The sequence below is a fragment of the Paenibacillus silviterrae genome, from assembly GCF_030167925.1.
Taxonomy (GTDB): domain Bacteria; phylum Bacillota; class Bacilli; order Paenibacillales; family NBRC-103111; genus Paenibacillus_G; species Paenibacillus_G silviterrae.
Genome location: NZ_JASKUT010000001.1, coordinates 2133847 through 2191517, shown reverse-complemented (window position 1 = coordinate 2191517; position 57671 = coordinate 2133847). Strand labels below are relative to the sequence as shown.

Sequence of the window (57671 nt, the reverse complement as noted above, 5' to 3'; positions counted from 1 at the left end):
CGCGCTTCGGAAGGAAGCGGACGAAGGAGCGAGGATCCCCTACCGGATCGGGGCAGAGGAATTCGGACAGTGGACCCATTATTATCACTGCCATGCTGACGGCAGCAGACTTGAGTTCGACTGGCGGCAGCCCGATGCGCACCGCTGCCCCGAGTGCGGCAAGCTTCAAACCGGCGAGCCCTATAACTCCGCTTGGACCTCGATTGCGAACAACCTGATCGGCCGCGCGGTTTATTACAACGGGCTCTTGTTTGCACTGGAGGAGAAGGAAGAGAGCTTCCGCACGGCAAGAGACTTTTTGCTATCCTATGCGGAGCATTATGCCGGCTATCCGATCCATGGGGATATTCCTTATAACGGGCCGGGTAAGCTGTATGCGCAGACGCTGGACGAGGCTCATTGGATTCTCGATTTGGCGGTTGGGTTCGATCTCATTCAGGCACACTTGCCGCGGGAAGAACGGGAGCGGATCGGCAGCGGCCTTTTCCAATCGTGCGCCCGGTTTCTCATCCTTCATAAAGAAAAGCAAATCCACAATCATGCGGTGCTCATCACTTCGGCCATTGCAGCCATTGGACTAGTGCTCAAGGATGACGCGCTTCTGCGTTCGGGACTGAACGGCGAATACGGTCTTCTGGATCAGCTCTCCCGCGGCTTGCTTGAAGATGGACTCTGGTATGAAGGAAATATCCAATATCACTTTTATGCATTTTCCGCCTTGCTTCATTATGCATTGCTGGCGGAAGGGACGCCATGGGATCTGTGGGCGCACCCTGCCATGAAACGTATGCTGGATTATCCCTTACCCTTCATCGGACCCGACGGACGAATGCCGACCTGGAATGATGCGGGACTTGGCCATGACATCGGCACGTACGCTCCCTATTATGAAATTGGCTTGGATCGATATGGGGACGAAATGTATCGCGCGCTGCTCCATACGGCCTACGGCACTGCATGGGCGGACCCCGGCATTCAAGGGCATCGTCCGGTCCGCAGAGATTCCGTTTATGCCCTGCTGTACGGAACGGAGCTTCACCCCTTATCAGGGAATCAGCGTATGCTCTCGGAAGCTGCCCAATCGGTGCACTCCTTCCCTGCAAGCGGAGTGACCAAGCTGGTGAATAAGCACGGCTGGCAGGTCATCCTCAGGCACAGCACCTTCGGGGGGGAGCATGACCATATGGATAGGCTGGGCTTCTCCGCAATGTGTCATGAGGTCCCCTTGCTGACGGATCCGGGGACCACCTCTTACGGCGTGCCTGCTCATTACGGCTGGTTTAAGCACACCTTCTCGCACAATACGATCAGTATCGGCGGAGCCGATCAGCCTCCTCGTGATGGGCACCTCGTGCAGCTAGTGGAGACGTCTTGGGGCGTATGGGCGGAAACGGCCGTGGATTGGCTGGGAGACGACTATCGGATGAAGGGCAGCATCCTGCTTCCACCGGAGCTCTGTCCTTGGGATACCGACATGTATCAAGGAGTTCAAGTGCGCCGGATCATCGTCCTGGCAAAGGATCATATGCTGGACGCGGTTCTAGTTCATGTTCCCGAGCCTAAAGAGGTCTATCTGATGAATCATGTGAGCGGCTCGCTGATTACGCTGGAAGGGGAAGCGTGGGAAAAGACCGATGAAAGACTTGGCCGATTGGATCCATCGTGGCTTCAAGACAAGCGAAGGCTTACTTCGGGCAGTAAGCCCGTGCTTCGCTATTCCATGGGGAAAGGACGGATGACACAAGTATTCTGGTGTTCGCAGCCGTCCGAGGTATTTACCGCGCTCACGCCCGACAATCCTCCAAGCGCGAGCCGTACTTCTTTGTTTCAGAAGGTGCGCGCGGAAGGCAGTGTGATGTTCTTACAAGCCTTTGCCTATGACGGGGGAGACGGAGGCGGGGAGCTTGAAGTGACGGAGCTTCAAGCAAGCGAAGCAAAAGTGGAGCTTACGATCGGGGGAGGCTCACACAGCTATACCGTAAGCTGGAATCCGGAAAAGGCTTGGGTAGACTATATCGAAACATAAGGGTGCGGTTCCCGGCATTCACCAATCCCGACCTGGGCGAGTATCCTATGGGTGGATGCTATTTTATTATTCATGGGGGAATCGTCGTGGGATACTATGTTTCGGTAGAGCCCGGGGTGAATCTATATGTGGAGGATGTCAACCCGAGAGGCAGCAAGACCATTGTGTTTCTGCACGGCTGGCCATTAAGCCATAAGCAGTTTGAGTATCAGTTCGATATACTTCCCGCTAGGGGATATCGGTGCATCGGCATTGACTGGAGAGGCTTCGGGAACTCCGATAAGCCGATGCACGGCTACACCTACGACCGTCTGGCAGACGATGTCAGGGCAGTAGTCGCCGCGCTGCAATTGAATGACTTTACCCTTGCGGGGCATTCGACGGGCGGCGGCATTGCCATCCGGTATATGTCGCGGTATGGCGGTTATGGAGTATCCAAGCTGGTGCTGATTGACGCCGCGGCTCCCACAGGATTTACCCCTGAAACGGCCCGTCAGCTGCTTACGGAAGCTTTAAACGACCGGCCCAAGATGATGAGGACGGTGACCGAAACCTTTTTCTTTCAATATATTACCGCCCCGTTCTCCGATTGGTTTATCCAAATGGGCCTGCAGGCGGCGGGCTGGTCGACGGCGGCGATCATCACGATGCTGAGGGACGAGAGCCTTGAAGCGGATCTTCCGTATATCAGAGTTCCCACATTAATCGTTCACGGGATTCACGATAAAGTCATTCCTTTTGCGCAGGCCCAGGATGTCCAGCAAAAGGTGAGGAATTCGCAGCTGGTTCCGTTCCACTACAGCGGACATGGTCCCTTCTGGGAGGAGCGGGACAGGTTTAACCGGTTATTAATACAGTTTATAGGCTAGCCGTATTCTATTGCGGCAGATGATAGCCTAACAGGTCGTAAGGGCATTCCTTACGGCCTATTCGCATTTTCCATCGTTGTCGAATGAACTTCTTAAAAGACTGCACATCAAGCTTAAAAAACCGTATTCTCTTGTTTTTTGGGGTATGTTAGTCTTAGTACACAAAGAAGAAACGGCACGGGCATACGGTGCTGATTCTTCCGGACTAGTTCCTTGAATGATAAAGGGAGGGTTACGTCAGATGAAAACAAAGAAGCTATCTACGATTTTGGCAAGTGCCATGGCCATGTCTCTTGTGCTAACGGCATGCGGAGGCGGCAATTCGGGTTCCGCTCCGGCTGACAATGCAGGTACCGGCGGGGCTCCGCAGAAAAAGCAGGTCTCCTTTACCATCGGTTACGCAACGGGTGATCCGGCCAGCAAGCAAGCGCTGGCAGACTCGATTGCAGCGTTCTCCAAGGCGAACCCGCATATCAAGATCACGGATCTGAGCGAAGGTGGTTCGCAGGCGTACCTTGATTGGCTGAAGACAAAGGATGCGGTGAATGAATTCCCGGATTTGGTGGAGATGCGCGATACGCAGCTGTTCGCTGATGCCGGCAAGCTGGCAGAGCTTCCGGCCGAGCTTGTAGGACTCTTCTCGGATGCGCCGAAGGTGAACGGCAAGAACTATACGGCACCGCTTGCCGGCACGGCGCCGCAAGGAATTATTTATAGCAAAAAGGCGTATTCCGACGCGGGTGTTACGGAGCTGCCCAAGACGTATGATGAGTTTCTGACCATCCAGGAGAAGCTGAAGGCCAAAGGGATGACACCGATTACCTTCGGAGGCAAAGACATCTTCCACTGGGGCTTCTGGGTCAATAAATTCCTGATGGACGAAGTGTTCGCGGACGATCCGAACTGGAATTCCAAACGGACTAAAGGCCAGGTGAGCTTTACGGACGCAGGTCCGAAGAAGGCGATGGAGAGCTTAAACGAGCTGTTCGCTAAAGGCTATGTAGACAAGGGGTACCTCAGCACGGCGGATAACCAAACGGCTTCCATGCTCGTAACCGGCAAAGCGGCGCAGCTGTTCTCCGGGCCGTGGATGTTCGGACAGATCGCCCAAGCGGATCCGAAATTTGAATTCGGCTGGTATCCGGTTCCGGACCGGAAGGGCAGAATCGTAGTGAATGGTCTTAATAGCCAGCAAGGCTGGGCGCTTTCGACAAAAGCCAGCCAAGATGCAGACAAGAAGGCTGCAATTACGGAATTCGTGAAGTTCTTCTTCTCGAAGGATCAGTATTCCAAATACTTGAAGGCTGTCAACGGGATTCCTACCACGAAGGAAGCGGTAACTTACGACGCGACGCCTCAAATGAAGGCTGTTCTCGATGTAATGGGCAATCCGAAAACCGTCAAATCGCTTCAAATCAACAGCTTCTGGGGCGAAAACACAATGCCTCCGCAATGGCGCAACTGGTACTACAAGCTGATCCAGGAATGGCTGGCGAAGGGCGACTTCAGTGACGCGTATCTGAAGAAAATGGATGCGGAATGGGATGCTAATGTGAAAGCCAACGCAGCCGCTAAATAAATAGAAATGTAGTCAAGGATGGACCTCTGCTCTGACACATGCAGGGGTCTCCTCCTTAATGTGCCCGGGAGGAGAAAAATTCATGGAGAGTATCAATGCAATGAACGGCTATACTGAAGCAAAGGCCGCGACGAGGAAGAAAAAACCTTGGTTATCCTTTTCGGTTCTTTTTATTCTTCCTTCCTTTATTTTGTATACGTTGTTCGTCATCTATCCGACCTTGAACAGTGTGAACTTAAGCTTTACCTCATGGGATGGGGTCAGCCCGCAGATCAAATACATCGGGTTCGATAACTTTATCGAGATGTGGAACAGCGAGCGGGTGCACAATGCGTTAAAGAATACATTGATTATGTCCGTATCACTTGTACTTCTGGAGAATATCGTAGCGATTGTGCTGGCGATGCTGGTAGACCAGGTGCGCTGGTTCAAAAATTTGTTCCGCAGTATTTTTTATTTCCCCGTTCTGCTGAGCGGGATCGTTATGGGCTTTGTCTGGGCCATTATCTTTAATTACAACTTTGGGGTCATTTCTCAGCTTCTGGAACGAATCGGTCTCGGCGTATTCAAAATCGATTGGCTGGGTAATCCGGACTACGCGATGCTGGCCATTATTATAACAACCGTTTGGAAGGGCTCCGGTTATTATATGATTATTTATTTGGCCGGGCTGCAAGGAATACCTGCGGAATTAAATGAAGCGGCCGCTATCGACGGTGCCAACCGGTGGCAGCAGTTCCGTCATATCACGTTTCCATTGCTGGCCGGCGCCATGACCGTCAGCGTCATGCTGTCGATGATCGGCGCACTCAAAATCTTTGACCAAATTGCGGTAATGACCGATGGCGGTCCGGGCTTCGCAACGGAAACCATGACCTACATCGTTTATAAAGTCGGCTTCGGAGAGCTGAGACAGGGCTACGGTACGGCGCTTTCCCTTGTTCTCTTCCTCCTGATTCTGATCGTCTCTCTCATCCAAGTGAAATTGCTTCGCAAACGGGAGGTGCAGATGTAATATGCACAAGTCGAATAAATGGATCGAGATCGGCATGTTTGCGGTCACTCTTGTTATTGCCGTACTGTTCTGCTTTCCCATTTACTTCAGTATCATTTCGGCCTTTAAGACCAACGGTGAAATCTTGAGGGATGCCGTTGCTTTTCCCAGCAGCTTCTACGTGGACAGCTTCGTCTATCTCTGGACCAAAACCCGTTTTCCGGCAGCGATGATGAACAGCGCCATCCTAACGTTAACCTCTATTCTGCTTATGGTTCTGCTTATTCCGATGGCCGCCTACGCGATTGAGCGTACGGGCAAGAAATGGACGAACGCCATCTACGTTTATTATTTGGCAGGGATGATGATTCCGTTTCAGGTGTACATGATTCCTTTGTTTAAGCAAATGAAAGCATTCGGTCTGTACGGGACGTTAACGGCTCCGATTCTGATTTACATTTCGGGTTCGGTCGGCATGGGCGTATTGCTTTATACCAGCTTCATCAAGGGGATTCCGATTGAAATTGAAGAAGCCGCAGCGATTGACGGCTGCTCCAGAGTACGCACCTTCTGGCAGATCGTATTTCCGCTGCTCGGGCCATGTACGGCAAGTATGGTGGTGCTGCAAGGACTCGGGATCTGGAATGACTTCCTCATGCCAAGTCTGATTCTCCCTTCGAATAAGGCTAAGACGATGATTGTGGAAATCTTCAAATTCGTCGGTGAGCTGGCCTCTCAGTGGGATATGGTGTTCGCCGGTACGGTGATCTCGATCATACCGGTCCTGATTGCCTTCATCTTCTTGCAAAAATATTTCGTCAAAGGCATTGCCGCCGGTGCGACGAAGGGGTAACCCGCATAACCGCTACAGGTTCATCAGCCGTAGCGGTTTTACTTTGTTGAATTCAACTATGAAGCTAATAAGGGAGGAAAAGCATGGGTACGCTGCGGATATACGAGGCTCCGAAGGGAGCGGCAGGCCGGGATGATTATCGGGTATGGGCCAGAATACCGGGCGAGCCGTGGAAGGAGCTGTTCGTCTACGAGGTGAAGGTGGATATGCATCAGGTTCGCCAAGCTTCCATGGTGTATTTTGACATGGAGGGAGAAGTGGAGGTAAAGGTTGCGGGTGCCAGAGCGTTCGTTCAAAACGCAGTCATTCGTCCGTTATCCGCAGGCATCCGATTCACGGAAGAAGGAAATAGTCTAAGCTTCGTGCTGAATAAGCCCTGCAAGCTGTCGCTTGAAATGAACGGGGACCGCTTCGCCAATCTGCACCTGTTCGCCAATCCGTTGGAGACGGACGCGCCGAGCCCGGAGGATGAGGGCGTGCTGGTGCTGAAGCCGGCCATCCACCGGACGGAGGATATTTACCGGCTCGCAGCTGAACCGGTAAATCCGGGGGGCCGGCCGCCGAAGGTGATTTATTTTGCTCCGGGGATGCATTATCTAGAGGAAACGATCCTCCGAATTCCTACCGGTAAGACGATATATATCGCGGGGGGAGCCGTCGTCGCCGGTTCCCTGGTATGCGACCATGCGGAGGATGTTGTCATCCGAGGCAGAGGGATGCTGTACTTATCCGACTTTCACCGCTTCTCGGCCTTTCGCGGAGTGCGGATTGTGTTCTCCCGGAATATTACGGTGGAAGGCATCATAACGCTTGATCCGCCCCATTACAGTATTTACATCGGGAAATCGGAGCATGTCCGCATCAGCAATTTCAAGTCGTTCAGCACACGCGGATGGTCCGATGGGATCGATATGATGGCCAGCAAGCACATTACAATCGATGACGTGTTTCTCCGAACCTCGGATGACTGTATTGCGATTTACGGCTCGCGTTGGGATTATAGGGGCGATACCCGCGATGTGACGGTTACCAATTCGATTCTGTGGGCTGACGTTGCCCATCCGCTCAATATCGGGACACACGGGGATCACGATCGTGGCGGAGATGTGATTGAAGACATCCGTTTCCGCAATCTTGATATTTTGGAGCATCATGAGCCTCAGCCGAATTACTGGGGAGCGATGTCGATCAATGCAGGTGACAACAATATCGTGCGGAATGTAAGCTATGAGAACATCCGCGTAGAGGACTTCGAGCTTGGACAGCTTGTTGATATCCGTGTCGTTCTGAACAAGGATTATAACCCGGTGCCCGGGCAGCGTATAGAGAATATCACGTTCCGCGACATTTCTTATTCGGGCAAATGCAGCCATAAGAACCGGATTTACGGATACGATCCGGAGCGTCGGGTGAACGGAGTGGAGTTTGTCAACCTCCGCATCAATGGAAAGAGGGTCCTGGATCCGCTGGAGCACTTCGATATCAATGCGTTCGCGGACAATGTAACCTTCAAGTGAGAGTTCCGGCAGGCAAGGTCATCCATAGGCTTCCCGGTGCAAACCTGATATGATAAGGTAAATTAACGTTTTCATTGCCAAGGAAAGGAACGGGGCGGGAATGAACATGGCTGCCTTCACCGGTATTCGCAAAAGCATATTTGCCAAGTTTACGTTATCTTTTATTATCGTCGGTCTCGTTCCGTTGTTATTGATTAGTTATGTCTCGTTAAACACCTTTAGCTCGTATATCGAGCGGAATCTGGTGAATAACTATGAGCAAATGATGTTATTTTCCGGCAAAAATATTCACGATATGTACACCAAGTATAATAATATAACCAAATTGATGTATTCCTACGGAGTGGACGGGAGGTTCAGCCAGCTGGGGCAGGCCATTGCCGTTCAAAGCGCTCAGAGGGATTATCAGCTGACAAGCACCATCGATGACTTCTTGAGAACGATGCTGTACACGGACCGGTATTTGCAAAATGTTTTTTTTCTGATGGTGGACGGCAGGCTGCAGCATCTTAGCAAGGAGAACAAATCCTATGATTTCAGCTTCGCTTTTCCGCCGGAGAGCTGGAAGGAACAGCTGGTGGATCGTCAGTCGCTGGCGTTCTATCCAACGCATAAGGAAGCATATTACCTTCGGTCCGACGACTTGGTTATGACCTTTGCCCGCAACCTTACGGATGTGCTTGGATCAAGCGGACTCCAGGGGCCCTTGGTTGGCACCTTTTTTATGGATGTGAGCATGGGCGCCTTTGAGGAGATTTTTCAACAGATGATGCTTGGCCCAAAGGATGTTATCTATGTACTTGATTCGAAGGGGACGATCATTTACAGCAATCAGCGGAGCCTCATCGGACAGCCGTATCAGCCCCCGGATCAAACAGAGGGATATATTCAGATGGTGCAAGGTGTGGAGGACGTAGGCTGGACGGTTCGAGGCGATTTCTATAAAGAAGAAATGTTCGACCGGATCGATCAGATTATGAGGACGCTGTTCCTCATCATCGGCGCCTGTATCCTCTCTTTGGTGCTGGTGGCCGTGCTTTTCTCCAACCGGCTTTCCGGACCGATCCGAAGCATCACGAGACAAATGTCCAAAATCGAGTCCGGCAACTTCAATACCCAGGTGACCGTGCAATCAGCGGATGAGGTCGGTTTGCTGGCGAGAGGCTTCAACAAAATGGTAGTCCGGCTGCAAAGCTACATCGATGAGGTTTATGTGGCTCAAATCAAGCAGAAGCAAGCGGAGCTTAACGCGCTGAAAAGTCAAATCCGGCCCCATTATTTGTACAATACACTCGAGGTGATCCGAATGAGCGCTGTGGCCAACGACGATCACGAGGTCGGGGATATGATCCTGTCGCTGTCGCATCAGCTGAAGTACGTGTTGGATTACGGCCAGGAGACGGTTCCGCTTTCCGAAGAGAAGATGAACATCGAACAGTATTTCAAGCTTATGGAGTTTCGTTACGGGGAGCATCGATTGGCTATGGAGTTCCGCTTCGAAACGGAGCTGCTGAGTATGCCCATCCCCAAGCTGTCCGTTCAGCCGCTTGTCGAAAATGCCATCTATCACGGGATCATGCGCAAAGCCGGCAAGGGCACGGTTCGCATTACCGCGGAAAGAGGGTCCGAGGGGCATATCTGCATCACCGTTGACGACGACGGGGTAGGCATGTCTGCGGACACTCTCGAGCGAGTGAGGGCCAAGCTAAGAGGGGAACAGCCCGGCGAATCCGGTAGCGGCATCGGTTTGAAAAACGTGCATGACCGTTTGGCAGCTTTATACGGCCCGGATTACGGACTTCAAATCAACAGCACTCAGCATATCGGAACCTCGGTAAGGCTGGTCATACCCTTGGCGAAGGAGGTGGGCGCCCGTGATGAGAGCCATTCTGGCTGATGATGAGCCGATGATTATACGCGGATTAAGGAAGCTTATTGCTTGGCAGGAGCTGGGCATCCGCATAGTCGGGGAAGCCTGGACGGGCAAGGGCCTTTTGGAGCTGATCGAGCGGGAGGAGCCGGAGCTCGTAATCACCGACATCAGCATGCCGGACGGGACGGGCATCGATGTGATCAAGGAAATCGATCGGAGAGGGCTGCGGACGAAGGTGATCTTTATCAGCGCTTACCAGGAGTTTTCCTATGCGAAGGACGCGCTTGCCTTCGGAGCGGTCGATTATTTGGTGAAGCCGGTTGAGAAGGGGCTGCTTCAAGCCGCGGTGCAGAAGGCGGTGTCTCTGCTCAAAGAGGAAACGGATGAGCAAACCTCTATGGTCAAGCTGGCCGCTTACGAGCAGAAGGATAAGAAGACGCAGCTCGAGGAGCTGTTCGACCGGTTAACCGAAGGCGACATTCGCGCGGATGACGCGCAGCGGCAGCTGGCGCAGCTGGAAATTTCGTTTTCGCAGCCATGCTTTTCCGTTATGACCATCATGCTGGAGCCGCTGGATGAAGGGATAGGCTCATGGGGGGAGCATGAGAAGCGGCTGGTGCTTTTCGCCGTTTCCAATCTGACGGACGAATTGGCAATGCGGTACGGAGAGGGGCTTGTGCTGCGCAAAGGGGAGCTTCTGTGCGTCATTTCAAACCACAGCGAGAGCAGAGACATGCTGGCCTTGGGGGAGGAGATGGTCGAGAAGGTATTCTTTTTCCTGAAAATAAAAATCACGGTAGGAGTGGGCCGCCCGGCAGAGACACTGCAAGAGCTTAAGGGCTCCTATACTTCCGCTTTGGATGCGCTTAGGCTTAGCTATTTTATCGGAAGAGGCAAGGCTTTGGCATGGAAGGCTCTTGACCGCCAGCGGCCGGCGGATGCCGAAGAGTCGGGTCCAAGCGCTTTGACGGAAATAAGACAGCTGATCCTGCAAGCACTCCTGGCGAAAGAGGAAGATGCTTTGCCCGGCATTCTGGATAGGGCCTTTTCCCGCATTGCACAGTTGTCTCAAGGGAGCAAGGAAGCGGCGGTGACGGCTTGTTATACTTTGTTGACGGAGCTGGCGGAGGAGCTAACGGAGGTCGGGATTGCGTACAACGGGCTCAGTAAGGAGCAGCTCCCGGCGATGCATCGTTTCCGGCAGTATGAGGAGCTTCAGCAATATATGCGGCAGGAGATTACGGGTATGCTCAGGCAGCTGCAATCCGCCGGAATGGGGAAGGATGCTCAGCAGATGAGCATGGTGAAGGAGTATATCGAACGTCATTACCATGAGAATATTACGCTGGAAAGCATAGCGTCCATGGTTTACATGAATCCGTATTACTTCAGCAGCTTCTTCAAAAAGCACACCCAGCAAAACTTTAAGCAGTACGTGACGGAGGTTCGAATGAAGCAGGCGGTCAAGCTGCTCCTTCAAACCGATCTGATGGTATACGAAATCGCGGAGCAGGTAGGTTATAACAACGCCAGACAGTTCAGCGATATGTTTAAAAAGCATTTCGGCAAGCTTCCGCAGGAATATAAAAATCAAAAGCATTGAGCTGGAAAGGGGCGCCTGATATTCGGGGGCTTCTTTCTTTATGTGCAGGTTCTAAAATTGCCGCATATTTCGCTTAAAAAAACGCATTTGTTCAAGAGCCGGGTTGTGTTAGGTTTATGTTATTCCCTAGATAGGAGTGAACAAAAGTTGATTTGCAATCCTATACTTACCGGCTTTAACCCCGATCCCTCGATCGTTCGTGTGGGGGAGGATTACTATATCGCCACCTCTACGTTCGAATGGTTTCCGGGAGTTGCGATTTATCATTCCAAGGATTTGGTACACTGGCAGCTGCTCACCTATCCCTTGCGTGATACGCGATTGCTGGACCTGAAGGGCATTCCGAGCTCCGGCGGCATTTGGGCTCCTTGTCTGTCTTATGCCGACGGCATCTTCTATTTGTGTTATACCGTGATGCGAAGCCGCAAGGGCGTTTATAAGGACATGCGTAACTATGTAACCACAGCGGAGAGCATTCACGGCCCTTGGTCCGATCCGGTCTATTTGAACGGCACGGGCTTCGACCATTCCTTGTTCCACGATACGGACGGGCGTAAATGGCTGCTGAATATGCATTGGGACCACCGGCAAGGAAAAGCCCGGTTTGCGGGAGTTTATATGCAGGAGTATGACGCTGTGAAGCAGAAGCTGGTCGGACCGGTCAAGCAGCTGACGAAGGGAACAAGTATCGGCGTAACGGAAGGCCCGCATCTGTATAAAATCGGCGAATACTACTACCTGCTGCTGGCGGAAGGCGGAACGGGCCGCAATCATGCGGCAACGATGATGCGCTCCAGAAGCATCGACGGACCGTATGAGGCGGATCCGGACTATCCGATCGTTACGTCTGCGGGAGATCCCGGCCATCCATTGCAGAATGCGGGACACGGCTGCCTGGTCCAAACCCAGAACGGAGATTGGTACATGACCATCATCTGTGCCCGTATGCTGCCGGACGGCCGACAGCTGAATCCGCTTGGTCGCGAGACCGCTCTGCAGCATATCGAATGGACGCAGGATGGCTGGCCGCGGCTCTCCGGAGGAGGGAGACAGGCTCAGCTGACGCTGCCTTCACCGGATCTCGCGCCTCACCCTTTCCCGGAGGAACTGGAAACGGATCATTTTGAGAACAGCCGATTGAGCATCCATTGGCAATCGCTGCGAGTCCCCGCAGCCCCGTCCTGGCTTAGCCTGACGGAACGGCCGGGATATTTGAGGCTTACCGGCAGGGAATCGCTGTATTCTTGGCACGAGCAGAGCATGGTCGCCCGCCGCATTCGGCATTTCCGCTGCGAGGTGGAGACGTGCGTGGAATTCGCTCCGGCATCCTACTGCCAGATGGCCGGATTGGTGTTCTATTATGACGAGAGTGAATACTTTTATCTTCGGATCACTCAGGATGAGGAGCTTGGCGCGTATGTCGGCATCGAAATCAGCGAGACGGCGAAGCTCCGTGAAGAGCAGGAGCGGATCGGCGTAAACGGATGGGAGCGCGTGTACCTCCGTGGGGTAATCGACTATGCCAAGCTGAGCTTGTATGTATCGAGCGATGGCCAAGCCTGGCAGCGTATCGGTCCGGAGCTGGATTTCGGCATGCTATCCGACGAATACGGAGGCAAGCTGGGCTTCACGGGCTCCATGGTCGGCCTCTGCGCACAGGATCTCAGCGAGGCTAAAAGTTATGCGGATTTTGATTATTTTACTTATCGAGCCTTGAGCGAGTAAGCAGCCTGTTCCTAGGCGGCGGCGGTTCTGCTGACAGCGCGGAGCCGCCGCCGCTTATTTTTTAGTTACCCTCTGAGCTTTTTATGGTATCTTAATCTAGTAGTGTGATCATTATCATAGGCAGAGGGTGGCGCAACACATGGAAGTGAATTATTGCATGTCGTGCGGGTCCCCCATGGAGACACGAGACGTAGACGGAACGTCTAGAAGAGCCTGCACCCGGTGCAGCTTCGTCCATTGGGGCAATTACAGCGTTGGCGTCGGGGCGCTCGTCGTGCGGGACGGAAAGGTGCTTCTCGTACGGAGGGCACAGGAGCCGGGCAAGGGCAACTGGACCAATCCCGGAGGATATATCGAGCAGCATGAGCTGATACACGACACCATCCGTCGGGAGGTGCTTGAGGAGGCCGGTATCGAGGCTGAGGTGCAGCGCATTGTCGCCGTCAGAGATCAGCCGAGAAACATACATAATGTGTATTTGGCGTTCGAGATGAAATATATTGGCGGTGAGCCTCGGGCGGACGGCGTGGAGGTGGATGCCGCCGGATTTTTCAGCTTGGAAGAGATGGCTTCGATGCAGGTCGCTTCTTTTACCCGCTGGCTAGTCGATGTAGCGATGAGTGAAGGGAACGGGGGCTTATCCGAGGATATGGAGCCTGTTGTGCCTTTGAACGGATACGGACTTTTCCGTAAATAAGATCATATGAATAAACAGCCGTTACCCGCTCGAATGTGCAGGTGCCGGCTGTATTTTTCGTTAACGGGCTTACATTTGGTAAAAGCGGGCCGCCGTTCCGCCCAGCAGCTGTGCCTGCTCCTCTCGGGAGTACGAGGCAATTGCCTTGTTCGTTTCCGTCCATACGCGGTGATAATCTCCCTCGAGGTTAGCTACCGGCCAATCGCTCCCGAACATGAGCCGATCGGCTCCGAACCTTGCCATAGCTTCATCGATCCACGGCGTAAGGTCGTCCGCACACCAATCGTGCTTGCCTGTCGCCGTATTCAGCCCCGAGATTTTGGCATACACTTGGGGGTACTGCGCTGCGGCGGCAAGCTGCTTCGACCATTCATTATGCAGCTCATGGCCCGGCGCCGGCGGCTTGGCCAGGTGATCGATCGCCATCCGAAGCCCGGGCACCCGTTCCGCAAGGTAAGGTATATGCCGCAGATGATGAGGAAATACGGCTACCACATCGAGGGTTAAACCGTAGGACGCCAGCCGCTTCAAGCCCTCGATAACCGAATCCCGGATAATCCAGTCCGGATCCCGTTCCTCGTGGATCAAATGCCGCACCCCTTTAAAGACCGGATTTTTCGTATAATGCAGCAATTTACGGTCGGCAACCTCGGGAAGGTTCAAGGGCACCCAGCCGACCACAGCGCCGATCCATGGTTTTTCCTCGGCAGCCTGCAGCATATATTCCGTATCCTCATAAGAGTTCATGGATTGCACCAGCACTGTCCGGTCGATACCGGCCGATCGCAGCAGCGGCTCCAATTCGTCCGCCTCGAAGGTGCGGCAGATCGGCCCGAACATCGGATCCAGCCACGGGTAAGCCACCTGATCCAAATTCCAAAAGTGATGATGAGCGTCAACCTTCACCGTACCATTCCCTCCTTACATTGAACCGGCATGCCCAGCTCTCCTTTCTAGCCTATGCGGTATTGATCGAAATACTGCGGAATGATTTGCGTTGATGCGCCAGGCTGTTCAGGCAGCATGTAGAAGCCATCCTTTACCGTTGCCGGCTCCTCAAAAATGTGCCTGATCCATGGAATATATTCCAGCATGACCGCGTTCTGGGTCGAGGCGACCAGATGCTGATGAATTTGGCCCATGTCTCCTACGTGAGGACAGATCGGGAGCTCGTAGGAGGCGGCGAGACCCGCAACCTGCAGCCATTCGGTGATGCCGGCAAGCCGGGTCACATCCGCCTGAACATATTCTACCGCACCTTGATGTATGTAGTCACGGAAGGCGTACTTCGTATAAACATGCTCCCCCAGAGCGATGGGAACGGTAAGTGCATCGGCAAGCTTCTTATGTCCAAGAATATCGTCGGGATTGAGCGGCTCCTCCAGCCAGAACAAGTCGAATTCCTCGAGCTTCCTTCCCCAGGTCATGGCGGTATTGATGTTCCACTGCTGATTGACATCGATCATGAAGATGATATCCTTGCCGATCAGCTCGCGGACCGCCTTGACCCGGTCGAAATCCTCGTGAGGATCCGGCTTGCCGACCTTGATCTTCACCCCCTGGAAGCCCTGCTCCACAATAGCCGATACATCTTGCAGCAGGCGTTCCTTTGTCCAGTTCAACCAACCCCCGTTCGTGTTGTAAGCTTTAATACGCTTGGATTTGTGTCCGCCCAAATACTGCCAGAGGGGCTTGTTAGCCGCCTTCGACATGATGTCCCACAGCGCAATATCGACCGCAGCGAGCGCCATGTGGGTTACTCCGGCGCGTCCGATCCAGTGCATCTTGCCGAATCGCATCTCATCCCACAGCTCGCGGACCATGAATGGGTCGCGTCCCAGCAGGATCGGTGCATAATACTGCTCAATAGTCCGTGTGATCAAGTCGTCGCCGTGGGCGCACGTTCCCGTGTAACCATAGCCGACGATTCCCTCATCCGTGAAAATACGCACCCCGGCTAATCCCCAGTGCGTAGCCGCATTAATGGCATCTGTAATAGGCGGGGTAATAGGGACATGAAGAATGAACGGTTCGACCTTTGAAATTTTCATCAAGGAACACCTCCAATATCATAAATCATGTATGATTTATGATAAATCAAAAAATCAAAAGGTGTCAATATAAAAAAATAAAGGTCAAGCCCTAAATTATTCCGCTTGACCTCTTTGTACTCCGTTAGGATTGTACTTCCAAAAACAATTCTCTTGTTCGGTTATGAGCATTGATCAGATGACGTTCCAGCTGCTTAAGGGCTAAATGATGGTTCCCATCGACTAAAGCAGCCAGAATCCCCAAATGCTCCTCTTGTTCGGCCAGGAGGAGATCCCGGTGCATATTCGGCCGTATCAGCTCCAAATACCGCTCTATCCGCTCTATGTAATTTTCCACCAAGGTTTTCAACGACTCATTCCTGCAATGCTCGAGAAACAATCCATGGATTTGTTCGTTCATTTGATTCACATGCAGCAGGATGTCATCCACCGCTTGTTCCGCCGGAAAGCTGACGGATCGCCATTGCTCGAGCAATAGAACCAGCTGTTCCCGAGTTATGACAGCTAGCGACTTCTGTAAGGCGAGCAGCTCCAGCGTGCGCCGCAGCTCAAAGATCTCATCAAGCTCCTGCAGGCTCATGTGCATCACATACATGCCCTTGTAGGGGACGCTTGTGACTAACCCTTCCGCAATCAGCTTGGAGAGGGATTCGCGGATCGGGATATTCGATACCTCCAGCTCACGGGCCAGCTGGTCAATATTAATCTTACTGCCGGGCTCCAGCTTGTGAGATAGGATTTGCTCCTTTATGATTTCATAAATTTCATCCGTAACGACCGATCTTTTGGGTTTCCGCATCGGGCTTCCCGCCTTTTCATATATCGTGTATCATATTATGATAGCACCATCCGTGGCGTAAGACAACGAAAAGAAAAAGCTATTTCGAGTCAACGTCGAAATAGCTTGGGATATTTAGGTGTTCGAAATATAGTTTTCTACGGAAGCGGCGTTCTTCTTCTCAGTGATCCACTCGGTGGCCATTGCCGAGATCTTCTCATTCGTGAGAATCTTCTGGATATCGGCTTTTTTCTCCTCCAGCGCAGGCGTGGCTTCAGCCTTGTGGCCGGTTACCTTAATGATGTGGCTTCCGTGAGAGGTCGTTACAACTCCGCTCAGCTTGCCTGCTTCCAGCGAGAAGGCTACCTGCTCGAAGGGCTCCTCCATTTCACCCTTGGCGAAATAGCCCAGATCTCCGCCTTGTTCCTTCGAACCGGGATCGATGGATTTCTCTTGAGCCAATTTGGCAAAATCAGCACCGTTCTGCAGCTCGGCAAGCACAGCCTCGGCTTCTTCTTTGGTTGCGACCAGGATATGAGAGGCTTGTACCTGCTCCGGCGTTTTCAGCATTTCCAAATTCTCATCATAGTATTTTTTGATGTCCTCGTCGGTAATTTGAATTTGCGGCTCAAGCAGCTTTCGCAGCGTAACCTGGGTCGTAAGCTCCTTTTTCAGCCCATCGAGCGTCATTCCGTACATGCCGAGTGCTTGTGTGAATTCCTCCTCCGAAGGGAAGCCTTGCTTCACCGTTGCCAGCTCCTGCTCAATGTCGGCGTCCGTAATTTGAATGCTCGCCTTTGCCGCTTCCTGACGAATCAGCTCTTTGTCGATCATACTATCCAGCGCCTGCTTACCGCTGCTGCCGACAATCTCCTGATACAGCTGATCCTTGCTGATTTCCACTCCGTTGACCTTGGCGACAGCCTCATGATTTCCCTTTGTGGGAGGGAAGGCGTACATATAACTGAGGAAGCTGAAAAATAATAGGATGGATAGGATCATCCATATATTGCGTAATTTAATGGAATTCATTCGTATGGGTCCCCCTGTAGATTAGTATGTCTTCGCGACACTGCTATTTCATTATGAGGGCTTAACCTTAAGGACAGATGAGTTTAGGCTGAAAATTTGCTGAGTGCTCTCTGGAGCTTTAGTTTAAAGGAGGAAAGTCTTTCTCTTATTATGTAAAAGAGTATCAAATCATGGCGAATTTTAAGATAAAGTAAATAGGGGTAAGCGGTTTACCTAAAATTCACGTTCATTTTACAAAAAAGGGTTGTAAGTCAAAACATTGCTAGATATAATAGTCAATATAAGGTAATTAAACCGGTTTAATGATTGCTGACGAAGCGATCCGCCGGTTTTCATTTGGCCCGTTATTAAACCGGTTTAATGATTTGGGTCCGGTTAGAGAAGGAGGGAGCTTGTGGCTACGATCAACGATGTCGCCAAGAAAGCGGGAGTGTCCAAGGGGACGGTTTCCAGTGTGTTTAGTAAAAAAAGACCTATTAGTCATGAGGTAGCGCAGAGGGTGCTCTCGGTGGCCAAGGAGCTGGGTTATTATCCGAATCATGTGGCGCGGAGTCTTGCCAATAAGAAGACGATGATTGCCGGTTTGAAGATGCCGCTTTCAAGAGACGGCGCCATGTCCGCGTTTGAATCGCAAATGATTAACGGCGTTATTAAGGAGTGCTCCAAGCAGGGTTATCGTGTGCTGCTGGATACGCTGCCGGAGCATGACGACCCTACGCAATTCTCACTTGATCCGGTGGACGGCGTCATTATGCTGAACCCGCGCAAGGATGACCCTCGGGTAGAGCGTTACGGCCAGATGGGTATTCCCCTAGTGCTTGTAGGCAGGCCGGACCCTATCGATGACTCCATCAGCTATGTGGACAACAACAATACGGAAGCTGCCTATCAGGTCGGTGATTACTTGCTCGGGAACGGACACAAGTCGATCTTGTTCCTGAACGCCTTCGCGGATATGACGGCGGCATATGACCGTAAGCATGGCCTGGCGCAAGCCTTCGCTAAATATGGTGTCCCTTTCCGGGAGGAATATGTATTAAATTATTCCAGAAGGCTTTACTCCAGCGCGCCGGATTACGGATATAACGCCATCATGACAACGTATCGCAGCCTAAGCTATTCCGCCGTAATTACGGACACCGACCGGGTGGCTCTCGGTGTGCTTAGAGCAGCCAGAGAGCTGGGGCTGGACGTACCGGAGGATTTGTCCGTCGTTGCCCTCAGCAATGACGCTACGCTGGCTCAGGAAATGACGCCCAAGCTGACCTCCGTTGAGTTATCTGCTCATTTGCTAGGGACGGAGGCCGCAAAACTGCTGATCGAGAAAATGAACGACATGAGCGTGAACCGGCAGCTGATCATCGATACGAAGCTGGTCATCCGGGAATCATGCTGTGTTCGCGGGACATAAGCGGTATGGGAAACCGGCGGCTGCTTCCCGCAGAATAAATGAAAGCGCTTTATTAATATTTTGTTAAGGAGGTGAGCCTAAGTTCATGCGCGGGAATTCTTTGGTGTGAGAATGGATGCTTGATACAAGTAATCGGGTCACTTATGTACAAACCTTAAGGAGGGTATAAGTATGTCCAGAACTAGAAGGCTGGCAGGTTCCGTTATGGCATTATCATTACTCGGAGGTATCCTTGCAGGCTGCTCCACGGATTCCGGGGCGAACACAGCACAGAATAAACCGGCTGAACCGAAGGCTCAAGAAAGCCAAGAGAAAAAAGAGCTGCGGATGATGTCGGGCGTCATCGGAGGAAAGAACCCCGAAGAGAACGCCCAATTCGAGAAGGAGATCGAGCGGCTTACCGGGATTAAGGTCAAGCTAGACAAGCCCGCCTCCGATTATGATCAGAAGCTGCTGGCGGCGATTGCTTCCGGGGAAAAGTTCGACTTGCTTCAAGTGAGCAAGGAGAAGATGAATACGTTCATTGAGCAGGGCATTCTGACGCCGCTTACCGATCAGGTGAAAGGCTCCAAAACGCTTTCCGATCCGAACGTCATTCCTGCGCAGGAGTGGGAGCAGGTGAAGTCCAAGGACGGCAAAATTTACGGTGTGTTCACGAAGTTTCAAGGCGGCACCATGCCTACCGTCCGTGCCGATTGGCTGAAGAAGCTGAATCTGGAGGAGCCTAAGACGCTCGATGATTACTACAAGGTGCTGAAGGCCTTCACAGAACAGGATCCTGACGGGAACGGCAAGAAGGACACCTTCGGTTTAAGCACCGCCGGCATGTATGAGCTTCAAGGCTTCTTCAGTGCGGCGGGCTTGAAGCAGCGGTATGTGGAGAAGGACGGCAAGCTGGACGTTCCTTATTCGACGGATGCCGCCATTCCGATCTACGAGTGGCTGAATAAGCTCTATAAGGAAGGCATTCTCGACCCGAACTTTGCGACCAACGATACGGGAAAAATGCGCAACCTGTTCCTTACGGACCGGGTCGGCATGATTACGTACTGGGATGCATGGGTCGGTATGCTGAACAACACCCGCAAGGAGCAGGATCCGAATACGGCGTTCCAAGCGAAGGGCTTGCCGGGAGCTGTCGGTCCGAACGGAAACTACATGCTTCGTCGCGGCGACCCGGACGTATGGGTCATCCCGGTGAATGCTACAAACCCGAAGACGGCCTTCAGCTTTATCGAATGGTGGCATTCCAAGGACGGCATTATTCTGGGTTCCCTCGGGATCAAGGATCAGGATTATACCGAGAAGGACGGCAAGTATGAGCTGACCAAAACCGGCAAAGAGCACGCTATGGATCACGGAGTTCCGTTCTGGTACAACAAAAATGTCAAGGAGCCGTTCGGAAAGCTGCCGGGCGTGCAGGAAGCGCAGGAGCTGGTCATGAAATACGCAACGCTAGAGCTGACGCCTCCCAAATGGGCCGATGCCGAGAAAATCATCAACGAGTATTCCTTCAAGGCCATTCAGGGTCAAATGCCGGCGGCGGAAGCGGTCAAGAAGATGCGTGAGCAGCTGAAGGCCGCCAAGCTGATCGATTAATCAAGAGTTCGCTAAGAGGGAGTATCGACCCTGTCCTGCTCCCTCTTACCTTACCGACAAGGTGGTGGCTGCCCATGAGAGCCGTTCTCAAGTATAAAACGCTGTATCTGATGATGCTGCCGATCCTGGCGTATTTTTTCATCTTTTCCTATTATCCGCTTGTGCGGGGCTTTATCATCAGCTTCCAAAATTTCCGTCTGATCGGTAACAGGCCCTTCGTCGGTCTGGAAAATTATATGACGGTGCTGAAGGATCCGACCTTCTGGCATGCGTTCGAGAATACGCTTGTGATCGGGATCGGCATCCTGATCTTCAGCTTTATCACGCCGATTGTGCTGGCGCTATCCTTGAATGAGGTGTTCTCCACCTGGTTCAAAAAGGTCACACAAATGGTCGTCTATCTGCCGCATCTGTTCTCCTGGGTCGTGGTCGGCGGCATGTGGATTCTGATGCTGTCGCCGGATACGGGAATTGTGAACCAAATCATGAAGCTGTTCGGAGCGGAGAGGCCGATCAGCTTTATGTCTACGGAAACGTATGCCCGCTCGATTATGGTGCTTACGGCCGCTTGGAAGGAAATGGGCTTTACTTGTATTTTGTATTTGGCCTCTATCGTGACCATCAATCCCTCTTTGTATGAGGCTGCGCGGATCGACGGGGCGAACCGCTGGCAGCAGGTGCGTTTTGTGACCATCCCGCAATTGATCAGCACCATGAAGGTTGTCATCATGCTGAATGTCCTGAGCATACTTCGGATGTTCGACCAAATCTTCGTTATGCGCAACGGTGCGATCGCCAACAAGGTGGATGTCATTATGATGTACACGTATCAAAAAGGAATATTGGAGTTCAAGGTCGGTACGGCGACGGCAGCCGGTTTCCTTGTCATTGCTGCGACGCTGATCATTACGTTTGTTACCAGGGCGGTCATCCGCTACGACGAGGGGTGAGAGGACCATGAATTTCAAGTACAACAGCTGGCAAAGCCGGACCTTTGATTCGATCAACGCAGTATTTCTGCTGCTGCTCATTTCCACTATGATCATTCCGTTTATGAATACGATTGCCTTGGCCTTCTCCACGAATTTCGCTTCCATGCAGCCGGGCATCGTCCTGTGGCCGAAGGAATTCAGCACGGAGGGCTTTTCCACGGTATGGAACCGCATGCAGCTGTATTTGCCCTTTACGAATAACGTCATCGTCACGATCGCCGGAACCTTGGGTCACGTCCTGCTGTGTTCGATGGCCGGGTATGTGCTTGTGCAGCAAGGACTTCCGGGGAAAAAGCTGATGGTCTCCGGCATTCTGCTCACCATGATGGTGCCGGGTGAAGCCATTATGATTCCCTTGTATGTCGTGAATAAAGAGCTGGGGCTCTTAAACACGCTATCGGCGCTTATTTTATCCGGGCTTGTGTCGGGCTTCAGCGTGCTGCTCATGAGAAACTTTTTCCTCAGTGTGCCTTACGAGATGGCGGAATCGGCACGGATGGACGGCGCGGGCGACATCCGGATTTTCTTTACCATGTATTTGCCGCTTGCGAGCAGCGGGCTCGCCACGGTCACTTTGTTTGAATTCGTCAGCCGGTGGAATCAGTTTACTCCGGCGCTGCTATATATAAGCGATCACGCCAAGTACACGCTGCAGATTGCGCTTAAATCGCTGATTGTCGATACGGACGCGACTTCAAGCAATTTTATTATTACTACGAATGTGCGAATGGCGGGTATTGTGATCGCACTGCTGCCGCTCATGATCATTTATCCCTATGTTCAGAAGTATTTTGTCAAAGGCATTTTCGTCGGTGCGAACAAGGAATAAGAGCGGCGGATACAGGTATACGGGGAGGTAGATTCCATTGGCTGCTAAGGTGGAGCAGCGGCGGTCTTCCGCCGTTTATAAACGAAGGATTGAACAGACTGAGCAGAGCAGGTACATCGAAATCCCTTTCGATATGCCGGAGCAGGTGGAAGAGATTCATGTGGCCTACGAGGTGGAATCGCATGGGACATCCCGTGCGATCATCGATCTGGGCGTGCGGGATCCGAAGCGGGTGAGAGGCTGGAGCGGGGGCGCAAGGACCGAGTTCCGGCTCGGTCTGGAGAAGGCGACACCCGGATACACGCCCGGACAGCTTCCGGCCGGAGAGTGGGCTGTGCTCCATAACGCCTACAAGGTTCCTCCCGAGGGCTGCACGGTGACGGTCACGGTTGAATGGAGGTATGCAACTCCCCGCTGGCTGAAGGGAGATCTGCACACCCACAGCATTCATAGTGACGGCACGTATTCGCTTGAGGAAAATGCCGCGATCATGGAGGAGCTGGGCTGCGATTTTATCGCGATGACCGATCACAATACAAGCAGCCAGAATGTTGCTTATCCGAGGAACACGAAGGTGTTAATGATTCCCGGCACGGAATTTACGACGAACTTCGGGCACAGCAACTTCCTGGGCGTGGCGGACCCGATGGACGATTTCCGGGTAGCCGGGATGGCGGATGTACATGAGAAGCTGAGAACGGCCCGGGAACGTGGAGCGCGAATCGTCCTGAATCATCCCCATTGCGATTTTTGCCCTTGGGAATGGGATTTCGCTGTAGATCACGACTGGGTGGAAATTTGGAACGGTCCTTGGACGGAACGCAACGCCAGGACACTAGCCTGGTGGCAGGAGCAGCTGGTTTCCGGCAGGCGCCTTGTCGCCGTTGGCGGCAGCGATGTGCATCGCCCCGATCCTTACATCAAACATGCGATGCCTTGTACCTGGGTATGGGCGGAAACGAAAACGGTTGCAGGCGTACTCGGCGGGATCGATCGCGGGCATGTGGTGATCACTTATGCGCCCGACGGACCGTTTGCGGAGCTTCAATGCGGGCCTTACCGTACGGGGGACGTGGTCCCTGCGGATGCGGCCGAACGCGAGGTGCATATTGGACTCCAGGCTTTACAAGAGGGAGACCGCATTCGGGTCATCAGCGAACGGGGAGTAGAGATTGAAAGCAGCACGGAAGCGGCGGGCGGGCTGGAGCTGCGGATCAGCGGGGAGGAGCGCAGCTTTGTCCGTGCGGAGGTTTGGCGCTTCTTCCCTCAGGCAGGTACGGAGCTGTTGGCTGCGGTGACGAATCCGGTATATTTTGCTCAGGCTCAGGGGGTGTCGGTCTAATGGAGTGGAAGGTCATGTCCTTTAATTTACGGTATGATACGCCGAACGACGGTGTGAACCAATGGCCTTACCGGATCGAGCGTCTGGCACATATGATGCGGGAGCATGAACCGCTCTTTATCGGCACGCAGGAAGGGTACGCCCATATGCTGGCGGAGCTGCAGGAGCGGCTGGAGCCGTATGCCTGGCTAGGTACGGGACGTCATGGCGGGCAGGAAAACGAGCACTGCGCGATTTTTTACCGGAAGGATCAGCTGGAGCTGATGGAGCAGGGTACCTTCTGGCTGTCGGAAACCCCCGATGTTCCTGCCTCCAAAAGCTGGGACAGCAGCCTGCCGAGAATCTGTACCTGGGGTCGGTGGAGACACAGGGGTACGGAGCAGGTAATCACTGTGTTTAACACCCACTTGGATCATCTGGGTCAGGAGGCGCGAAACCAAGGGTCACTGATGATTCTAAAGGCTATCGTTCGAGAGTATGAGTTGAACCCGACACCTGTCATTTTGCTTGGCGATTTCAACAGCCATCCGACGGACTGGCCGATCCGCCTGCTGCGGGGGGAGTTCGATCACGGTGGGATTCAATCGTGGCTGCAGGACGCGTACGGCATTCTCGAAGAGGAGATCGGATTGACGGCCCACAGCTTTCAAGGCGGCTCTGCGGGGATGCCGATTGATTATATTTTTGTCTCGCCCGACGTGTTGGTATATGAGGTTCTGATCGACCGCCGTGAGGTGGATGGAGGCTTCCCTTCCGATCATTATCCGGTCATAGCGCGGGTGGGGACGAAAGAAGAGCACCGAGAGGAATCCGATTAGCAGCGAAGCTTTAGGGAAGGGGACGGTTCGATGGCGCAGGAGCTGAAGAAAATATATGTGGTGTTCAAGACCCATTTTGACATCGGGTTTACGGGATTGGTTTCTGAGGTCGTTGAGCAGTACCGGTCGGAGATGCTGAAGGAGGTCAATTCGATCTGTGAACAGACATCCGGGAATCCGGAGGGGGAGCAGTATGTTTGGACAATGTCCTCGTGGCCGCTGCAGCAATCGCTTGAGGGCAGCGCGGAGGCAGAGCGGCAGAAGGCGGTAAGCTTCATCGAAAGGCGTCAGCTGATCTGGCATCTGCTGCCGTTTACCACTCATACGGAGTTTTGCGGCCTTGAGGAATGGATTCGGGGGATGTATGTATCCAGGCGGCTGTCCGAGCAGTACGGGTATGTCCCTAAGGATGCGAAAATGACGGATGTTCCGGGGCACACCTGGTCGGTGCCCTCCTTGCTGGTCAAGGCAGGCGTCCGCATGCTGCATCTGGGCTGCAACGGCGCCTCCACGCCTCCGGATGTTCCTTCCGTCTTCTTCTGGGAGGGGCCTGACGGAGCAAGACTGCTGACCTTTTATTCCAAGGGAGGCTACGGTACCGGCATTGTGCCCCCGGAGGAGTGGGAGCACCCGGTCTGGCTGGCGATGATTCAAACTAACGATAACCACGGCCCCCATGAGCCTGCCGTCATCCAAGAGATGAAAGCGGTCCTCGCGGAGCGCGGCATCGAGGCGGAGCTCCATATCGGCAGCCTGCATGACTTTGCGGAGGACTTCTTGGCGGGCGGTCCGGAGCTGCCGGTGATCCGCGGAGATTTGGCCGATTCCTGGATCCATGGCGTCGGCACGGCACCGCGCGAGGTGTCGCAGGTCAGGGAGCTGCGGAGCCGCATAGCGGCGGCGGAAAGCGTGCTTGCTATGGAGAAAATTCGAGGGGAAAGCTCCGTCGATACGGTTCGAGTCAAGCGGCTGCTGGATCAAAGCTACGAACGAACCCTTTTATTCGGAGAGCACACTTGGGGGATGGATTGCAAGACGTTTCTATTCCCAAGGCGATATGAGAAGAAGGAGTTTCTGGAGGATAAGCGCAGCGAACGAGTGCTGCGGATGGAGCAATCGTGGCAGGAGCAGCGGGAATATCTCCATACGGCTGAGGCGGCGTTAACCGAGGCGGTACGGCTAATGAGCACTGGAGCTGGGGAGGAGACTCCTGCGTATCGGGTATACAACTATTTGGGGTGGACTCGCGATGCGGAGGTGCTGCTGCCGCATAAGGCTGCTGAGCAGTCCCTGGTGGATGCTGCGACGGGAGAGAAGGTGCCGCTTCGTCAGGATGATCAAGGGGTATGGGCTGAGGTGAAGAACCTTCCGGCGCTCGGATACAAAACTCTGGTAGCCGCGGAGCATACCTTGGAAGCGGCGGCGACGGCCGAGGCGGGCTCGATCGCTCCGTCGGTCGGACGGGAGACGGCAGGGGATTGGCATGAAGAGGAAGCGGTCATGGAGAACGAGTTTCTTCGGGTCGCGGTATCGCGGCGAACCGGGTGGATCACGAGCCTTTGGGATAAACGGCTGGCCAAGGAATTCGTCCGTTCGGAAGCGGATTACGGTTTCGGCCAGTATGAATATAACGTGTATTCGAGCGAGGACATGACCCGTTATCTGAAGAAATATGCATACAGGTTTTATGACTGGGGAGTCCACGATTTCGGCAAAACCGGCTATCCCGAGCAGCAAAAGAGATTATCCTCCACAACATCGGTGCCGGAGGTGCGCTTGATTCATGAGGCCGATCGCGTAAAAATAGAATGCATCGCAGCGGGAGATTCGCAATCCGTAGGGGAATACGGCAACGCTGAGCACATTTTATGGACGATTAGCTTGAAGGCGAAGCAGGCTTTCCTGGATATGGAGCTCCGGCTCGAGGGTAAGCAGGAAACGCCGAAGGCGGAGTCCGGAAGCCTTGTTCTGCCGCTGAAGCTGGATCAGGCGCAGTACCGGGTGAATAAAATGGGCAGCCTAATCGATCCGATGCGCGACATTGTCCCTTCCTCGAGCACACTGCTCCACTGCTGCGAATATTTCGTCGATGTGACTGACGGAGCGGGTGAGGCAGGTATGGCGGTCATCCCGCTGGACACACCGCTTCTCTTCATTGGGAAAAACGGAATGTGGGACTTCGAGCATGACTACAAGCCGGAGAAGCCGGAGCTGCACTTCAATCTGTTCAACAATTGGTGGGGGACGAACTTCCCTCAATGGACCGGGGGCGACCATCGTTTCCGCTACCGTCTTGTTCCTCACGCTGGAAGCTGGTCGGACGCTGAGGTGTGGAGGCAGGCGGAGCGGACAATGGCGCCTGCGCTTGCTATCCCGGTAGCTGCTGATGGGAACGAAACGGCGGCTGACATGGAGCTGCTGCCGGAGGGCATCGAGGGGGCCTCCGTCACCTGCTTCAAGCCGGCGGAAGACGGGAACGGGTTTATTCTTCGGCTTCGGGACTGGACGGGGACAAGACGCGAATTGACCGTCATCCTCCCGGGTTATGTGAAAGGGAGCAGCCGCACCGGTCTGCTTGAATATGACGAGGAGGAGCTGGTGCTGGAGGACGTTCCGGGTTCGAGCTATCGGCAGGTAACGCTGACCTCCGGCCCGTTCGAGGTGCATACCCTGCGAATTCGGTACTGAGTCGTACCCCGCAAATCCATGCTATTGGGTTTGCGGGGTCTTTGGTTATGTCGTATGATAGAAAACATAACAGGATTATACGATGCAGGGGAAGGAAACGAAAGCAGTGAAGACGACTATTTACGATGTAGCCTCCAAAGCCGGGGTGTCCATTGCGACTGTATCGAAGGTCATTAACGGAACCGGACGAATCAGTGAGAAAACGCGCAAGCATGTGCTGAACGTGATGGAGGAGTTAAAATACCAGCCCAGCATGGTTGCCTCGGCGCTGTCGGGCAAAAACACTTATACGATCGGCTTGACGCTCCCCGATCTGGCGAATCCCTACTTCGCCGAAATTGCCAGGGCTGTGGAGGACCGGGGCCGGGAGCTTGGGTTCCATGTGCTTATTTGCAGCACCGACAACGATCCGGAGAAGGAAGACAAATATTTTTCGGTGCTGATGCAGAAGCGGGTGGATGGCATCGTGATCGCCTCCCGTACGAAGAAAGACACCTATCTCAAAAGCATGGTGAAGGATCATATCCCGCTAACGATGATTGCCCGGGAGATGCCTTCCTTCGCAGTGCCTGCGGTTATGGTCGACGATTATTTGGGAGGCTATCAGGCGGGGAGCCACCTGACCGCTCAAGGACATCGCCGGATCGCCGTCATGGCCGAGGATCTGAACGATACGAGCAGCCGGGAGCGGATGCGGGGCTGCAAGCAGGCGATGCTGGACGAAGGACTAACGCAGGAGTGCGGTCTCGAGGCAGTCGGCGGCTTCACGGTCGAGAGCGGCAAGGCCGCCATGCATGAGCTGCTGGGCTCGGAGGAGCCGCCTACTGCGGTGTTCGCCTGCAACGATATTCTGGCGATCGGCGCCATCCAGGCTGCCCGGGAACGCGGCATGCGTGTGCCGGAGGACTTATCGGTCGTAGGCTTCGACAATACGATACTTGCCTCCATCATCGACCCGCCGCTCACTACGGTGGCCCAGCCGATCCAGGAGATCGGGAAGCAGGCGGTGGACCTGCTGCTTCAGGAAATTCGCGGGGAGCAGGTCCCGCGCCAGCGGGTCGTGCTGATGCCGGACCTGGTGGTACGCGGCTCGACGGCGCCTCCAAAGAAGCCGTAGGTTACAGACGTAAGCCCCTCATCACTGTAGATGAGGGGTTTGTTTTTGTGCGATAGGGCTTCCCTACTCAGATTAAATCAGAATTCGCATTTTTCAGCCGGTACTCTGGATAATTCAACACTGACTCAGGATTTTGATAACCCTTCTTTAAACGTGATATAATTTACAAATTACACAGGTGGACAACTTGTCGGGGGGAATAGCTTTGAATGTGAGTTACGACATCTTATTCGAACGGCATCCGGATGCAGTGTTCGTGATGGACGCGGAAGGATATATAGCCTACGCGAACCTAACGGCGTACGGGCTGCTGGACGGAACGCAACCAACAGCGGGACGGACTCATTACCTTCAAACGCTGCGCTCCGACGAGTTGGAAATGTTTCATTATTACTTCCAAGAGGCGGTCGAGCGAGGGGAAGCGCGATCATTCGAGATGGAGATCGGCAATGGGAGCAGAGGCAGGTTCAAGGAGGTGCGGGCGCGGCTTGTACCACATTTCACCGAAGGACGGACGACCGGGGTTACAGTCTATCTAACGCTGGGGGATGCGCGTGAGTATGAACCCCGAATGGGAACAGCCCTCGACGCCATCGGCGCATCGTTCATCGAAAGCCATAGCGATCCGATCTTGGTGCTGAGTCAGAATGCGACGATCGCATTGGCGAACGCCTCGTTTTCCAAGTTGCTGGGCTGGCGGAAGGATCAACTCGAGGGGTTCCATATTCTTAAGTGTCCTTCGATCCCGCCGTATCTCGTACCTCAGATGAAAGACTTCGTCACACGGGTATTCGCCGGAGGGGGCGATGACGAGGCGACGATGGAAACAATCCGCATGACCGATCAAGGCAGGGAGTTTCAGATGCTGCTGACGCTGACGCCGGTTCGCGACCGGGTTGGACTCGTCCGCTATTGGGCCGTTCATCTTAGGGACATTACGAAGCGGAAGTTCCTAGAGGAGCAGCTCAAGCGAATCGAGCTTGAGCAGGCCGTTGAGCAAGAGCTTCGAGAGCTGGAGCATTTGAAGACGGTCAGTCAGCTGGCGGCCAGCATCTCACACGAGGTTAGAAACCCGCTAACAGTGACGAGAGGATTCATGCAAATTCTAAAGGATTCGACGTTGAACGAAGAGAAACGCCGGCAATACTTCGATTTAAGCTTAGAGGAGCTCGATCGGGCGGAGCGCATCATTACGGATTATTTGACTTTCGCAAAACCGGCACTCGAGCATTACGAGCGTCTTGAGCTAAACACCGAGCTGCGGCATATCGTGCAGGTGATTTTGCCCTTCGCCAGCATGGAAAACATCGCGGTCGAGCTCGACCCGTCCGAAGAGGAGCTTTACGTGTATGGAGAAGGCAAGAAGCTGCATCAAGCGCTGATTAACGTGATGAAAAACGGGATCGAAGCGACGCCTGCCGGGGGAAGTCTTACCATTCGGTTGAAGCGTATCGACGGTAATTCCGTCTTGACCATAGAGGATTCAGGCCAAGGAATGGACGAAGAACAACTCAAAAAGCTGGGGACGCCGTATTATACAACGAAGGACAAAGGGACGGGCCTTGGCACGATGGTCGCCTTCAGCATCTTTAAAGCGATGGAGGGGGAAATCAAAGTAGAAAGCAAACTGGGGCGCGGCACCCGATTCGTCCTGTCGTTCCCTACGCTGCCATAATTCGAATCATTAGCGATGCGCAAGCTTTGTAAGCTTCGATGGATGGCCCAAGAAGGCCGTGTTCGGGATCAGTCCCAGACACGGCCTTCTGTTACATATCCTCCAACTGGCTGATTAGGGTGTCGAAGCCGAAGAAAGGTCTAAGGAAGCTGTTAACTGCGAAGCGGCGTGATGATTCGACCAAGAAACAACTAGTTCATTAAACATTTACTGTCTATATTTTTCGTTTTATCAGCAGATGGGGGATTGACAATCAATGGGAGGCTGGTATACTTTAACTCAAGGGTAAGCGCTTAACCATTAATTGTTCCTTATTAGCTCCGAAATTATCATACTACATTGATAATACAGTGAATATGATAGAGTAAAGCGCTTAATTTAATATCGGGGAGTGTCGTCATGAAAACGGTTCGTTTAACGATGGCCCAAGCGTTGCTGAAGTTTCTGTCACAGCAGTATGTGGAGCTTGACGGGGTGGAGTATAAGTTTATCCAAGGGGTGATGGGAATTTTCGGTCACGGGAATGTGACCGGCATCGGGCAGGCCTTGGAGCAGCAGCGAAATGAGATCGCTTTCATTCAAGGGAAAAATGAGCAGGGCATGGCGCATGCCGCCATTGCTTACGCCAAGCAGAAGAACCGGCTGCAGGCATACGCCTGCACTACGTCCATCGGCCCCGGCGCTCTGAACATGGTAACGGCGGCAGGAGTTGCCTCGGTGAACCGGATTCCCGTGCTGCTGCTGCCGGGGGATATCTTCGCGAGCCGGCAGCCCGATCCGGTGCTGCAGCAGATCGAATATCCGCTGGACTACACCGTCACGGCGAACGATGCCTTCAAGCCGGTAAGCAAATTCTGGGACCGGATTATGCGGCCGGAGCAGCTGATGACTTCGGCGATTCAAGCGATGCGCGTCTTGACCGACCCTGCCGAGACGGGGGCGGTGACGCTTTGCCTTCCGCAGGATGTGCAGTGCGAAGCCTATGATTACCCTGAAGCGTTCTTCGCCAAGCGGGTGCATCATCTCGATCGCAAGCAGCCGGCGGAAGCGGCGGTGAAGAGAGCGGCGAAGCTTATTCGTGGGAAGAAGAAGCCGCTGCTCGTGCTGGGAGGCGGGGTGCACTACTCGCTGGCAACGGAGGAAGCAAGGCGGTTTGCGGAAGCCTTCCAGATCCCTATGACCGAGACGCAGGCCGGCAAAAGCGCCGTATCGTGGCGGCATCCGCTTAGCTTCGGGGGCGTGGGTGTGACAGGAACGCTGTCGGCAAACCGGCTGGCGGCGGAGGCGGATGTGGTGATTGCGGTCGGCACGCGGCTGTCGGATTTCTCCACGGCGTCGAAGACAGCGTTCCGCAATCCGGAGGTAGCCTTCGTGAACATCAATATAAGCACGTTCGACACGTACAAAACGGAAGGAGCCGGGCTGGTGGCCGACGCCAGAGAAGCGCTCCGCGAGCTCCAGCAGGCGCTGGAGGCCGCAGGCTATCGTTCGGACTACCAGCCGGAAAGCCTTGCGCAGCTTAAGCAGCAATGGGACGACGAGGTGGACCGGCTGTATCAAGCGGAGCACCCTGCAGGATTGTCACAGACAAGAGTGCTGGGCGAGATCAACGATTGTATCGGGGAGCGGGATGTCATCGTCTGTGCGGCGGGAAGTCTGCCCGGAGATCTTCACCGGGTGTGGAGAACGACGGAGCCGAAAACCTATCACATGGAATACGGCTTCTCCTGTATGGGGTATGAAGTGTCTGGCGCCTTCGGCGTCAAGCTGGCCGAGCCGGATCGGGAGGTGTACGCTCTCGTCGGGGACGGAAGCTATCTGATGCTTCACTCGGAGCTGATCACCAGCCTGCAGGAAGGACGTAAGATCACCGTGCTGCTGCTCGACAATCACGGCTTCCAGTGCATTCATAATCTGCAGCGGGGGCATGGCAGCGACGGCTTCGGCAACGAATTCCGCTCGCGCAGCGAATCCTCGGGGCAGCTGACCGGCGATTACCTCGCCATTGATTTCGCGGCCCATGCCCGCAGTCTCGGGGCAAGATCGTATCGCGCCACGACCGTTGAAGAGCTGCGATCCGCGCTGGAGCAGGCGAAGCGGGATCCCGTATCCGCGCTGATTGATATCAAGGTCGTTCCCGGAACGAATACCGGAGGCTACGATTCTTGGTGGCATGTCGGCGTAGCCGAGGTATCGGAGCAGCCGAAGGTACGGGTAGCGTATACGGAGCTGCAGAACAAGCTTTCCACCGCAAGGAAATGGTAAACTGACAAATTCACTTATCTCCGGAGGGATGAACATGAAGGTGAAGTACGGCATCTCGGCAATCAACTGGGTGAATGAGGACATATTGGAGATGGGCGACCATTACACGGCCGAGGAGGTGCTGGCGGACATGTCTGCGCTCGGCTTCGAGGGAACGGAGTTTTGCCGAAAATTCCCGAGGGATCCGTCCGCACTGCAGAAGCTGCTCTCCGGCTACAACATGGCGCTTACCTCCCAATGGAAATCCGTTCATTTCAGCGACCCGTCGCGCAGGGCGGAGGAACTGGTGGCCTTTCGGGCACACGCCGATTTTTTGAAAGCGATGGGCTGCGGCTACGTCGTTACCTGCGAAACGGGAAATGCGTTTGAGGATCTTACGAAAAACACGGTCCGCGTGGAGCCGCTGAATGACGACCAATGGAAGCACATGGTTGATGGCTTGCACGAGGCGGGACGGTACTGCAAGGAGCTCGGCATGAAGCTGGTGTATCACTATCATGGCGAAACCGTAGTAGAGAGCGGTGATGAAATACAACGCCTAATGGAGTCGACGGATCCGGACCTCGTCCATATGCTGTACGATACGGGCCACGCCTATTTCGGCGGCAGCGATCCGCTGGATATTCTGCGCAAATACTACGATCGCATCCCTTATATCCATCTTAAGGATATTCGCCAAGAGGTGCTGGAGGCCAAAAGAGCGTCCGGGCTCCGCTTCCGCGAGGCCGTGAGACAAGGCGTGTTCACCGTGCCGGGAGACGGCTGTATCGATTTTGCCCCTATTTTTGCGGAGCTGAAGGAGCGGGGGTACGAGGGCTGGATGATTATCGAGGCGGAGCAGGATCCGCAGGTGGCGAACCCTGTGGAATATGCGCGGAAAGCAAGGGAGTACCTGGCCGGCATAACGGCACAGTAGAGGGGGAGAAGAATGAGCAAGGTACAGATCGGCATCATCGGAGCGGGCAGAATCGGCCGCCTGCATGCTGAACATTTGAGCAAGCATCCCGGAGTCAGCATTCGGGCCATATCGGACGTATACGTAACGGAGGAGCTCCAAGCCTGGGCGCAAGGGCTCGGCATCTCCGAAGTCAGCAATGATTATCAAAGCATTATCGGGCACCCCGATATTCAAGCGGTCTTTATATGTTCCTCTACGAATACGCATGTTCCTTTTATCAAGGAGGCTGCTGAAGCGGGCAAGCATATTTTCTGCGAAAAGCCGATCAGTCTCGACTATCGTCAGACGCAGGAGGCACTCCAAGCGGTCGAGCAGGCAGGAGTATGCCTCCAAACCGGATTTAACCGGCGCTTCGACCATAATTTCAAAAGGGTACGGGAGCATGTGCAGTCCGGCAGCCTGGGCTCGCCGCATTTGATCAAAATTACGTCCCGCGACCCGGCTCCGCCGAATAAGGAGTACATCAAAGTATCCGGCGGACTGTTCATGGATATGGCGATTCACGATTTCGACATGGCCCGTTACTTGTCCGGGAGCGAGGTCGTGGAGGTATATGCCCAAGGGGCCGTGCTGGTCGATCCGGAGATCGGGGAGCTCGGCGATATCGATACGGCGGTCATTACGCTGAAATTCGCTAACGGAGCTCTCGGCGTGATCGATAACAGCAGGCAGGCCGTGTACGGCTACGATCAGCGCGTTGAGGTGTTCGGCTCGGAGGGCAGCATTGCGGCGGATAACGATTACCCGAACACGGCGATCATCAGCACGAAGGATTCGGTGTACCGCGATAATCCGAAATATTTTTTCCTGGAGCGTTATCATGACTCTTATATCGATGAAACGAAGCAGTTTATCGATTGCATTCTGAATCAAGTCACCGTACCGGTAAGCGGCTACGATGCCTTGCAAGCCGAGCGGATCGCCTATGCGGCGAAGCAGTCGCTTCTGGAAGGCCGGGCCGTCAAGCTGGAAGAAGTCGTATAAGGGAGGCGGGACCATCATGGGAAATCGATCGGAACTGATCGTGAAGCAAGCTGCCGTTCCCGGCGCGGAAGGCAATGTGCTGCGAATTACGCCCGAGTCGGCAGGCTGGACTTATGTAGGCTTTGAGGTGTACCGGCTTCAGGCCGGGGAACGGCTGGAGCGGGAGACCTTATCGCTGGAATACGGCTTGGTGCTGCTCTCCGGTCGGGCACATGTGAGCACAAGCCAAGAGAAGTTTCAGGACATCGGTCAGCGTATGGGCGTGTTTGAGAAAACGCCGCCCTTTACCGTGTACGTGCCTTCGGGCGACCGGTTTGAGGTGGAGGCGCTAACAGAGCTGGAGCTGGCGGTTTGCACCGCACCCGGTAAGGGGAACTGCCCGGCAAGGCTGATCCGTCCGGAGGACGTCCAGGTGGAAATTCGCGGCAAGGGCAGTGCGGAGCGGTTGATCCACCAGATTCTGCCCGAGGGGCAGCCGGCGGACAGCCTGCTGCTGGTCGAGGTGTTCACACCGAACGGGCACTGGTCGAGCTATCCGCCGCACAAGCACGATGAGAATCGCTTGCCGGAGGAATCGTACCTAGAGGAGACGTACTACCATAGAGTGGAGCCGTCCCACGGCTTTGCCATACAGCGGGTGTATACCGACGACCGGTCGCTGGACGAAACGCTGGTGGTGAAGGACGGCGACGCGGTGCTTGTCCCGAGAGGATACCATCCGGTTGCGGCGCCTCCGGGCTACGAGGTTTACTATCTGAATGTCATGGCGGGTCCGACACGGACATGGAAGTTCACCAATGATCCGGAGCATGAATGGATTTTTGAGGAGTGGAAGAAGGAATCTCAAGCGTAAGAGGAGGAGAAAAGCATGACCTTATTATCGTTTGATGCTTCACGGCCTATGGATTTTATCGGTTTAGGCCGTCTGTGCATCGATTTGAACGCGAATGAAATTCATCGGCCGATGGAGCAGACGAGAACCTTTACGAAGTATGTGGGAGGTTCGCCGGCGAACATTACGATTGCCGCTTCCAAGCTTGGGTTGAAATCCGGCTTTATCGGCCGTGTGTCGAACGATCAGCACGGAAGATTTATTACGCAGTATTTGGAGGAGCGGGGCATTGATACCTCCAATGTCATTACCGATCTGTCCGGTACGGTGACCGGTCTTGCCTTCACGGAGATCAAATCGCCGACGGAGTGCAGCATTCTCATGTACCGCGATAATGTCGCCGATCTGAAGCTTGAGCCGGGGGACATCCGTGAGGAATATATCGCGCAGGCCAAGGCGATCATGATCTCGGGAACGGCGCTTGCCGCAAGTCCGTCCCGCGAGGCCGTATTCAAGGCGGTAGAGCTGGCCCGCAAGCATCAGGTCGTCGTTTTCTTCGACATCGATTACCGCCCTTATACCTGGAAATCCCGCGAGGAAACGGGGATCTACTGCAGCCTGATCGCCGAGAAGAGCGACGTCATCTTGGGCGGACGCGAGGAATTCGACCTGCTGGAGCTGCCCTTCGGCCCGCTGCAGAAGGACGATGAAGCGACGGCAAAGCGATGGTTCGCGCAGCAGGCGAAGATCGTGCTGGTCAAGCACGGCGGCGACGGCTCGGTTGCTTTCACCAAAACAGGAGAGAGCTACAAGGGAAGAACGTTCCCGGCGAATGTGGTCAAGACGTTCGGTGCGGGAGATTCCTTCGCAGGCGCTTTCATCTACGGGTTGATGAACGGATGGGATATCCCTAGAGCCCAGGAATTCGGCGCCGCCTCCGCGTCTATCGTCGTGTCGAGCCACAGCTGCTCCGATGCCATGCCGACGGCGGAGCAAATTCAGAGCATTATCGATCAGCACCGTTAAATTCGGAAGGCAAGGAGAGAACAACAACCATGCTAGTCACGTTAAAAGAAATCGCCGATCAGGCGGCAGACCGGTCCTACGCGGTTCCCGCCTTTAATGTATACGGCTATGAAGATATCCTTCCGGTCATTCGTGCGGCGGAGGCCATGAAGGCGCCGGTCATTCTGGCCGCCAATATTCCTGCGCTGAAGCATATGCCGGTGCCTTATCTGGCTCCGCTCATGCTGCAGGCGGCAAGAGAGGCTTCCGTGCCCGTGTGCGTTCACCTGGATCACGGAAAGGGCTATGATGCGTGCGCAGAGGCGATTGAACACGGCTTCAGCTCCGTCATGTACGACGGCTCCCAGCTTCCGCTGGAGGAGAACATCCGCCTGACCAAGGAAATCGTTGCTTATGCGCACAAGCATGGCGTCTCCGTTGAAGCGGAGATCGGCTCCGTAGGCTACTCGGACCCCGCCATCGCCATGAAGCATGAGCTGTCCGATCCCGAGGAGGTAGAACGATTCGTCCGGGAAACAGGGATCGATGCCGTGGCGGTATCCGTCGGTACGGTGCATCGGATGGAAGCGCAGGAGGCTCAGATCGACTTTGCCCGGCTGCAGGCCATACAGGATCGGGTCAGCATCCCGCTGGTCATTCACGGCTCCAGCGGCGTTCCCGACGATCAGCTTCGCAGGCTGACGACGTACCGCGTCGCCAAGATCAATATCGGCACGGCGCTGCGCATGGCCTTCGGGCACACGCTTCGCGAGGAGCTGAACGATCGGCCGAAGGAGTTCGACCGGATCAGCCTGTTCCAGCGTCCGATGCAGGCAGTGGAGGAAGCTGCGAAGCGCAAGTTCGCCCTATTAGGCTTTGAGGAGGAGAGATCGTAATGACAGAGATAAGAACCTTGCACAATTACATCGGCGGAGAATGGATACCGTCCCTCTCTGAGCGTACCGAAATCGTACCGAACCCGGCTACCGGGGAAACCCTTGCCATAGTTCCGCTGTCTACCCGAGAGGACCTGGATCGTGCGGTTGCTGCAGCCCGGGCGGCCTATCAGGAGTGGAAGCAGGTGGCGGTACCACGCCGTGCCCGCATCCTGTTCCGCTACCAGCAGCTGCTGGTGGAGCACTGGGACGAGCTGGCGCGATTGGTTACACAAGAGAACGGCAAAAGCTACGGCGAAGCTTACGGTGAAGTCCAGCGAGGCATTGAGTGCGTGGAATTCGCCGCCGGCGCTCCGACGCTCATGATGGGCAGCACGCTCCCGGACATCGCGACGGGGCTGGAGTCGAACATGTACCGTTATCCGATCGGAGTTGTCGGGGGAATCACGCCGTTCAACTTCCCGATGATGGTGCCCTGCTGGATGTTTCCTCTGGCGATCGCCTGCGGGAACACGTTCGTGCTCAAGCCGTCGGAGCGCACGCCGCTTCTGGCGAACCGCTTGGCCGAGCTGTTCACGGAAGCAGGTTTGCCGGCTGGCGTACTGAATATCGTTCATGGCGCTCATGACGTGGTCAACGGTCTGCTGGAGAATCCGGAGGTGAACGCCATCTCCTTCGTCGGCTCGCAGCCGGTAGCCGAATACGTCTACAAGACGGCGGCCGCCCACGGGAAACGGGTGCAGGCGCTTGCCGGCGCGAAGAATCACTCGATCGTGCTGCCGGATGCCAACCTGGATCTGACGGTGAAGGAAATTATTAACGCCTCCTTCGGCTCGGCGGGCGAACGCTGCATGGCCACCTCTGTGGTAGTGGCCGTCGGCGAGGTCGCAGAACCGCTCGTTCAAAGGCTGCTGGAAGCGGCGCAAGGGCTTACGATCGGCAACGGATTGGAGGAGGGCGTGTTCCTCGGACCGGTCATTCGGGACAGCCACAAGGCTCGTACGATTCAATACATTGAAACCGGCGAGAGGGAGGGAGCTATTCTCGCCCTTGACGGCCGCAAGGCGGCCGCAGCCTCCGGCAATGGCTATTTCGTCGGACCGACGATCTTTGACCATGTGAAGCAAGGGATGAAGATTTGGTCGGACGAAATTTTTGCACCGGTGCTCTCGATCGTTCGGGCGGATACGCTGGACGAAGCGATTGCACTGGCCAATGCCTCGGAATTCGCTAACGGCGGCTGCTTGTATACGGACAGCGCCAAAGCGATCCGTCACTATCGTGAGAATATAGACGCGGGCATGCTCGGCATTAATGTAGGGGTGCCTGCACCGATGGCCTTTTTCCCCTTCTCCGGCTATAAGAAATCGTTCTATGGCGATCTGCATGCGAACGGCAGGGACGGCGTAGAGTTTTATACGAGAAAGAAAATGATGGTGGCAAGGTACTAAAGTACATCACGCTGCAGGCTTTCCAAACCCGGCAACCGGATCAACCATGATGTCCCATGAGTTGACCCGGTTTTTCTATGCGTTGTACAATAAAGGGAGTTAAGCGTTTTCAGAGCTCTGCCGACTGGCTGAAGTGAGGTGACCCATGCAGAATAATTGGTACAAAAGGCTGCTGCTATCGTATTTTCCTGTCTTTTTCGTTGCGATCTCCACCATATTATTCATTTCCTTTCTTGTGGTCACGGAGGTTTCCAAGAAGGAGGCCGAGAAGGCGAGCCGGATTTCGTCCGCCTATGTCGTGGATACGGTGGAGTCCACGCTGCGCGGCATTGAACAGACCGTGCTGAAGGAAATGGTCACGAATCCGAATGTGAGCGAATTTTTCGATCCGAAGCCGAATACTGATCAGGCTCTGGTCCGTTACCGCCTATCGGAGGTCGCCAAAGGTTTAATGACGAATCAGTATTTGCTGCACTCCGTCTATTTTTACAGATTCAGCGACCGATTGGTGCTTACCCACGGCTCAGCGGAGCCCTTGGAGTTTTTCTATGACAAGAATTTTATCGAGCAAGAAGTAGCGGCATCCCCGCGTCTCAAATGGTCGTCCCCGAGGAAGTTTCGGGAATTTATTTCCGAGCCCGAGGAGAATGTCATTACGATGAGTAAACGGGCGCTGCTTCCCTTCGGCAACCAAGGACTCGTCGTCATCAACGTGCGGACTAACGAGCTGCTTCGGGTCGTTGACGAGATGGTGGACAGCCAGCTGACCTTCATGGAAATTCATAATCGGGAAGAGCTTCTGTACCCCTTGGCGGGCAATCACTCGGCGGAGAAGAACCGCAAGGTGCTGAGCGAGATTCCATCGGACTACCTCGGCTGGACGTTTACGAGCGGGCTGCAGGTGGGGCAGCTGTTCGGATGGGTGTCCGTCATATCTTATTTATGGGTTACGATCGGGGTTATCGTGCTGCTGCTGTGCATCGTCTATCTGGTGTATATTACTAGGCGGAATTATAAGCCGATTGAAATTATTTTGCAGCGGATCCAAGCTTATCAACAGCGCTACGTTCTTCAGGGCAAGCCGCCGGTAGATGAGTTCTCCTTTATTGAAAAGGCGCTGGAGAGCTTGATCGACCAAACGAACGTGTACGAAAAGCGATTTCAGGAGGATCTGATGATCCACCGGAAGCAATTTTATCAGGAGCTGCTGAGCGGCGAGCGTGAGATTACCTGGTCCGAATGGAAGGCGCGCATGGAGCGGCTGAATCTGGATTACGAATTTACCCGGCTGGCAATGACGGTGTCGCAAATTGACCGTTATTCAGCTTTTCAGCAGGAATACACCGAACGGGATCAGCATCTGCTGAAGTTCGTGTTGACCAATGTCATTCACGAGTTTGCCAAGCAGGGGGAGGTTTCCGTCTGGACCGAATGGGTAACGAACGACCGTCTGGCTACGCTGTTCCTGATCAGGCAGGAAGAGGGCTTCGACGAGGAGCAGCTCAAGCGGATACTCGAATCGTTCCGGCAATGGGTGCAGGACAATTTAAAGTTTTCCGTAACGGTTGGTGTCGGCAGTGTCGGTAGGGAGCTGTCCGCTCTGCACCCCTCTTATTTGGAAGCGATGTATCCGCTTAGGCACAGACTGACGCTGGGCAGCAACCATGTCTCCATCGGCTCGGAGGTGCAGCGCAGTCGGGCGCAGGGCGCGTACGAGTATTATCAGCGCATAACGTCGGCCGTTCAATACTATAGGATGACGAATCCGGCGTGGTCGGACGTGCTTCGCGAGATCTTCAAGCATATGACGGAGGACCGTCTGAACGACGAGGAAATTCGGAGCCTGCTCGATTATATGGTGCACCTGTTCCGCCGCGAGCTTGAGGAGATGCCGGAGGAGCTGGGCCGCGGTTGGGATCGGATGGCTCCGGAGCTAGTCCGGAGCTTGGCGGAAGCCGAGTCGGTGGAACGACTCAGCACCGTGTTTATAGCCGCTCTCGACGAGCTGTTCCAGCATTACGTCGCATTAAGGGATGCCAAGAGCCAGACGGGCTTGCTGGAAGCGATGAAAAAATATATCGAAGAGCATTTCACCGACCCGAACCTCAGCTTGAATCAGCTGAGCGATCGTTTCGAAATTAGTCCGAAGTATGCAAGCCAGCTGTTTAAAGAGCAATTCGGCTTGAAGTTTGTCGACTTCCTGGTGCAGCTCCGCATGGAGAAGGCAAAGCAGCTGCTGCTGGAAACGAATGAACCGATTCAGGACATAGCGGAGAAGGTCGGGTACACCCATGGGATTTCCTTTGGCAGGACCTTCAAGAAAATCGTCGGAGCTACGCCCGGGGATTACCGCAAATTAATGTAACCTGCAATGCAGCAGGCTTTCCGTGACGTCCGTCACGGTTTTTTTGTCCCTGACGGGATTCGGTTGGTGCTTCGGAAATCAGTTCTAGGCTGCGCCAGACAGGGGAATAGCGGCGGTTTGAGCGGCGGATTTCGGTTGCTTTCGCCTGACAAGCGGTTTTGGACGATAGGTTGGTATCGCGGAATCTTGTTTGTTGTCAAGCGGCGGGAAGCCGGGGTATAACCGAATTGTGTTCCGGATGCAGCTCAGGCAGTCAGCAGGAAACGGATCGAAACTTCACAAAGGGGAGAGGATTCAGTTTGAAAAGACATCAATGGAACAAGACATTATCTATTTCGATCAGCTCGGCTTTGGCGCTTGGCGTGATTGCCGGATGCGCCAGCAATGAACCTGCGCAAAGCGGTGCAGGCGGCAGCGGCGGCACTGAGAAAAAGCCGATTACATTAAAAATCGAAATGTTCGACCGTGGAAACGCTCCGGCAGGCCAATCGGCTACAGATAACTACTGGACGAAGTGGATGCAGGAGAAATTCGGCAATCCGAACAACATCAAGCTGGAGTACGTCCCCGTACCGCGTGCCCAAGAGGTTCAGAAGCTGAATGTGCTTATGGCCAGCGGCGGCGATGCGCCGGATATTGTATTTACGTATGACAGCAATTTGGTCTACAACTATGTGCAACAGGGCGGATTGGCGGATTTAGGCAAGGCGCTGGATGAGCACGGCAAAAATCTGAAAGCGTTTTTAGGGAAGGACACGCTGGAATACGGCAAATTTGACGGCGTTCAATATGCCATCCCGGCAAGACGTGTGAACCTGGGCAAGTATGCCTCCTTTATCCGCCAGGATTGGCTGGATGCTCTGAAGCTGCCGGTTCCGAAGAACACGGAGGAAGTGTACAACACCCTAAAGGCCTTTAAAGAAAAGGATCCGGGCAAGGTGGGCAAGGACTTGATTCCGCTCGGCATGGCCCTGGCACCGTCGTCTTATGAGCCGATTATATGGCCTTTCATTAAGAAGGATTTGACGGAGGAGGAGACGTATACGCTGCGTATGCAGCTTGGGTCGCGAGATTATCCCGTATTGACTCCGGGTCATAAGGAAGCGCTTCAGTTCCTGAACAAGCTGCAAAATGAAGGAATGCTGAGCCCGGACTTCGGGCTGGATAAGGATAAGAAAAAGCTGAATCAGGATGTGATGACCGGCAAGGTGGGTCTGTTCAGCGAGGATAACACCAACCCGCTCAATGCCACTCCGGGAGTTTACAAGGTTCTGGAAACGAATGTGAAAGGCGCCAAGCTGTTCCCAGTCGATCCGTTTGCAGGTGCGGACGGGAAGCATACGAAGCCGAAGTATATTCCTGCAGGGATGTATATCATGGTGCCGAAGACGAGCAAGAACATCGATGCGGCGATCAAATATCTCGATTTCATGGCCCAGAAGGACAATTACTTCACAATTATGAACGGCGACGAAGGCAAGAACTACAAGCTGGATGACGGCATTCCGATCCGTATCGATAATCAGGAAACGAAGGATAAGTTTTTCAACAACGGAGACTTCATCATCATCAGCAACGGGCAGGACCTCGGGGACGAAGCCAAGAATACGAAGCTGGCCGTCAAAGGGTTCCCTAACGAGTATGCCAAGGACGCTGAGCTTGCACGCCAAATTTCATTGACGGACACTGTGGAAATGGTGCGCTTCCCTAAACCGATCCAAGCGGAGGTCAAATACGGGACCAGTCTGGTGGATAAGTACCACGAGCTGCTGGTGAAGTCCGTGATGGCTAAGCCTGCGGATTTCGATAAGACGTATGAGCAGGGCTTGAAGGATTTCTTGAACAGCGGCGGTCAGGAGATTGCCAATGAACGTAAGGCAGCCTATCAGGAAATGAAGAAAAAATAATTCGATCCCAGGTAAGCTTCATGCATAAAGTCGGCATCCGGTTTTATGCATGAAGCGCTTCCGAGGGAGCAGGGGAGGGTTATCGCCTTGGACATCACCGCTTCTTCACAGGACCGTCCCGGCACAGCGGCGGCTCAGATGCGCCGGCCGGCATTCAAGGTATACATGCGCCGGAACTGGCAGTTATACGCATTGCTGTTTTTGCCGATCGTTTATTTTCTTATTTTTAAATATGGTCCGATGTATGGCGTTACGATCGCCTTTAAAAGATTTAACCTGTTTCAGGGCATCAACGCAAGCGAGTGGGCAGGTCTTGCCACCTTCAAGGAAATTTTCCGCATGCGGGAGTTTTATGTGGCTCTGCGAAACACACTGATGCTGAACTTTCTGGATTTGGTGTTTTCGTTTCCGGCGCCGATTATTCTTGCCATTATGCTGAATGAGCTCAAAAGCATGGTGTTCAAGAAGCTCTCTCAAACGATTCTTTATTTGCCGCATTTTATCTCTTGGGTCATCGTAGGCGGGATCGTGTATCAGGTATTCGCCACCAAGTCCGGCATGGTGAACACCTTGCTCATGAATATGGGACTGGAAGCCATCCCTTGGCTGTCCGACAAGCAGTACTGGCTCGTCACCTATCTGGCGACAGGCGTATGGCACAGTGCAGGCTGGGGAACGATCATTTACTTGGCTGCTCTTACCGCGATCAACAAGGAGCTTTATGAAGCTGCCGAGGTGGACGGGGCCGGACGGCTCACCAAAATCCGGTATATTACGCTGCCAGGCATTCAATCGACGATTGTAGTGCTGCTCATTATGAAGCTCGGCGAGCTGGTGCAGATCGGCTTCGAGCGTCCGTATGTGCTCGGCAACGTTTCGGTCAGTGAATATTCCGAGGTGCTCAGCACCTTCGTTTACAAGATGGGCTTGCAATCCGCCCAATATTCGTTAGCTACGGGTGTCGGCTTCTTCCAGGCTGTCGTGGGACTGATCTTTATATTGACGGCCAACTTCATCGCCAAGAAAACAACGGAGCAGGGCATTATTTAACGCCTATAGAAAGGAGGCCCCTAGTTATGAAAGCCAGAACGAGCGATCGTACCGTCGATCTCATGATCCATCTGTTTATCGGCATTGCGCTGCTGTTGTGCTTGATTCCGTTTCTGCATATTCTCTCCATCTCTCTTAGCTCCAATCGGGCTATCATGTCGGGCGAGGTTACGGTGTTCCCGATTGAGATCAGCCTGGAGGCTTACAAGAAGGTGCTGCAGGATATCTCGATGCTGAAGTCCATGAGCTTTACGGTGATGCTGACGGTGATATACACGGTGTCCTGCATGGTGATGTCGATCATCGCCGCCTATCCGCTAACCAAATCCTACTTGCGAGGCAAGAAGTTTTTTATGGTGCTGATCATCATTACGATGTTTTTCAGCGGAGGGATCATTCCGGAGTACATCCTCATCAAGGAGCTTCATCTGGTCAATTCCATGTGGGCGTTGATTCTGCCGCTGCTCATCAGTCCGTTCAATTTGATTATCTTGATTAATTTCTTCCAATCCATTCCGAGCAGTCTGCATGAATCGGCGGAAATCGATGGAGCGAGCCACTTTCGTGTACTGTGGCAGATTGTGATCCCCCTGTCAATGCCCGTTATTGCGACGTTAAGTCTTTTCTATGCTGTGAACCGCTGGAACGGCTTTATGGATTCCTTATTTTATATTACCGATCCGAAAATGTATCCTCTTCAGCTCAAGCTGTACCAGCTGATCATGAACAACATGATTAACGACCTGATGCAGCTGGAAGGCACGCAGGTGGTTCAATTTTTGCCGGAGAGCTTGAAGGCGGCAAGCGTGATGTTCGCAACTATTCCAATACTCGTTGTGTATCCGTGGCTGCAGCGTTATTTTGTTTCCGGCATTATGCTGGGGGCCGTGAAGGGGTAAGCGATCTAAGACGAAACAGGAGTTGAACCGTGTGTTTACAGATAAGGGCGAATACTCGTTCTCGACATGCTGGAATATCAAGAAGCATACCACAGGAAGAGGAATGATCGAAGAGATCAAGGAGCTGGGCTTCCGGCGTGTGGAGCTGAATTATAACGTGACCGAAGAGCTGCTGCAAACCATTGAGCCGATGATCGAACGGGGGGAGATCGGTATCTCCGGCGTGCACAATACGTTCCCGCATGACCCGGACCCGGACTATGGAACGGACTCGGTATTGCTTGGCTTCGAGGATGAAACGAAGCGGGAGCGCGCGATCGAGCTGCTCTGCCGATCTATCGATTATGCGGCCCGGTACGGAGCGGAGGCGGTTGTCGTGCATCCCGGCGAGGTTCCGTTCGAGGGCAATATCGATTCCAGACTGAAGAAGCTGTACCACGATGCGGGGAAGGAATCGGAGGCGTACCGCAGCTTATGGACCGAGATGCTGCAGAGGCGTGAGGCGCTCAGCCCGAAGTACGCTCGCACTATCGGTGAGAGTCTGGAGCGGGTTAGTGACTATATCGCCAAGAAGGGCTATAAGGTGGCCGTCGGCATCGAGACGCGCTCACGCTGCTATCAAATGCCGACCCCGCAGGAGGCGAAGGCAATCATTGATAAGCTGAAGGGCGCACCTGTCTATTTGTGGTATGACTTCGGGCATGCCATGATGATGGACCGCATGGGCTTATATGACAGCGTAAAGGATGCGCGTGAGCTCAAGCCGTACATCTACGGGATCCATATTCATGAGACGGTCGGTTTGTCCGACCATTACTGTCCGTATGTGCACAGCGGCACGGAGGTGTTCGACGACTTCCTGGACATTGTGCGCGACGCCCCGCTTAAGGTCTATGAGCTGAAGGCGATCTGCAAGCCCATCGAAATCGAGCAAAGCCATACACTGCTGCAGCGTAAGATTGCTGCACTCCCGAGGTGAAAGGATGGAAGACAACGTATACCGAAAATTAGTGAAGATGAACGACGACCACGTCCGGACCGCTCTCGCAAATCAGGTGACGGACCCCGGCAGCCGCTATTTCGGCGGGGTGATAAGCGAAGCGACGGGAGTCCCCAGTCCGACACACGGCGGAACGGCCGGTTATATGGCTGGTATGGCATCCGCCCTGGTGTGTCCGGATTCCGAGTATTATCACGACACCGCAGTTGCGGCCAGACTGGAATGGGCGGCCGACTACATGCTGAACAAGCAGCATTCCGACGGCACCATCTCCCTCGGATCGACCAATTACCATTCGCCGCCGGATACGGGCTTTGTCATTACCGGCTTCGGGCAGCTCTACCGGCTGCTGGAGAGCCAGCCATGGCAGGAGCTTCGCGGTGTGGAAGGGAAGATCAAGCTATTTCTGGGGCGCGCGATTCCCGCTATGCTGACGGGAGGCTGCCATACGCCGAACCATCGCTGGGTCCTCACCTCCGCCCTAGCGTGGCTCTATGATATTTTCCGGCTGGAGGCTCTCGTGGAACGAGCCGACGAATGGCTGGCCGAGGGCCTCGATTGTACGGAGGACGGGGAATGGACGGAGCGGAGCCATGGTATCTACAATACCGTCAACGATATTATGCTGTACCATACCGCCCGCCTGCTGAAGCGGGAGGAGCTGCTGGACCCGGTGCGGCGTAACCTTGAGATGATGACGTATCTTGTGCATCCGAACGGAGATGTCGTGACGGAGTACTCCGAACGGCAGGATGTGGGGCAAAGGGCCGATCTTTCCGAATATTTTCTGGTGTATCGCCTGATGGCCGCGCATGATCGGAATCCCCTTTTTGCGGCGATGTCCGACTTGGCTGCGGACCATCTGTCCCGCTTAGGCCCTGTGAACAATCATTCGCTGCTCGGCTATTTGCTGTTTCCGCAAACCAAGCTTACCGGCTTGGAACGGGCCGAGCTGCCGACATGCTATACGAAGGTAATCAATGAGCATCACCCCGTAGCCGAGGATCTGCTGAAGCGTAGGAGCGTCGGACATCATGACAAGATTCAGCATAGCGCCATGCATCTGGCGTTCGGCTCGCCGGTCGTAAGGCACCGCGAGGGGGATACGAGCACTACCATCGTGACTAGAGCCCCCTCTTTCTTCTCTATCAGGCACGGCGAGGTGAGCTTGCTGGGAACCCAAATCTATACCTCGTTTACTCCCGGTCTGGTAGAAATGGAGCAGTTCCAGCGTGCGGACCACGGGTATCGGATGTGGACCGAGATGGAGAAAGGGTACCACGGGCCGGTGCCCAAGGAGCTGCTTCCGGAATCGGCGGCGGGACGGATCAGCCCCTGGTACTTGCTGCCGCATCACAAACGGCCGGTTACGCATCTGCAGAAGCATCGCCTGCAGGTGGAGGTTACGCGGCAGCAGGACAGCTGGCAGCTGCGCATACTTGGCGATGACCTGCCCGACGTGTTCACTCAAGTGGCTTTCTCCTTCGGGCTGAACGGCATACTAAGGGGCGATGGACTGCAGGAGCTTGAGAAGGACGCCTGGTTCTGGAGCGAGGGCTCGATTCGACTCGAAGCGGGCGGCGATGGGATGGAGCTGTCGGGAGGCGCTCATGAGCATCGAGTCAAGGTCCTCCGCGTCAATCCGGTTCGTCCGGGGATTCGGACGGTGCTGGTTAACCTGATAACGCCGGTCGACCATACGTTCACTTTACGTCTCTCATAATAAAGGGGTTGTCATCTGTGACTACTTATCTAGACGAGCTCGAAAGCATCCGTTATTGGCTTGGTGACGATCGAAGAATTGTGGAGACGATAGCGGGTCGTTACATCGGGGCAAGTCCCCCCATTCCGTTCGTGTTCCGGGCCAGCTATGAGAACGGGATCCTGCAGGATGAGGAAGGCTTGTTCGACATGAATATGAACGTCCGTCTTCCCCAGGCCCGGTTGGGCGATTACGCCTATGTGTGCGGCTTGGTATGGGGAGAGACGGAACGGTCCGTCGATCTTCGCCTTCGTTGTTTAGGACCGGTGCGTTTGTATGTAAACGGCAAACTCCTCTATCGCTCCACGGTGACGGATGAAATCAAGAAAGGGCCCGATGCGGGTGTGCTTCTAAGGGTAGACTTCGCTAAGGGGTGGAATACGCTCGTAGTCAAGGTCAGGAAGACGGCGGCAGGCTTCGGTTGCCTCCTGGGAACGGAGGAAGCCAAGGTACGGATACTCAACGTGCTGGCGCCCTTTAGGGAGCGAAGCGGCCAGGCAGGCTGGGTGCATACGGAGGCGCTTCATGAGGATTCGTGGCAGGAAGGCGCCTGGCCGGAGCTGCGGGGCCCCGAGACGGAAACCGGACTCGTCTGGTATCCGCAAAGGGAGTGGCCGAAGGAGAAGCGATCCCTGCTTCCGTGTGAGCGAATGTTCGGCCTGAAGCAAGGAAAGAGCGCCTATGCCTGGTCTAGGCTGCGGGTTCCTGCGGCCGGAGGAACAGTCCGCTTAAGCGGATATACCGCCGGTCGTATCACCGTCTGGCTAAACGGGATTGAGGTCATGAGCAGGGAAGAAGCCGGGGATTTTGTTCATGAGCTGCCGGCTTTTACACAGCCGGAAGAGCATGACGTATTGATCCGAACAACGTGTGGAGCTGCGGGGTGGGGGTTCCAAATTTCCGCTTCCATGGGTAAAACCGCGTGTGAATGGGTGCAGCCCCATCCGGTCCGCGGAACGGAGGAAAGGTGGCTCTATGCCGGTCCGTTCGATCAGGAGATAAGCTATACGCCGGATCAGCTCCGGAATGTCAGGAGCTTATTCCGGACCAAAGCCTCGTCTCAGGGAGAGGAGTCCTTCCATGCCTATACCTACTGGCAATTGGACGCACCGGGCCTCAGAGTACGGCCGCTTTACGAGAATGCGCTGCTGAGCAGCAACTGGACGACAAGCGGCGTAACGAATTTTGCCCGCTGGGATTATCCGCTGGGCGTCACCATGTACGGACTGCTCCAGACCGGACGGCTGTTAGGGCGGCGCGACATGGTTGCCTATGCTGAAGAGCACATCAAGCTGTGCACCGATATGTATGAGTATTCGCTGTGGGATAAAGAAAAGTACGGGTTTCCCGCCGTCAATCAGCAGCTGGTGATGATGAGAATGCTCGACAACTGCGGCTCGTTCGGCTCCGCTATGCTGGAGGCGTACAAGGAGAGCAGGGACCCCGGCTATTTGGCCGTGGCGGACGTCATCGCGGACTTTATTCACCGCCGTCTTGAGCGCAAAGCGGACGGGGCGTACTACCGGGTTTGCGCCGGCGAGTATTCGGAGAATACGCTCTGGGCGGACGATCTTTATATGAGCACTCCGTTCTTAGTTCGTTACTACCAAATTACAGGCAAGCGGGAATATCTCGACGATGCCGCCAAGCAATTCATCCTGTTCAAAAAGTATCTGTTTATGCCGGAATGGAACGTGATGTCCCATGTCTACGATTTCAAATACAACACCGCAACTTATATCCCTTGGGGTCGCGGAAACGGCTGGTGCCTGTTCTCGCTGTCCGAGATATTGGCCGTTCTTCCGGAGGAGCATCCGGACCGCCCTGCGCTTCTTGACTTTTATAACGAGATGTGCGAGGGTGTGGCCGCATTGCAATGCGAGAGCGGTTTATGGCGTCAGGTGCTGAACGATCCCGACGCCTATGAGGAGGCCTCCTGCACGGCGATGTTTACCTATGCCTTCGCGCGGGGGGTGCGGCATGGCTGGCTTCGCTCCGTAGAGCCCTTCTACAGCAAGGCGCTGCGCGGCTGGGAGGGGCTGACAAGCAAGGCGATTGACCGCCACGGGAATGTGTATGGCGTTTGCAGCGGCTCCAGATATGCTTTCCATGCCGAATATTATAAAGAGGATTTGCGGACCGTCACCAATGACAATCATGGGATCGGCATTATGATGCTGGCCGGGATCGAGATCTGCAAGCTGACGGAGAGCAGGGAGAGGTCGGAGGAGCCCCATGAAATTCGAGGCTGACAAATATTCAATGCACCTGTATATTTTTGTGTTTTACATGGGCCAGGCGGCGTTGTATCCGTATTTGGGCTATTGGTTTTCCGAACAAGGGCTGAGCCATACACAGGTAGGCATCATATTCTCGCTTGGCCCGATTCTGGGGTTGTTCATTCAGCCGATCTGGGGCATGCTGTGCGACCGGTTCCGTATGGAGCGTACGCTGCTGATGCTCTCCACATTGCTTGCGCCTCTCATAGCCTTCGGGTACTTGTTCGCGGGAACGCATTTCACCGTATATGCGGTAACGGCACTCGGTCTCGCGTTAACCGCATCGGCGATGGTTCCCATTGCGGAATCACTGACCGTAAGGCATGCGGAGAAGCATGGGTTCAGCTACGGAGGCATTCGCGTGCTCGGCTCCATCAGCTTCGCGGTTACGGCGGGAAGCATCGGACTGCTGTACCGGGGCACAGGACTGCAGGCGATGTTCTGGGTTTATTGGTGTTTGATGGCTGTCCTGCTCGCCACTTTATTTCTGTTTGATAAGCAGCAAGGCGGGTCCGGCTGGAAGCGGACATCGCTGCTTGCCGGCTTGCGGCCGTTTCTTGCACAGAGACGGCTGCTTCTTTTTCTGCTGCTGATCTTCGGGGTGTCGGTGGGCTCCGCCGTAAACAATGTGTTTTTCTCTATTTACGTTGGGGCAGGGGAGGATGCCGCTGCAAGGATCGGTATACTCAACACGATTTCCGCCTTGTCGGAGCTTCCGCTCTTCGTTTTCGCCAGCCGATTGATCAGGAGATTTCATTACTTTAGACTGCTGTGCATTGTAGCGCTGGCTGCCGGGCTTCGTTGGTTTCTGATTTCGCTCGACCCTTCGTTCGCCGTTTTGGCGGTCTCCCAAATGCTTCACGGCGTGACCTTCGCCTTATTCGTTGCTGCGGGAATTGGCTTCATTCATGAGGAAAGCCCGCCTGGTCTTAGCGTAACGGGTCAAACCATCTTCGCCGCCGTCAGCTCGAATCTTGCCATGCTGACGGCTAGCAACGTCGGCGGCTGGCTGATCGACAGCTACGGGTTCCCGGTTATGTACCGGACGACGGCGATCCTATGCGTGTTAAGTGCGGTCGGGTTTCTGCTGATGTCAGGCGCTGTTCAGACGAAGCTGAAACGGAAGGTTCCGGAAGTGGACTTATAACGGAAAATCAAAAGCGGCAGGCCGGAACATTCAACCGGACTGCCGCTTTACGTTTAGGTTGTTGTAATTATCTGTTTCTGGCAGCCCGAACGAACCGCTCCAGCGCTTCCTCCACGATCGATCGCGGACAAGCCAGATTGATGCGAAGCCAGCCTTCCCCTTCGGATCCGAAGACGGAGCCTTCGCTGAAAGCGACCTTCGCTTGGTTGAACATGAGATCCTTCAGCCCTTTGATGTCCAGGTTCAGCCCGCGGCAGTCAAGCCAAAGCAGATAGGTTCCTTCCGGCCGCAGCGGCTTCACTTCGGGCAGATGCTCTTCGAAATAAGCGAGCGCGTAGTTTAAGTTGCCTTCAACGTAAGCGAGCATCTCATCCAACCAAGCCTCCCCTTCGTTGTATGCCGCTTCCACCGCGTCCTGAGCGAAATGATGAGCCATATGCAGGCTTAACGTTTTGATGCGGTGATCGAATTTTCTCTTGATGGACGGGTTGGACGCCACTGCGAACGAAGTATGTAACCCAGGCAAATTGAACGTCTTGGTGGCCGCCAAGCAGGTAATCGTAATATCGGCGAGCTCCGGTGACAGGGAAGCGAAAGGGATATGCTTGTGGCCGGACAGCGCGAGATCGCAATGAATTTCGTCCGAAACGACGGTCACACCGTGCTTCAAGCACAGCTCGCCGAGCTGTAACAGCTCCTCGCGTTCCCATACGCGGCCGCCGGGATTATGCGGGCTGCACAGCAGCAGCAGCTTGGCGCCATCCTTGAACAGCTGTTCCAGATGGTCGAAATCCATTTCGAAGCGGCCGCCGCGAATGACGAGCGGGTTCTTGGCAACCCTCCGACCGTTGCTTTGAATGACATCGTAGAACGGATAATATACCGGCGATTGCAGGACGACCTGGCTGCCGGGCTCGCTGAACAGCTCGACCGCCAAGCTTAATGTGGTCACAATACTCGGCGAATCGGTAATCCAATTCGGATCGATCTTCCAGCCGTGACGGCGCTCGAACCAGCTGACGATAGCATCGAAATAGCTGTCGGTACGGATCGCGTAGCCGTAAACGCCTAGCGACGCGCGCTTTTCCAGGACGGCTCGTACGGCGGGGGGGCTAAGGAAATCCATATCCGCCACCCACAGCGAAAGAATATCCGGATCCCCGAAAAGTTTATCGTTTTGATCCCATTTATAAGAACGGGTATGACGCCGATCGATCCGGCGGTCGAAATCATAAGTCATCAGAAGTCACCTCAGATTCATATAGTGTTTAGATTATACCATCATTTGTAACAGAAATTGAATTTGTTTTGTGGAGCGTTTTGTTTGCGGCTTCCGTTGCGCTTCATGCAGTAATTTCAATGATTTCGGTCAGCGGGGCTAACGTGCGCGGTATGCAGTCTCATGTCTCTTTATTGACTATAAATACTGCAGCTTTAGGCTAGATTTTTGAAGGAAAATGCGTGTTGACAAAAAGAAGAAAGGGGACATATATTTTAGATGTAAATTACGGCAGGGCTGGAAAGAAAGTCATGCTTTTTCGCGAGATGAATACGGTTACAAAGCCGGAAGGGGAAGGCGTCTGTTGCTGTCCCCCCACAGAAATGATAATAAGAACGAGAGGCGGAATGAGGCATGAGTCAACGCGTTCTGCAAGTAGGTATCATCGGGCAAGGAAGAAGCGGCCGTAATATTCACGGCAATCTGCTGGCGAAAATTCCCGGCTTCTATCGCATTGCGGCCGTAGCGGATGCGTTGGAGGAGCGGAGGAAGCTTGCCGTGGAGGAGTACCGGTGCAGCGCTTATGCCAGCTGGCAGGAGATGGTCGAGAACGAGAGCCTGGATCTGATCGTCAATGCTTCCCCGAGCCATCAGCACTTTCCAATTACACTCGAGCTGCTCGAACGGGGCTTCCATGTCCTTTGCGAGAAGCCGCTCGCCAAAACAGAAGAAGAGGTAGACCGCCTCATCGAAGCATCGGAGCGTCATGGCGCCGTTTTGGCTGTTTTTCAGCAATCCCGTTATATGCCGGCCTACGTACAGCTTCGTAAAGTCATCGATTCAGGGGTGCTCGGGCGTATCGTGCAAATTGATTTTGCCAACAACGGCTTCTCCCGACGCTGGGACTGGCAAACGCTGCAAAGCAACCATGGAGGAAATCTGCTGAACACAGGGCCGCATCCTTTGGACCAAGCGCTGCAGCTATTCGGAAACGATGTGATGCCTGACATTACCTGTATCATGGACCGGGCTAATACGTTTGGGGATGCCGAGGATTATGTGAAGCTGTTGATGCGCGGACAGGGCCGGCCGACCATCGACTTGGAAATTTCCTCTTGCAGCGCCTACCCTCGGGAGCTGTTCAACGTCCAAGGCACGAACGGTGGACTTCGCGGCAATGGCAACCGGCTGGAGTGGAAATATTTCAAGCCGGAGGAAGCGCCTGTGCAGAAGCTTCAGCGGGAGCCGCTGTTTGATAACAAAGGGCTTCCAACCTACTGCAAGGAGGAGCTGACATGGCACACGGAGGAGTGGGAGCTGGCTCTTCCGGAAGGCAGAACGCTTTTTGAGCACATGACGGAGCAGCTGTACATGATGCTGTACCGCACGCTGGTTCATGGCGAACCGCTGGAAGTAACGCCTCAGCAGGTTCGCCGGCAGATGGCGGTCATGGAAGCGTGCCGGCGGCAAAATCCGCACATTTATCGGGATGGAGAGGATACAGCTTCATGAAGCCATTGTCTATCGGAATGATTGGTTTGGACACCTCGCACGTCATTGCTTTTACCAAGCTGCTCAACGATTCATCACAGCCTTATCATGTTCCGGGAGGCAAGGTGACGATAGCTTATCCGGGCGGCTCGCCGGATTTTGAGCTTAGTTCCTCACGGGTGGATGGATATACGGCTCAGTTAAGAGATGAGCTGGGTGTTCGGATCGCGGACTCGCTTGAGGCAGTTGCGGAGGCTTGCGACGCTATCCTGCTGGAATCGGTGGACGGCCGCGTACACCTGGAGCAATTCCGGGCGGTCGCCCCTTACGGCAAGCCGGTTTTTATCGATAAGCCGCTGACGGTACGGGCGGACGAAGCACAGGCTATCGCCGCTATTGCTGAAGAGCACGGAGTGACGGTCATGAGCTCGTCGGCGCTTCGATTTGCCGAAGGCTTGCAGGCTGCTCTTAGCCGCGGAGAGCATGGAGACATCATCGGCGCCGATCTTTTCGGCCCTATGGCGCTGCAGCCGACACAGCCCGGATATTTTTGGTACGGAATTCATTCGGTCGAGATGTTGTATGCCATTCTGGGGACGGGCTGCGCCGAGGTTTCCGTCAAGAGCAATGATGAGCATGATCTGATTACGGCCGTTTGGACAGACGGAAGGATGGGGACGGTGCGCGGTAACCGGAGCGGTAACCATGCCTTCGGCGGAACGATTCACCGCAGCAAAGGGTCGGATTTCATCGATATCTCTTCGACGGGGAAGCCGTATTACGCAAGCCTCCTGGAGCGGGTGATAGCCATGTTCCGGTCCGGGGCTCCTCAGGTTGCTATGAACGAAACGCTGGAGATCATCCGTTTCATCGAAGCGGCCAATGAAAGTCGGGCTATAGGAAAAGCGGTACGATTACATTGATTCATGTATGGCTCAATTCCAGGAGGATCCTGGGATTGGGCTGTATTTTTATGAGACTCTCTCCTTTTTCCCGATGGGTAAAGGAATTGCTGAGCGAACGTCGAAACAAAACTGGAATGGAACGTCACTTCGACTCCAGATTCAATTTTCAATGAAAGCAGGGAACTGTCGCCATGATGACTAAGGAAAGCCTGATGCTCGACCTGGAGAAAATGGGGATTCAACGCCAAGGAACCTTACTGGTTCATTCATCTTATAAAAGCATCGGCCCCGTGGAGGGAGGACCTAACACCGTCCTGGATGCCCTTTCCGAATATATGGCGGAGGGCTTGCTGGTGCTGCCCACCCATACATGGTCTACGATCAATAGTGAAAATCCAAGATTTTATGTGAAGGATTCTCCGACCTGTGTCGGGATCCTTACTGAATGGTTCCGCCAACGGCCGGGCGTTGTTCGCTCGCTGCATCCGACGCATTCGGTGGCTGCGCTTGGAAAGGATGCCGAGTCGTTCGTTGCCGGAGATGAACGGAGCGAAACGCCTTGCGGCTACCAAACCGCCTGGCGCCGGCTGTTGGAGCGCCAGGCGACTATTCTGCTGCTCGGGGTTGATTTGCGACGCAATACATTTATCCATGGGGTAGAGGAATGGGCGAACGTCCCCGGCAGGTTAACGGAGTATTATGAAGAGCTTATTACGGTACTGCCTGACGGTACGGAAATCCAAGTTCCTTCGCGCCGCCACTCCGTAGGTGGCTTATCGCAAAATTACTGGAAGGTTAACGACCTCTTTATTCAAAAGGGTGCGATGTATACCGGGCGTTTGGGCCTAGCGGAAACACGTGTGTGCGATACGGTGAAGATGACGCAGCTGCTCACGGAAATGCTTGCGCGAAACCCGGAGCTTTTCTCCAATGCAGATCCATTGCCCCGAAGCAAAGAATAGGAGTTGAAGGCTCATGAACCGAAGCACGACCTCAGTATCTCCCGAGATCCAAGCGTATTTGGAGCGCATTGGGTATCATGGCCCGTTGGAATGTACAGCAAACGTACTGGCCGAACTGCAGGAGCGGCATCTCCATACGGTGCCTTACGAGAATTTGGATATCCTCAGGAAGAAGCCGTTATCGTTAGAAGTGAAGGACCTGTACGAGAAAATCGTCGTTCAGCGACGAGGCGGCTACTGCTTCGAATTGAATGCGCTGTTCGGATGGCTTTTGAAGGAGCTAGGCTTCCCGGTGACAAATTTGTTTGCGCGATTTTGGCGGGACGAGCCGAATCCGCCCCCCAAGCGGCGGCATCATGTGCTGAAGGTGGAGGCGGAAGGAGCTTTCTACCTATGTGATGTCGGTGTCGGGGGGATTGTCCCGAGGCAGCCGCTTCTTATGAGTGAAGGCATGATGCAGCAGCAGGGAGATGAAGCGTACCGGCTTCAGCGGGATTCGGAATACGGGTGGATGCTTTGTGAGTTCAAGCACGGGGAATGGAGCGGGATTTATTCCTTCACGGAGGAGCCTCAGCTGCCCAAGGATTACTTAATGGCTTCTTTCTGGTGCGAGCATGCGCCGGACTCGATTTTTACGAAAGCACCCATGGTAGCAATTCGAACATCGGATGGACGCAATACGATGGCCGGGGAGGAGTTTCGCATCTTTACTTCTGCAGGTGTGAGAGCCTTCACCCCGCAATCGGAGGAAGAGTATCAAGAGGCGCTGCTAACTTATTTCGGCATCAGGCTGGAAGCTCCATAAATGGGTATGATCTCCCGGCTTTTGACAAATGCTATAGAGGGATGAAATCCCAACCCATCACCGGAAAAGGAGTTGGTCCTTCTATGGCAAGACGCAGACAAGGCAGGTCTTATGGTCAAGGCGGGCAATTCGGCTTTCAGGCAGCTCAGCAGGGTCCAGACTCAGGCTACCAGAATGCAGTAGAGCCTACGCATAATGGAAACTTTGCTTGGAACGGGCAACCGATCCCCACGTTTACCCCAAATGGAAACTATGGGGCAGCGGGAATGAGCGGAGGCATGGGCATCGCTCCGGGAATGGCACAAGGGATGTCTCAAGGCATGGCTCAAGGCATGGCACAGGGAATGGGACAGCCGGCCTACATACCGCAAGCAAGAAATAACAACAACGGTCAAAGCTTCGAGGGCGGCATGCCTGTTCCGGGCTCCACAGGGAATCCGAATGCGCCTTACGGTCAAAGAAATACAGGGATCAACAACGCGGATGACCGTAATGTGGGCTTCCAAGGCGGCTATACCGGCTATGGGCCGAACGGGCAGCCGCTTCAGTATGGCACCTTCATGCGGGATGGCACACAATACGGCGCCGGCCCCCATACGATTGATCCGAACAAGCTCATGGTTCAAGCGGTGCACTACGAGAACGGCGGGATTGCGGCTGTCCGCTTCCAGGACGGCTCCGTCGCTGACGTTGCTACTGCGATCGGGATGGCTGAAGCAGGCCTGATTGAGGATGTGAATACAGGCAGGAACCGGGAAGGGCAGAAGACGCTCCGTTCTTACCCGGACGGCGATCCGAGCAACAACCTGTCGAACCTGCCGAGGTTTTAGAATGAACTGCGCTTCCTTCGAGGGAGCGCAGTTTTTTTGGGTTTGGCCGGGTAGCGGGTGTGAAAACGAATGGAAACTATTGACGGGGGGCTGCTGTCTGCCTATAATTTGAGCAATCACTCAAGTAGAGTAAACGCTCAAAAAAGGGGGATGTGCTCCAATGGAAGCTTGGTTTCAGCTTCAAACCTTGATTTGGCTGTTTCCTATCGTATTTATTTTTCATGACTTTGAAGAAATCATTATGGCGGAAAGGTGGTTCACGGCAAATACCGCCAACCTGCGCCGAACACTGCCGAAGAGATGGGCCGATCGCGTTCTTCAACAATTCTCGATGAGCACGGCGCAGTTTGCCGTTGCCGTGCTCGTGGTGTTCCTCTTTGTCAGCAGCTCCACCTATATGGCGAATCAATATCTTCAAGGCGGCCCGCTGGGCAATTTGCAGTTTTTCGTTGTATGCACTCTGGTGCTGTTTCTGCACATCTTTACACATCTCGGGCAAGCAATCTATTTCCGTTCCATTACACCGGGAAGCATAACGTCGCTGATCCTGCTGCTGCCGTACAGCCTAGCCTTGTATCACAAGCTGCTGGA

46 protein-coding genes (2 of these 46 only partly in view) are annotated in these 57671 nt (G+C 54.2%); 41 read left to right on the top strand and 5 right to left on the bottom strand.

Translation table 11 applies throughout. The annotated features are described in order from the left end of the window. From QMO62_RS09715 to QMO62_RS09670, 10 genes are all read left to right on the top strand, one after another. A protein-coding gene (locus QMO62_RS09715) for a heparinase II/III domain-containing protein (protein ID WP_284640691.1) crosses the window boundary here: on the top strand, positions 1 to 2026 show its 3' portion. 68 nt of this gene lie to the left of the window's left edge; only the last 2026 of its 2094 coding nucleotides appear in the window; its start codon lies beyond the left edge, outside the window; it ends in the stop codon at positions 2024 to 2026. Between the two features lie 86 nt (positions 2027 to 2112). Continuing rightward, positions 2113 to 2895, top strand: coding sequence for an alpha/beta fold hydrolase (locus QMO62_RS09710; RefSeq protein ID WP_284640690.1), 783 nt, complete (start codon positions 2113 to 2115; stop codon positions 2893 to 2895). 241 nt (positions 2896 to 3136) lie between these two features. Next, positions 3137 to 4474, top strand: coding sequence for an ABC transporter substrate-binding protein (locus QMO62_RS09705; RefSeq protein WP_284640688.1), 1338 nt, complete (start codon positions 3137 to 3139; stop codon positions 4472 to 4474). A gap of 82 nt (positions 4475 to 4556) precedes the next feature. Beyond that, positions 4557 to 5489 carry a carbohydrate ABC transporter permease gene (locus QMO62_RS09700; protein ID WP_284640686.1) on the top strand — a complete coding sequence of 311 codons (933 nt, stop codon included), beginning with the start codon at positions 4557 to 4559 and terminating at the stop codon, positions 5487 to 5489. Between the two features lies 1 nt (position 5490). Further along, positions 5491 to 6321, top strand: coding sequence for a carbohydrate ABC transporter permease (locus tag QMO62_RS09695; RefSeq protein ID WP_284640685.1), 831 nt, complete (start codon positions 5491 to 5493; stop codon positions 6319 to 6321). Positions 6322 to 6404: 83 nt separating this feature from the next. After that, positions 6405 to 7838: a glycosyl hydrolase family 28 protein gene (locus tag QMO62_RS09690; protein ID WP_284640683.1), complete on the top strand. Its 1434-nt coding sequence runs from the start codon at positions 6405 to 6407 to the stop codon at positions 7836 to 7838. A gap of 100 nt (positions 7839 to 7938) precedes the next feature. After that, positions 7939 to 9735: a cache domain-containing sensor histidine kinase gene (locus QMO62_RS09685; RefSeq protein WP_284640681.1), complete on the top strand. Its 1797-nt coding sequence runs from the start codon at positions 7939 to 7941 to the stop codon at positions 9733 to 9735. Beyond that, positions 9716 to 11314 (top strand): response regulator, encoded by a 1599-nt coding sequence (locus QMO62_RS09680; protein ID WP_284644907.1) that lies wholly within the window; start codon positions 9716 to 9718, stop codon positions 11312 to 11314. Before QMO62_RS09685 ends, QMO62_RS09680 begins: the two co-directional genes overlap by 20 nt. 147 nt (positions 11315 to 11461) lie before the next feature. Continuing rightward, complete coding sequence (locus QMO62_RS09675) at positions 11462 to 13039, top strand: glycoside hydrolase family 43 protein (RefSeq protein ID WP_284640679.1); 1578 nt, start codon at positions 11462 to 11464, stop codon at positions 13037 to 13039. 139 nt (positions 13040 to 13178) lie between these two features. Then, positions 13179 to 13736, top strand: a complete 558-nt coding sequence (locus QMO62_RS09670) for an NUDIX hydrolase (RefSeq protein ID WP_284640677.1) — start codon at positions 13179 to 13181, stop codon at positions 13734 to 13736. Between the two features lie 69 nt (positions 13737 to 13805). Here the strand turns inward: QMO62_RS09670 and QMO62_RS09665 are convergent, their stop codons facing one another. The 4 genes from QMO62_RS09665 to QMO62_RS09650 all read right to left on the bottom strand — a co-directional run bounded on the left by QMO62_RS09665 (position 13806) and on the right by QMO62_RS09650 (position 17597). Beyond that, a complete protein-coding gene (locus QMO62_RS09665; protein WP_284640675.1) occupies positions 13806 to 14642 on the bottom strand; it encodes an amidohydrolase family protein in 837 nt (278 codons plus the stop codon). A gap of 47 nt (positions 14643 to 14689) precedes the next feature. Further along, positions 14690 to 15787, bottom strand: coding sequence for a mandelate racemase/muconate lactonizing enzyme family protein (locus tag QMO62_RS09660; RefSeq protein WP_284640673.1), 1098 nt, complete (start codon positions 15785 to 15787; stop codon positions 14690 to 14692). Positions 15788 to 15911: 124 nt separating this feature from the next. Next, entirely contained in the window at positions 15912 to 16586 is a 675-nt protein-coding gene (locus tag QMO62_RS09655) for a GntR family transcriptional regulator (RefSeq protein ID WP_284640671.1), read from the bottom strand. A 114-nt stretch (positions 16587 to 16700) separates the two neighbouring features. Beyond that, positions 16701 to 17597, bottom strand: coding sequence for a peptidylprolyl isomerase (locus tag QMO62_RS09650; protein WP_284640669.1), 897 nt, complete (start codon positions 17595 to 17597; stop codon positions 16701 to 16703). A 394-nt stretch (positions 17598 to 17991) separates the two neighbouring features. On the opposite strand from QMO62_RS09650, the gene QMO62_RS09645 reads away from it, so the two are divergent. From QMO62_RS09645 to QMO62_RS09525, 25 genes are all read left to right on the top strand, one after another. Continuing rightward, positions 17992 to 19008, top strand: a complete 1017-nt coding sequence (locus QMO62_RS09645) for a LacI family DNA-binding transcriptional regulator (RefSeq protein WP_284640667.1) — start codon at positions 17992 to 17994, stop codon at positions 19006 to 19008. Positions 19009 to 19179: 171 nt separating this feature from the next. Continuing rightward, complete coding sequence (locus QMO62_RS09640) at positions 19180 to 20607, top strand: extracellular solute-binding protein (protein WP_284640665.1); 1428 nt, start codon at positions 19180 to 19182, stop codon at positions 20605 to 20607. A gap of 74 nt (positions 20608 to 20681) precedes the next feature. Continuing rightward, entirely contained in the window at positions 20682 to 21557 is an 876-nt protein-coding gene (locus tag QMO62_RS09635) for an ABC transporter permease subunit (protein ID WP_284640663.1), read from the top strand. Between the two features lie 7 nt (positions 21558 to 21564). Then, the gene (locus tag QMO62_RS09630) at positions 21565 to 22428 is read left to right on the top strand and encodes a carbohydrate ABC transporter permease (protein WP_284640661.1); all 864 of its coding nucleotides are present in this window, start codon (positions 21565 to 21567) and stop codon (positions 22426 to 22428) included. A gap of 37 nt (positions 22429 to 22465) precedes the next feature. Then, the gene (locus tag QMO62_RS09625; RefSeq protein WP_284640659.1) at positions 22466 to 23770 is read left to right on the top strand and encodes a CehA/McbA family metallohydrolase; all 1305 of its coding nucleotides are present in this window, start codon (positions 22466 to 22468) and stop codon (positions 23768 to 23770) included. Further along, positions 23770 to 24588 (top strand): endonuclease/exonuclease/phosphatase family protein, encoded by an 819-nt coding sequence (locus tag QMO62_RS09620; protein ID WP_284640657.1) that lies wholly within the window; start codon positions 23770 to 23772, stop codon positions 24586 to 24588. The genes QMO62_RS09625 and QMO62_RS09620 overlap by 1 nt, the downstream gene beginning before the upstream one ends. Positions 24589 to 24618: 30 nt before the next feature. Beyond that, complete coding sequence (locus tag QMO62_RS09615) at positions 24619 to 27276, top strand: DUF5054 domain-containing protein (protein WP_284640656.1); 2658 nt, start codon at positions 24619 to 24621, stop codon at positions 27274 to 27276. 106 nt (positions 27277 to 27382) lie between these two features. Next, the gene (locus tag QMO62_RS09610; RefSeq protein WP_284640654.1) at positions 27383 to 28393 is read left to right on the top strand and encodes a LacI family DNA-binding transcriptional regulator; all 1011 of its coding nucleotides are present in this window, start codon (positions 27383 to 27385) and stop codon (positions 28391 to 28393) included. A gap of 211 nt (positions 28394 to 28604) precedes the next feature. Beyond that, positions 28605 to 30068: a PAS domain-containing sensor histidine kinase gene (locus QMO62_RS09605; protein WP_284644906.1), complete on the top strand. Its 1464-nt coding sequence runs from the start codon at positions 28605 to 28607 to the stop codon at positions 30066 to 30068. A gap of 399 nt (positions 30069 to 30467) precedes the next feature. Further along, positions 30468 to 32333, top strand: coding sequence for a 3D-(3,5/4)-trihydroxycyclohexane-1,2-dione acylhydrolase (decyclizing) (iolD, locus tag QMO62_RS09600; protein ID WP_284640653.1), 1866 nt, complete (start codon positions 30468 to 30470; stop codon positions 32331 to 32333). A 34-nt stretch (positions 32334 to 32367) separates the two neighbouring features. After that, positions 32368 to 33249, top strand: coding sequence for a myo-inosose-2 dehydratase (iolE, locus tag QMO62_RS09595; RefSeq protein ID WP_372516665.1), 882 nt, complete (start codon positions 32368 to 32370; stop codon positions 33247 to 33249). A 12-nt stretch (positions 33250 to 33261) separates the two neighbouring features. Beyond that, positions 33262 to 34275, top strand: coding sequence for an inositol 2-dehydrogenase (iolG, locus tag QMO62_RS09590; RefSeq protein WP_284640648.1), 1014 nt, complete (start codon positions 33262 to 33264; stop codon positions 34273 to 34275). Positions 34276 to 34291: 16 nt separating this feature from the next. Next, positions 34292 to 35128, top strand: a complete 837-nt coding sequence (gene iolB, locus QMO62_RS09585; protein ID WP_284640646.1) for a 5-deoxy-glucuronate isomerase — start codon at positions 34292 to 34294, stop codon at positions 35126 to 35128. A gap of 15 nt (positions 35129 to 35143) precedes the next feature. After that, positions 35144 to 36133: a 5-dehydro-2-deoxygluconokinase gene (gene iolC, locus QMO62_RS09580; RefSeq protein WP_284640644.1), complete on the top strand. Its 990-nt coding sequence runs from the start codon at positions 35144 to 35146 to the stop codon at positions 36131 to 36133. Positions 36134 to 36162: 29 nt separating this feature from the next. Further along, on the top strand, positions 36163 to 37008 hold the full coding sequence (locus tag QMO62_RS09575; RefSeq protein ID WP_284640642.1) for a class II fructose-bisphosphate aldolase: 846 nt from the start codon (positions 36163 to 36165) through the stop codon (positions 37006 to 37008). Beyond that, positions 37008 to 38459, top strand: coding sequence for a CoA-acylating methylmalonate-semialdehyde dehydrogenase (locus QMO62_RS09570; protein WP_284640641.1), 1452 nt, complete (start codon positions 37008 to 37010; stop codon positions 38457 to 38459). The genes QMO62_RS09575 and QMO62_RS09570 overlap by 1 nt, the downstream gene beginning before the upstream one ends. 145 nt (positions 38460 to 38604) lie before the next feature. Then, positions 38605 to 40824 (top strand): helix-turn-helix domain-containing protein, encoded by a 2220-nt coding sequence (locus QMO62_RS09565; RefSeq protein ID WP_284640640.1) that lies wholly within the window; start codon positions 38605 to 38607, stop codon positions 40822 to 40824. Between the two features lie 6 nt (positions 40825 to 40830). Next, complete coding sequence (locus tag QMO62_RS09560; protein WP_284640639.1) at positions 40831 to 41046, top strand: hypothetical protein; 216 nt, start codon at positions 40831 to 40833, stop codon at positions 41044 to 41046. A gap of 77 nt (positions 41047 to 41123) precedes the next feature. Further along, complete coding sequence (locus QMO62_RS09555) at positions 41124 to 42731, top strand: extracellular solute-binding protein (protein WP_284640638.1); 1608 nt, start codon at positions 41124 to 41126, stop codon at positions 42729 to 42731. Between the two features lie 138 nt (positions 42732 to 42869). Further along, complete coding sequence (locus QMO62_RS09550) at positions 42870 to 43781, top strand: ABC transporter permease (RefSeq protein ID WP_284644905.1); 912 nt, start codon at positions 42870 to 42872, stop codon at positions 43779 to 43781. A gap of 26 nt (positions 43782 to 43807) precedes the next feature. Next, positions 43808 to 44680 carry a carbohydrate ABC transporter permease gene (locus QMO62_RS09545; RefSeq protein WP_284640636.1) on the top strand — a complete coding sequence of 291 codons (873 nt, stop codon included), beginning with the start codon at positions 43808 to 43810 and terminating at the stop codon, positions 44678 to 44680. Between the two features lie 31 nt (positions 44681 to 44711). Further along, on the top strand, positions 44712 to 45659 hold the full coding sequence (locus QMO62_RS09540; RefSeq protein WP_284640634.1) for a sugar phosphate isomerase/epimerase family protein: 948 nt from the start codon (positions 44712 to 44714) through the stop codon (positions 45657 to 45659). A gap of 4 nt (positions 45660 to 45663) precedes the next feature. Continuing rightward, positions 45664 to 47403 carry a hypothetical protein gene (locus QMO62_RS09535; RefSeq protein ID WP_284640632.1) on the top strand — a complete coding sequence of 580 codons (1740 nt, stop codon included), beginning with the start codon at positions 45664 to 45666 and terminating at the stop codon, positions 47401 to 47403. Between the two features lie 17 nt (positions 47404 to 47420). After that, positions 47421 to 49694, top strand: coding sequence for a glycoside hydrolase family 88/105 protein (locus QMO62_RS09530; RefSeq protein WP_284640630.1), 2274 nt, complete (start codon positions 47421 to 47423; stop codon positions 49692 to 49694). After that, positions 49678 to 50868: an MFS transporter gene (locus tag QMO62_RS09525; protein WP_284640628.1), complete on the top strand. Its 1191-nt coding sequence runs from the start codon at positions 49678 to 49680 to the stop codon at positions 50866 to 50868. Before QMO62_RS09530 ends, QMO62_RS09525 begins: the two co-directional genes overlap by 17 nt. 67 nt (positions 50869 to 50935) lie before the next feature. On the opposite strand, the gene QMO62_RS09520 is transcribed toward QMO62_RS09525, so the two are convergent. Then, positions 50936 to 52108: a MalY/PatB family protein gene (locus tag QMO62_RS09520; protein ID WP_284640627.1), complete on the bottom strand. Its 1173-nt coding sequence runs from the start codon at positions 52106 to 52108 to the stop codon at positions 50936 to 50938. Positions 52109 to 52501: 393 nt separating this feature from the next. Here QMO62_RS09520 and QMO62_RS09515 point away from each other — a divergent pair, with 393 nt between their 5' ends. From QMO62_RS09515 to QMO62_RS09490, 6 genes are all read left to right on the top strand, one after another. Further along, complete coding sequence (locus QMO62_RS09515) at positions 52502 to 53599, top strand: Gfo/Idh/MocA family protein (protein WP_284640626.1); 1098 nt, start codon at positions 52502 to 52504, stop codon at positions 53597 to 53599. Continuing rightward, positions 53596 to 54501, top strand: a complete 906-nt coding sequence (locus tag QMO62_RS09510; protein WP_284640625.1) for a Gfo/Idh/MocA family protein — start codon at positions 53596 to 53598, stop codon at positions 54499 to 54501. The genes QMO62_RS09515 and QMO62_RS09510 overlap by 4 nt, the downstream gene beginning before the upstream one ends. Positions 54502 to 54674: 173 nt before the next feature. Continuing rightward, entirely contained in the window at positions 54675 to 55445 is a 771-nt protein-coding gene (locus QMO62_RS09505) for an AAC(3) family N-acetyltransferase (protein ID WP_284640624.1), read from the top strand. A gap of 13 nt (positions 55446 to 55458) precedes the next feature. Continuing rightward, the gene (locus tag QMO62_RS09500; RefSeq protein WP_284640623.1) at positions 55459 to 56250 is read left to right on the top strand and encodes an arylamine N-acetyltransferase family protein; all 792 of its coding nucleotides are present in this window, start codon (positions 55459 to 55461) and stop codon (positions 56248 to 56250) included. An 83-nt stretch (positions 56251 to 56333) separates the two neighbouring features. After that, complete coding sequence (locus tag QMO62_RS09495) at positions 56334 to 57080, top strand: DUF3892 domain-containing protein (protein WP_284640622.1); 747 nt, start codon at positions 56334 to 56336, stop codon at positions 57078 to 57080. A gap of 160 nt (positions 57081 to 57240) precedes the next feature. After that, positions 57241 to 57671: the 5' portion of an HXXEE domain-containing protein gene (locus QMO62_RS09490; RefSeq protein WP_284640620.1), read on the top strand. Its footprint extends 133 nt past the window's final position; only the first 431 of its 564 coding nucleotides appear in the window; the start codon lies at positions 57241 to 57243; its stop codon lies beyond the right edge, outside the window.

Bases quoted from the DNA above. Each gene is read 5' to 3' on its own strand.
- QMO62_RS09535 (WP_284640632.1), top strand. From the start codon at position 45,664: ATGGAAGACAACGTATACCGAAAATTAGTGAAGATGAACGACGACCAC.
- QMO62_RS09565 (WP_284640640.1), top strand. From the start codon at position 38,605: ATGCAGAATAATTGGTACAAAAGGCTGCTGCTATCGTATTTTCCTGTC.
- iolG (WP_284640648.1), top strand. From the start codon at position 33,262: ATGAGCAAGGTACAGATCGGCATCATCGGAGCGGGCAGAATCGGCCGC.
- QMO62_RS09505 (WP_284640624.1), top strand. From the start codon at position 54,675: ATGATGACTAAGGAAAGCCTGATGCTCGACCTGGAGAAAATGGGGATT.
- QMO62_RS09520 (WP_284640627.1), bottom strand. From the start codon at position 52,108: ATGACTTATGATTTCGACCGCCGGATCGATCGGCGTCATACCCGTTCT.
- QMO62_RS09615 (WP_284640656.1), top strand. From the start codon at position 24,619: ATGGCGCAGGAGCTGAAGAAAATATATGTGGTGTTCAAGACCCATTTT.
- QMO62_RS09670 (WP_284640677.1), top strand. From the start codon at position 13,179: ATGGAAGTGAATTATTGCATGTCGTGCGGGTCCCCCATGGAGACACGA.
- QMO62_RS09690 (WP_284640683.1), top strand. From the start codon at position 6,405: ATGGGTACGCTGCGGATATACGAGGCTCCGAAGGGAGCGGCAGGCCGG.
- QMO62_RS09630 (WP_284640661.1), top strand. From the start codon at position 21,565: ATGAATTTCAAGTACAACAGCTGGCAAAGCCGGACCTTTGATTCGATC.
- QMO62_RS09500 (WP_284640623.1), top strand. From the start codon at position 55,459: ATGAACCGAAGCACGACCTCAGTATCTCCCGAGATCCAAGCGTATTTG.
- QMO62_RS09545 (WP_284640636.1), top strand. From the start codon at position 43,808: ATGAAAGCCAGAACGAGCGATCGTACCGTCGATCTCATGATCCATCTG.
- QMO62_RS09655 (WP_284640671.1), bottom strand. From the start codon at position 16,586: ATGCGGAAACCCAAAAGATCGGTCGTTACGGATGAAATTTATGAAATC.
- QMO62_RS09620 (WP_284640657.1), top strand. From the start codon at position 23,770: ATGGAGTGGAAGGTCATGTCCTTTAATTTACGGTATGATACGCCGAAC.
- QMO62_RS09575 (WP_284640642.1), top strand. From the start codon at position 36,163: ATGCTAGTCACGTTAAAAGAAATCGCCGATCAGGCGGCAGACCGGTCC.
- QMO62_RS09495 (WP_284640622.1), top strand. From the start codon at position 56,334: ATGGCAAGACGCAGACAAGGCAGGTCTTATGGTCAAGGCGGGCAATTC.
- iolC (WP_284640644.1), top strand. From the start codon at position 35,144: ATGACCTTATTATCGTTTGATGCTTCACGGCCTATGGATTTTATCGGT.
- QMO62_RS09635 (WP_284640663.1), top strand. From the start codon at position 20,682: ATGAGAGCCGTTCTCAAGTATAAAACGCTGTATCTGATGATGCTGCCG.
- QMO62_RS09570 (WP_284640641.1), top strand. From the start codon at position 37,008: ATGACAGAGATAAGAACCTTGCACAATTACATCGGCGGAGAATGGATA.
- QMO62_RS09660 (WP_284640673.1), bottom strand. From the start codon at position 15,787: ATGAAAATTTCAAAGGTCGAACCGTTCATTCTTCATGTCCCTATTACC.
- iolB (WP_284640646.1), top strand. From the start codon at position 34,292: ATGGGAAATCGATCGGAACTGATCGTGAAGCAAGCTGCCGTTCCCGGC.
- QMO62_RS09700 (WP_284640686.1), top strand. From the start codon at position 4,557: ATGGAGAGTATCAATGCAATGAACGGCTATACTGAAGCAAAGGCCGCG.
- QMO62_RS09640 (WP_284640665.1), top strand. From the start codon at position 19,180: ATGTCCAGAACTAGAAGGCTGGCAGGTTCCGTTATGGCATTATCATTA.
- QMO62_RS09510 (WP_284640625.1), top strand. From the start codon at position 53,596: ATGAAGCCATTGTCTATCGGAATGATTGGTTTGGACACCTCGCACGTC.
- QMO62_RS09650 (WP_284640669.1), bottom strand. From the start codon at position 17,597: ATGAATTCCATTAAATTACGCAATATATGGATGATCCTATCCATCCTA.
- iolE (WP_372516665.1), top strand. From the start codon at position 32,368: ATGAAGGTGAAGTACGGCATCTCGGCAATCAACTGGGTGAATGAGGAC.
- iolD (WP_284640653.1), top strand. From the start codon at position 30,468: ATGAAAACGGTTCGTTTAACGATGGCCCAAGCGTTGCTGAAGTTTCTG.
- QMO62_RS09705 (WP_284640688.1), top strand. From the start codon at position 3,137: ATGAAAACAAAGAAGCTATCTACGATTTTGGCAAGTGCCATGGCCATG.
- QMO62_RS09525 (WP_284640628.1), top strand. From the start codon at position 49,678: ATGAAATTCGAGGCTGACAAATATTCAATGCACCTGTATATTTTTGTG.
- QMO62_RS09685 (WP_284640681.1), top strand. From the start codon at position 7,939: ATGAACATGGCTGCCTTCACCGGTATTCGCAAAAGCATATTTGCCAAG.
- QMO62_RS09515 (WP_284640626.1), top strand. From the start codon at position 52,502: ATGAGTCAACGCGTTCTGCAAGTAGGTATCATCGGGCAAGGAAGAAGC.
- QMO62_RS09680 (WP_284644907.1), top strand. From the start codon at position 9,716: ATGAGAGCCATTCTGGCTGATGATGAGCCGATGATTATACGCGGATTA.
- QMO62_RS09550 (WP_284644905.1), top strand. From the start codon at position 42,870: ATGCGCCGGCCGGCATTCAAGGTATACATGCGCCGGAACTGGCAGTTA.
- QMO62_RS09560 (WP_284640639.1), top strand. From the start codon at position 40,831: ATGCAGCAGGCTTTCCGTGACGTCCGTCACGGTTTTTTTGTCCCTGAC.
- QMO62_RS09695 (WP_284640685.1), top strand. From the start codon at position 5,491: ATGCACAAGTCGAATAAATGGATCGAGATCGGCATGTTTGCGGTCACT.